53 protein-coding genes, 1 tRNA gene and 2 other annotated features (1 of these 56 running past the window's edge) are annotated in these 57,671 nt (G+C 29.2%); of the genes, 40 read left to right on the top strand and 14 right to left on the bottom strand.

All coding sequences use genetic code 11. The features are described from left to right. Positions 1-858, top strand: partial view of a glycosyltransferase family 2 protein gene (locus JOC62_RS05860; RefSeq protein WP_204594289.1) — the 3' portion only. 168 nt of this gene lie to the left of the window's left edge; the window shows 858 of its 1,026 coding nt (coding positions 169-1,026); its start codon lies off the left edge, out of view; its stop codon occupies positions 856-858. A gap of 21 nt (positions 859-879) precedes the next feature. Here the strand turns inward: JOC62_RS05860 and JOC62_RS05855 are convergent, their stop codons facing one another. Together JOC62_RS05855 and JOC62_RS05850 are read right to left on the bottom strand one after the other, a co-directional pair. Further along, positions 880-1,362 (bottom strand): threonine/serine exporter family protein, encoded by a 483-nt coding sequence (locus JOC62_RS05855; protein WP_207758152.1) that lies wholly within the window; start codon positions 1,360-1,362, stop codon positions 880-882. A gap of 1 nt (position 1,363) precedes the next feature. Continuing rightward, positions 1,364-2,128 carry a threonine/serine exporter family protein gene (locus JOC62_RS05850; protein WP_204594288.1) on the bottom strand — a complete coding sequence of 255 codons (765 nt, stop codon included), beginning with the start codon at positions 2,126-2,128 and terminating at the stop codon, positions 1,364-1,366. 197 nt (positions 2,129-2,325) lie between these two features. Here JOC62_RS05850 and JOC62_RS05845 point away from each other — a divergent pair, with 197 nt between their 5' ends. The 4 genes from JOC62_RS05845 to ymfI all read left to right on the top strand — a co-directional run bounded on the left by JOC62_RS05845 (position 2,326) and on the right by ymfI (position 6,382). Further along, complete coding sequence (locus tag JOC62_RS05845) at positions 2,326-3,561, top strand: serine hydroxymethyltransferase (protein ID WP_204594287.1); 1,236 nt, start codon at positions 2,326-2,328, stop codon at positions 3,559-3,561. A 181-nt stretch (positions 3,562-3,742) separates the two neighbouring features. Continuing rightward, positions 3,743-4,654, top strand: a complete 912-nt coding sequence (locus JOC62_RS05840; RefSeq protein ID WP_204594286.1) for a metallophosphoesterase — start codon at positions 3,743-3,745, stop codon at positions 4,652-4,654. A 44-nt stretch (positions 4,655-4,698) separates the two neighbouring features. Then, complete coding sequence (locus JOC62_RS05835; protein ID WP_204594285.1) at positions 4,699-5,637, top strand: dipeptidase; 939 nt, start codon at positions 4,699-4,701, stop codon at positions 5,635-5,637. Between the two features lie 4 nt (positions 5,638-5,641). Then, on the top strand, positions 5,642-6,382 hold the full coding sequence (ymfI, locus tag JOC62_RS05830; protein WP_204594284.1) for an elongation factor P 5-aminopentanone reductase: 741 nt from the start codon (positions 5,642-5,644) through the stop codon (positions 6,380-6,382). A 131-nt stretch (positions 6,383-6,513) separates the two neighbouring features. Here the strand turns inward: ymfI and JOC62_RS05825 are convergent, their stop codons facing one another. Both JOC62_RS05825 and JOC62_RS05820 read right to left on the bottom strand, forming a co-directional pair. Then, positions 6,514-8,034 carry a HAMP domain-containing sensor histidine kinase gene (locus tag JOC62_RS05825; RefSeq protein ID WP_204594283.1) on the bottom strand — a complete coding sequence of 507 codons (1,521 nt, stop codon included), beginning with the start codon at positions 8,032-8,034 and terminating at the stop codon, positions 6,514-6,516. Then, on the bottom strand, positions 8,034-8,705 hold the full coding sequence (locus tag JOC62_RS05820; RefSeq protein ID WP_204594282.1) for a response regulator transcription factor: 672 nt from the start codon (positions 8,703-8,705) through the stop codon (positions 8,034-8,036). Before JOC62_RS05820 ends, JOC62_RS05825 begins: the two co-directional genes overlap by 1 nt. A gap of 146 nt (positions 8,706-8,851) precedes the next feature. On the opposite strand from JOC62_RS05820, the gene JOC62_RS05815 reads away from it, so the two are divergent. Genes JOC62_RS05815 through JOC62_RS05805 form a run of 3 tightly spaced genes read left to right on the top strand, consistent with a single transcriptional unit; the run spans position 8,852 to position 11,806 of the window. Further along, entirely contained in the window at positions 8,852-10,105 is a 1,254-nt protein-coding gene (locus tag JOC62_RS05815) for a M16 family metallopeptidase (RefSeq protein WP_204594281.1), read from the top strand. Between the two features lie 2 nt (positions 10,106-10,107). Then, positions 10,108-10,746 (top strand): recombination regulator RecX, encoded by a 639-nt coding sequence (recX, locus tag JOC62_RS05810; protein WP_204594280.1) that lies wholly within the window; start codon positions 10,108-10,110, stop codon positions 10,744-10,746. A gap of 1 nt (position 10,747) precedes the next feature. Beyond that, positions 10,748-11,806 (top strand): transglutaminase domain-containing protein, encoded by a 1,059-nt coding sequence (locus tag JOC62_RS05805; protein ID WP_243425025.1) that lies wholly within the window; start codon positions 10,748-10,750, stop codon positions 11,804-11,806. A gap of 28 nt (positions 11,807-11,834) precedes the next feature. Here JOC62_RS05805 and JOC62_RS05800 read toward each other — a convergent pair whose 3' ends face one another. After that, positions 11,835-12,188: a tetratricopeptide repeat protein gene (locus JOC62_RS05800; RefSeq protein WP_204594279.1), complete on the bottom strand. Its 354-nt coding sequence runs from the start codon at positions 12,186-12,188 to the stop codon at positions 11,835-11,837. Positions 12,189-12,472: 284 nt separating this feature from the next. On the opposite strand from JOC62_RS05800, the gene JOC62_RS05795 reads away from it, so the two are divergent. The 3 genes from JOC62_RS05795 to JOC62_RS05785 all read left to right on the top strand — a co-directional run bounded on the left by JOC62_RS05795 (position 12,473) and on the right by JOC62_RS05785 (position 20,489). Then, positions 12,473-16,783: a 2-hydroxyacyl-CoA dehydratase gene (locus JOC62_RS05795; RefSeq protein ID WP_204594278.1), complete on the top strand. Its 4,311-nt coding sequence runs from the start codon at positions 12,473-12,475 to the stop codon at positions 16,781-16,783. A gap of 61 nt (positions 16,784-16,844) precedes the next feature. Beyond that, positions 16,845-17,073 (top strand) — a binding site (T-box leader). 54 nt (positions 17,074-17,127) lie between these two features. Then, complete coding sequence (locus tag JOC62_RS05790; protein WP_204594277.1) at positions 17,128-19,773, top strand: valine--tRNA ligase; 2,646 nt, start codon at positions 17,128-17,130, stop codon at positions 19,771-19,773. A 59-nt stretch (positions 19,774-19,832) separates the two neighbouring features. Next, positions 19,833-20,489: a GTP pyrophosphokinase gene (locus JOC62_RS05785; RefSeq protein ID WP_204594276.1), complete on the top strand. Its 657-nt coding sequence runs from the start codon at positions 19,833-19,835 to the stop codon at positions 20,487-20,489. Between the two features lie 168 nt (positions 20,490-20,657). Here the strand turns inward: JOC62_RS05785 and JOC62_RS05780 are convergent, their stop codons facing one another. Continuing rightward, on the bottom strand, positions 20,658-21,917 hold the full coding sequence (locus JOC62_RS05780; RefSeq protein ID WP_204594275.1) for an FprA family A-type flavoprotein: 1,260 nt from the start codon (positions 21,915-21,917) through the stop codon (positions 20,658-20,660). Positions 21,918-22,166: 249 nt separating this feature from the next. Here JOC62_RS05780 and JOC62_RS05775 point away from each other — a divergent pair, with 249 nt between their 5' ends. The 4 genes from JOC62_RS05775 to gad all read left to right on the top strand — a co-directional run bounded on the left by JOC62_RS05775 (position 22,167) and on the right by gad (position 28,183). After that, on the top strand, positions 22,167-23,471 hold the full coding sequence (locus JOC62_RS05775) for a bifunctional folylpolyglutamate synthase/dihydrofolate synthase (protein ID WP_204594274.1): 1,305 nt from the start codon (positions 22,167-22,169) through the stop codon (positions 23,469-23,471). Positions 23,472-23,487: 16 nt separating this feature from the next. Beyond that, positions 23,488-24,432, top strand: coding sequence for a ribonuclease Z (locus JOC62_RS05770; protein WP_204594273.1), 945 nt, complete (start codon positions 23,488-23,490; stop codon positions 24,430-24,432). A gap of 732 nt (positions 24,433-25,164) precedes the next feature. Further along, positions 25,165-26,727: a glutamate/gamma-aminobutyrate antiporter gene (gene gadC, locus JOC62_RS05765; RefSeq protein WP_204594272.1), complete on the top strand. Its 1,563-nt coding sequence runs from the start codon at positions 25,165-25,167 to the stop codon at positions 26,725-26,727. 52 nt (positions 26,728-26,779) lie between these two features. After that, positions 26,780-28,183 (top strand): glutamate decarboxylase, encoded by a 1,404-nt coding sequence (gene gad, locus JOC62_RS05760; protein WP_204594271.1) that lies wholly within the window; start codon positions 26,780-26,782, stop codon positions 28,181-28,183. A 299-nt stretch (positions 28,184-28,482) separates the two neighbouring features. Here gad and JOC62_RS05755 read toward each other — a convergent pair whose 3' ends face one another. Next, positions 28,483-28,728 (bottom strand): TIGR03905 family TSCPD domain-containing protein, encoded by a 246-nt coding sequence (locus tag JOC62_RS05755; protein ID WP_204594270.1) that lies wholly within the window; start codon positions 28,726-28,728, stop codon positions 28,483-28,485. Positions 28,729-28,858: 130 nt separating this feature from the next. Here JOC62_RS05755 and JOC62_RS05750 point away from each other — a divergent pair, with 130 nt between their 5' ends. Next, positions 28,859-29,761: a YncE family protein gene (locus JOC62_RS05750; RefSeq protein WP_204594269.1), complete on the top strand. Its 903-nt coding sequence runs from the start codon at positions 28,859-28,861 to the stop codon at positions 29,759-29,761. Here the strand turns inward: JOC62_RS05750 and JOC62_RS05745 are convergent. Next, complete coding sequence (locus tag JOC62_RS05745) at positions 29,733-30,269, bottom strand: DUF4364 family protein (RefSeq protein ID WP_204594268.1); 537 nt, start codon at positions 30,267-30,269, stop codon at positions 29,733-29,735. The two genes, JOC62_RS05750 and JOC62_RS05745, sit on opposite strands and share 29 nt — an antisense overlap. Before the next feature lie 124 nt (positions 30,270-30,393). Between JOC62_RS05745 and JOC62_RS05740 the strand changes: the two genes are divergently transcribed. Both JOC62_RS05740 and JOC62_RS05735 read left to right on the top strand, forming a co-directional pair. Then, a complete protein-coding gene (locus JOC62_RS05740) occupies positions 30,394-31,167 on the top strand; it encodes a polysaccharide deacetylase family protein (RefSeq protein ID WP_204594267.1) in 774 nt (257 codons plus the stop codon). A gap of 108 nt (positions 31,168-31,275) precedes the next feature. After that, on the top strand, positions 31,276-31,929 hold the full coding sequence (locus JOC62_RS05735) for a single-stranded DNA-binding protein (RefSeq protein WP_204594266.1): 654 nt from the start codon (positions 31,276-31,278) through the stop codon (positions 31,927-31,929). Positions 31,930-31,986: 57 nt separating this feature from the next. Here the strand turns inward: JOC62_RS05735 and dapD are convergent, their stop codons facing one another. Next, positions 31,987-32,697, bottom strand: coding sequence for a 2,3,4,5-tetrahydropyridine-2,6-dicarboxylate N-acetyltransferase (gene dapD, locus JOC62_RS05730; protein WP_204594265.1), 711 nt, complete (start codon positions 32,695-32,697; stop codon positions 31,987-31,989). Positions 32,698-32,847: 150 nt separating this feature from the next. Here dapD and cobO point away from each other — a divergent pair, with 150 nt between their 5' ends. From cobO to JOC62_RS05690, 8 genes are all read left to right on the top strand, one after another. Further along, a complete protein-coding gene (gene cobO / locus JOC62_RS05725; RefSeq protein ID WP_243425024.1) occupies positions 32,848-33,384 on the top strand; it encodes a cob(I)yrinic acid a,c-diamide adenosyltransferase in 537 nt (178 codons plus the stop codon). Next, entirely contained in the window at positions 33,384-34,517 is a 1,134-nt protein-coding gene (locus JOC62_RS05720) for a pyridoxal phosphate-dependent aminotransferase (protein WP_204594419.1), read from the top strand. Before cobO ends, JOC62_RS05720 begins: the two co-directional genes overlap by 1 nt. A 540-nt stretch (positions 34,518-35,057) precedes the next feature. Then, entirely contained in the window at positions 35,058-35,984 is a 927-nt protein-coding gene (locus JOC62_RS05715; RefSeq protein WP_204594263.1) for an ABC transporter permease, read from the top strand. 13 nt (positions 35,985-35,997) lie between these two features. Continuing rightward, positions 35,998-36,939, top strand: a complete 942-nt coding sequence (locus JOC62_RS05710) for an ABC transporter permease (protein ID WP_204594262.1) — start codon at positions 35,998-36,000, stop codon at positions 36,937-36,939. 15 nt (positions 36,940-36,954) lie between these two features. Then, positions 36,955-37,962, top strand: coding sequence for an ABC transporter ATP-binding protein (locus tag JOC62_RS05705; RefSeq protein WP_204594261.1), 1,008 nt, complete (start codon positions 36,955-36,957; stop codon positions 37,960-37,962). A gap of 1 nt (position 37,963) precedes the next feature. Continuing rightward, positions 37,964-38,950 (top strand): ABC transporter ATP-binding protein, encoded by a 987-nt coding sequence (locus JOC62_RS05700; RefSeq protein WP_204594260.1) that lies wholly within the window; start codon positions 37,964-37,966, stop codon positions 38,948-38,950. A 51-nt stretch (positions 38,951-39,001) separates the two neighbouring features. After that, the gene (locus JOC62_RS05695; protein WP_204594259.1) at positions 39,002-40,678 is read left to right on the top strand and encodes a peptide ABC transporter substrate-binding protein; all 1,677 of its coding nucleotides are present in this window, start codon (positions 39,002-39,004) and stop codon (positions 40,676-40,678) included. A gap of 100 nt (positions 40,679-40,778) precedes the next feature. After that, positions 40,779-41,273: a GNAT family N-acetyltransferase gene (locus JOC62_RS05690; RefSeq protein WP_204594258.1), complete on the top strand. Its 495-nt coding sequence runs from the start codon at positions 40,779-40,781 to the stop codon at positions 41,271-41,273. A 39-nt stretch (positions 41,274-41,312) separates the two neighbouring features. Here the strand turns inward: JOC62_RS05690 and dapB are convergent, their stop codons facing one another. The 3 genes from dapB to JOC62_RS05675 are packed head-to-tail and all read right to left on the bottom strand — an operon-like array spanning position 41,313 to position 43,973. Next, entirely contained in the window at positions 41,313-42,068 is a 756-nt protein-coding gene (gene dapB / locus JOC62_RS05685) for a 4-hydroxy-tetrahydrodipicolinate reductase (RefSeq protein ID WP_204594257.1), read from the bottom strand. Positions 42,069-42,085: 17 nt separating this feature from the next. Then, positions 42,086-42,964, bottom strand: coding sequence for a 4-hydroxy-tetrahydrodipicolinate synthase (gene dapA, locus JOC62_RS05680; RefSeq protein WP_204594256.1), 879 nt, complete (start codon positions 42,962-42,964; stop codon positions 42,086-42,088). 19 nt (positions 42,965-42,983) lie between these two features. Beyond that, positions 42,984-43,973, bottom strand: coding sequence for an aspartate-semialdehyde dehydrogenase (locus tag JOC62_RS05675; protein ID WP_204594255.1), 990 nt, complete (start codon positions 43,971-43,973; stop codon positions 42,984-42,986). A 208-nt stretch (positions 43,974-44,181) separates the two neighbouring features. Between JOC62_RS05675 and JOC62_RS05670 the strand changes: the two genes are divergently transcribed. The 3 genes from JOC62_RS05670 to hslO all read left to right on the top strand — a co-directional run bounded on the left by JOC62_RS05670 (position 44,182) and on the right by hslO (position 46,162). After that, positions 44,182-44,433 (top strand): alpha/beta-type small acid-soluble spore protein, encoded by a 252-nt coding sequence (locus tag JOC62_RS05670; RefSeq protein WP_204594254.1) that lies wholly within the window; start codon positions 44,182-44,184, stop codon positions 44,431-44,433. Positions 44,434-44,530: 97 nt separating this feature from the next. Further along, entirely contained in the window at positions 44,531-45,277 is a 747-nt protein-coding gene (locus JOC62_RS05665; protein ID WP_204594253.1) for a class I SAM-dependent DNA methyltransferase, read from the top strand. 3 nt (positions 45,278-45,280) lie between these two features. Continuing rightward, positions 45,281-46,162: an Hsp33 family molecular chaperone HslO gene (hslO, locus tag JOC62_RS05660; RefSeq protein WP_204594252.1), complete on the top strand. Its 882-nt coding sequence runs from the start codon at positions 45,281-45,283 to the stop codon at positions 46,160-46,162. Positions 46,163-46,210: 48 nt separating this feature from the next. Here hslO and JOC62_RS05655 read toward each other — a convergent pair. Continuing rightward, positions 46,211-46,285: transfer RNA gene (locus JOC62_RS05655), tRNA-Cys, on the bottom strand. Positions 46,286-46,397: 112 nt separating this feature from the next. Between JOC62_RS05655 and JOC62_RS05650 the strand changes: the two genes are divergently transcribed. Further along, on the top strand, positions 46,398-47,042 hold the full coding sequence (locus tag JOC62_RS05650; RefSeq protein WP_204594251.1) for an HD domain-containing protein: 645 nt from the start codon (positions 46,398-46,400) through the stop codon (positions 47,040-47,042). A gap of 101 nt (positions 47,043-47,143) precedes the next feature. Here the strand turns inward: JOC62_RS05650 and JOC62_RS05645 are convergent, their stop codons facing one another. Continuing rightward, positions 47,144-47,845 carry a DUF6873 family GME fold protein gene (locus tag JOC62_RS05645; RefSeq protein ID WP_204594250.1) on the bottom strand — a complete coding sequence of 234 codons (702 nt, stop codon included), beginning with the start codon at positions 47,843-47,845 and terminating at the stop codon, positions 47,144-47,146. Between the two features lie 144 nt (positions 47,846-47,989). Between JOC62_RS05645 and ytxC the strand changes: the two genes are divergently transcribed. From ytxC to JOC62_RS05595, 10 genes are all read left to right on the top strand, one after another. Next, positions 47,990-48,868, top strand: a complete 879-nt coding sequence (gene ytxC / locus JOC62_RS05640; protein WP_204594249.1) for a putative sporulation protein YtxC — start codon at positions 47,990-47,992, stop codon at positions 48,866-48,868. A gap of 204 nt (positions 48,869-49,072) precedes the next feature. Continuing rightward, positions 49,073-49,594, top strand: a complete 522-nt coding sequence (infC, locus tag JOC62_RS05635; protein WP_204594248.1) for a translation initiation factor IF-3 — start codon at positions 49,073-49,075, stop codon at positions 49,592-49,594. A 22-nt stretch (positions 49,595-49,616) separates the two neighbouring features. Next, entirely contained in the window at positions 49,617-49,814 is a 198-nt protein-coding gene (rpmI, locus tag JOC62_RS05630; RefSeq protein ID WP_024614980.1) for a 50S ribosomal protein L35, read from the top strand. A gap of 27 nt (positions 49,815-49,841) precedes the next feature. Then, complete coding sequence (rplT, locus tag JOC62_RS05625; RefSeq protein WP_204594247.1) at positions 49,842-50,201, top strand: 50S ribosomal protein L20; 360 nt, start codon at positions 49,842-49,844, stop codon at positions 50,199-50,201. 199 nt (positions 50,202-50,400) lie between these two features. Continuing rightward, on the top strand, positions 50,401-51,747 hold the full coding sequence (locus JOC62_RS05620; protein WP_204594246.1) for a TrkH family potassium uptake protein: 1,347 nt from the start codon (positions 50,401-50,403) through the stop codon (positions 51,745-51,747). A 12-nt stretch (positions 51,748-51,759) separates the two neighbouring features. Continuing rightward, positions 51,760-52,428, top strand: coding sequence for a potassium channel family protein (locus JOC62_RS05615; protein ID WP_204594245.1), 669 nt, complete (start codon positions 51,760-51,762; stop codon positions 52,426-52,428). A 13-nt stretch (positions 52,429-52,441) separates the two neighbouring features. Further along, complete coding sequence (locus tag JOC62_RS05610) at positions 52,442-53,224, top strand: TrmH family RNA methyltransferase (protein ID WP_204594244.1); 783 nt, start codon at positions 52,442-52,444, stop codon at positions 53,222-53,224. Between the two features lie 43 nt (positions 53,225-53,267). Continuing rightward, positions 53,268-53,489 (top strand) — a binding site (T-box leader). 62 nt (positions 53,490-53,551) lie between these two features. After that, entirely contained in the window at positions 53,552-54,571 is a 1,020-nt protein-coding gene (gene pheS, locus JOC62_RS05605; protein ID WP_204594243.1) for a phenylalanine--tRNA ligase subunit alpha, read from the top strand. Between the two features lie 32 nt (positions 54,572-54,603). Next, on the top strand, positions 54,604-56,985 hold the full coding sequence (pheT, locus tag JOC62_RS05600) for a phenylalanine--tRNA ligase subunit beta (protein WP_204594242.1): 2,382 nt from the start codon (positions 54,604-54,606) through the stop codon (positions 56,983-56,985). Positions 56,986-57,176: 191 nt separating this feature from the next. Beyond that, positions 57,177-57,671 (top strand): cell division protein ZapA (locus tag JOC62_RS05595; protein WP_204594241.1); only part of this gene is annotated, 495 nt, incomplete at its 3' end.

The raw sequence follows: 57,671 nt of genomic DNA, 5'->3' as shown, positions 1-57,671 counted from the left end.
AAAGAAAAATGGATAGATGATTTTTCCTATGCTCGAAATATATCTATAGAAAAAGCTAAGGGAGAATGGATTTTAGTATTAGATTGTGATGAGATAATAAATGATGAAGGGAAAAGAAGAATTTTTAATTATATAAAAGATAATAAAAAAGATAAGGGAATAAGTCTTAGAGTAGTCTCATTTATAGATGGAAAAAGAAGATCCATAGATAATTCTATAAGACTTTTTAGAAATGATAGTGCCATAAGATTTAAAGGGAAAATACAAGAGACTGTTAAAGATAGTATTATAAAAAATTATGGTGAGGATGCCTTATCATTTAGTGATACTCAAATTTTTCATTATGGAAATGATAAGAATTTAGTAGATGTTGATAATAAGAGTAAGAGGAATATTTTAATACTTGAAAATTATGAAGATGAAAAAAAAGATATATATTACTTTTTTAGACTGGGTAATGAATTTGGAAAAATTGGAAATTTTAAGAATGCTTTAGAAAATTATGATGAAGCTATAACAAAAATTAAAGAAGAAAAGAATAAATATATAGTAGAGTTGATACCAAGACTTATAATAAATAGAAGCAAAGCTCTCCATCAACTAAAAATGTATAAGGAGGAAGAAGAATTTTTAAAAACTTATACTAAAAAATATGATGATTTTAGAGATCTATATTTTATGGAGTGTCTTCTGAGAATTGAACTTTGTGAGTTTGGTAAAGCTAAAAAAGCATTAGATAATTATGTTAATACAAGAATTAATATAAAATATCCATCAAGTGAATTTGATGAAATTATTGATATAGATGAGCTAAGTGAAAAATTATGTAGTATTGATATGATTTTAATTGATGATTAGAATAAATAAAAGATTGAGAAATTATTTCTCAATCTTTTTAATTTTTTGAAACTTTTTAAGCGTTACTTTACTTTTAAGTTTTACTTTATAGTATTGTCTAGTTATAGTTGACACAAATATAACCCCAAGTGCTAATGCTCCCGCACTAGCTAAGGTATTAATTCCAAGTTCAAGGGATTGCATAACATCTCCAGTAACAGCTTGATACATAGTATAATACATTCCAGAACCAGGAACTAAAGGAATTAGTGCACAGGCAACTAAAGTAGTAACTGGGGTCTTTAATTTTCTTGCAAGTATTTCAGAATAAGTACTAAAAACTACTGCAGATAAGAAAAAGTTTGTTGTAGTTGAAAAATGAGCTTCAAGTCCTAAGGCATAAACAAACCAGCTTATACCTCCACCGATTGCTGCAAAAAATAAGTTTCTTCCATGGATATTAAAAATTATTCCAAATCCTAAAGTCGCTATAAATGCATATATGGTTTGTAGGGCAATAGTCATATTAAACACCTCCTAAAACCTTAAGCCAGAAGCTTATGACACTACCTGTACCTACAGCTATTGCAATTGCAACTATAAAAGCTTCACTAGCCTTTATAATTCCACCTAAGTAATCGCCAGCTATAGTATCACGTATAGCATTTGTAATTGCAAGACCAGGAACCAAAATCATTATAGCTCCGATTATAGTTTCATCTATATTCCTTATGAACCCTAGGTTTAAAAATAATATTGCAAATGCAGCAGATACTCCAGCGCAAATAGTGTTTATAAAGAATTCATTTAACGACATTTTTGTAAATAATGAGGCTAGATATTTTATAAAGCCACCTATAAAAAAGGCTGCAATTAAATCCCTAAAGTTTCCCCCAAAAAGTATTGAAAAAAATCCAGCAGCGAGTCCTGAAAACATTAGTGTAACAGGCATGGAATATCTTGCTGTATTATTTATATCATTAAGTTCTTTATCTATTGACTCAAGGGATGGTTTAAAAGCAGCTATTCTTCTTGATAAATCATTTATTCTTTCAATCTTATGTAAGTCAATTCCTCTTAGATTTACTCTTTTAACTATAGAGTAAGTTTGATCGTTATAGCTTAGAGATACCATAATTCCAGTTGGAGTAACAAAGCTATTTGCTTCATCAATTTCATATGCTTCACATATTCTACATATAGTTTCCTCAACTCTGTATATTTCTGCTCCACTTTGAAGCATTATAATACCTGCATATGTGGATAAATGAAGTAATTTATTTACATCCAAAATATCACCACCTCAAAATCAATTACCAAGAGTATTATATCATATATTAAAGAGATTATAATGTTAAAAGAAGTAAAATTATATGAATGGAATATATAAATATGAGAAATAATATTTAGGAAATTTAAGAAAAAAGATTGAAAAATATTGGTTAAGAACTTATAATTTTTATAATTAAAAGAAATTGGGGTGGAAATATGAATTTTGAAAAAATATCAAAAAAAGACGAAGAAATTTATAATTTAATTGAGAAGGAAGTTGAAAGACAAGAAGAGGGGATAGAACTAATTGCATCAGAAAATTTTGCAAGTGAATCAGTTATGGAAGCTATGGGATCATACTTAACAAATAAGTACGCAGAAGGTTATCCAAATAAAAGATATTATGGTGGATGTTATGTAGTTGATGAAATTGAAGAACTTGCAAGAGAAAGAGCAAAAAAATTATTTAATGCAGAGCATGCAAATGTTCAACCTCATGCTGGATCACAAGCAAATATGGCTGTATACTTTACTGTATTAAATCCAGGAGATACTGTACTTGGAATGGATTTAAGCCATGGAGGACATTTAACTCATGGTTCACCAGTAAATTTCTCAGGTAAATTATTTAACTTTGTTTCATATGGAGTAGATAAAGACACTGAGGTTATAGATTATGATAATGTAAGAAAACTTGCTTTAGAGCATAAGCCTAAAATGATAGTTGCAGGTGCTAGTGCTTATTCAAGAGCGATAGATTTTAAAAGATTTAGAGAGATATGTGATGAAGTAGGAGCTTACTTTATGGTTGACATGGCTCATATTGCAGGGCTTGTTGCAGCAGGAATACACATGTCACCTGTTCCTTATGCTGATTTTGTAACATCAACAACTCATAAGACTTTAAGAGGACCTAGAGGAGGACTAATTCTTTGCAAAGAAAAGTATGCAAAAGATATTGATAAAAATATATTCCCAGGAATGCAAGGTGGTCCATTAATGCATGTTATAGCTGCAAAAGCTGTATGTTTTAATGAGGCATCAGATCCAAGTTTTAAAGAATATATGAATCAAGTTGTTAAGAACTGCAAAGTTTTAGGTGAAGAACTTGTTAATTATGGATTTAAACTTGTATCAGGAGGAACTGATAATCATTTAATATTAGTAGATTTAACTAATAAAGATATAACTGGTAAAGAAGCAGAGCATCTTTTAGATTCAATTGGAATTACATTAAATAAAAATACGGTTCCAAATGAACAAAGAAGTCCATTTGTTACTTCAGGTGTAAGAATAGGAACAGCAGCAGTAACAACTAGAGGATATAAGGAAGAAGATATGAAAGAAATTGCTTCAATAATTAATGAATTAATAGATAAGAGAGAAGAAGGATCTAAAGAGTTAATTGAAAGAGTTAAAAAGTTAAGCTCAAAACATAGAATGTATAAATAAGTTTAAAGTCAGGTAGAATACTACCTGACTTTTTCTTTTCTTAGGCAACTAAAATTTATTAGTATAGATAGTATATTTAATTGCAGGTTAAAGAAAGATACAAATTTACTATTCATTTATACTATCAGAGAATAAACTCATGAATATAATAATACTGCAAAATAATTATAAAGAGATAGATATGGGAAAGAAAAAGTTTGAAAAAATATTGCAAAATGCAGAGGTCTTAGATATAGACTTAAATTCTAAAATTGTATTTATAAGTGATGTTCATAGAGGTGATGGAGGATCTGCTGATTCACTTATAGTCAATAAGAATATATATTTAGCAGCTATAAATTATTATTATAAAGAAGAGTATACTTTAGTTGAGATTGGAGATGGAGATGAGTTATGGAAAAATAAAGACTGTAGAGATATAGCCTATAATTATAAAGATGTATTTAGTATATACAATAGATTCAATAAAGATAAGAGGCTATATATGTTATATGGAAATCATGATAAGATGAAAAAAAATAGAAATTTTAAAATAATTCATAGAAATAGATTTAAAAAAATTGGAGATAACTTTGGAGAAAATTTCTTGAATCTTATAGAAAATATAGAATTTCATGAGGGTCTTGTACTGAATTTTATACCATCAAATAAAAAAGGTATAGTAGCTCATGGACATCAATTAGATTTAATGAATGATGAATTAAGTTGTGTAAGTAGATTTCTAGTAAGATATTTATGGAGATTTTTAGAAGGAGTTGCTGGATTTAAAGCTCCAAATAGTCCAGCAAATAGCTATAAAAAAGGAAGTAAAATTGATAAAGAACTTGGAAAGTGGTCAGATAAGAATAAAATATTATTGATATGTGGACATACACATAAAGTTAAATTCCCAAAAGTCGGAGAGGGACTTTATTTTAATGATGGTTCTTGTGTTCTTCCTAATAGTATAACATCTTTAGAAATTAATAAGGGTCTTATTTCAGTAGTAAAATGGAGTATAGAAGTTGGAAATGAAAATAATTTATATATAAGAAGGAGTTTTTTGGCAGGACCTGAGAGAGTTGAATCTTATTTAAAATTTGTTGAGAAATAAATGTTATAATATAAATAATATCTTATACATTTATTGGAGGAATTATGAAATATATTGATTTACACTGTGATACAGCTTATAGAATGTTAAATGAAAAATTACCATTAGGTAATAGTATATGCAAGGTTGATATAGAAAAACTTAAAAAAGGAGGGGCTCTTGCTCAAGTATTTGCTTTTTTCTTAGACCTAGATGAAGTGAGTGATCCATTTATAGGATTTATGGATATGTACAAAAATTTTATGAAGGAAGTAAATAAAAATACAGATAGCATAAAAATAGTAAGAAATCTAAAAGAGATTAAAGAGGCAGAAAGAATAGGAAAAGTAGGTGCTTTTTTATCAATAGAAGAAGGTGAAGTTCTAAAGGGAGATATAGATAAGGTTAAGGAAGTTTATGATTTAGGTATAAGAATGATAACATTAACTTGGAACTATGAAAACAGCATAGGATACCCGAATTATAATTTTAAATATAAAGATATGGGTTTGAAAGATAAAGGAATAGAAATAGTTCAAGAAATGGAAAGAGTAGGGATAATACCTGATGCTTCACATTTATCGGATCAAGGATTTTACGACTTAGTAAACATATGTAAAAAACCTTTTATAGCAACTCATTCTAACTCAAGAAGGATAATGAACCATCCAAGAAATCTAACAGATGATATGATAAAACTTTTAGCAGAAAAAGGTGGTGTTATGGGATTAAATTTCTGTAATGATTTTGTTGGAGAAAATAAAGTAACATCTATTAATGATTTAGTACTGCATGCAAAACATATAAGAAATATAGGTGGAATAGATGTTCTGTCATTGGGGAGCGATTTTGATGGAATTGAAAATGAAGTTGAAATAAAAGATACAAGTGAAATGAATAAACTAGCTAACTATCTTGAAAAAGAAGGGTTTAGTTATTATGAAATAGAAAAGATATTTTATAAAAATATAATTAGAGTACTAAAGGAATGCAGTAAGGAGTAATTAAATGAGCAAATTATTAGGGAAGGTAGCAATTGTTACAGGGGGATCTAGAGGTATAGGAAGAGATATAGCAATAGAGCTTGCAAAAAATGGTGCGAATGTTTTAATAAACTATTCAAAGGATGAAGAAGGTGCAAATAAAACTATAGATATAATAAAGGAACTTGGTGGATATGCTATAAAGGTGAAAGAGGATATTAAAAGTTTTAAAGGTGCAAAAAATGTAGTAGATGCAGCTATAAATAAATTTGGAACTATTGATATTATAATTAATAATGCAGGAATAAGTAGCTTAGGACTTTTTATGGATTCAAGTGAGGAAGATATAGATAACATTATAGGAGTTAATCTTAAAGGAGCTATGTATATAACAAGGCATGGGGTACCTCATATGGTTGGAAGAGGTGGCAATATAATAAATATATCTTCTATGTGGGGAGAGGTTGGAGCATCATGTGAAGTTATATATTCAGCATCAAAAGGAGGACTGAATTTATTTACTAAAGCATTAGCTAAAGAAATGGCACCTTCAAATATAAGAGTAAACTGCATAGCACCAGGAGTAATAGATACTGACATGAATGCATTTTTACAAGGTGAGGAAAGAAAATCCTTAGAGGAAGAAATACCTATGGGGAGATTTGGAAGTGGTAGTGAAATTGCAAAGTGTGTAATATTTTTATGTACAGATGATTCATCTTATTTAACGGGACAAATAATCAGAATAGATGGGGGATTAATCTAACATACAAATTATCTAAGGTTTTATGGGGTTATTTATATAAAACCTAATGATACAGTATTTTAAAATTACATTTCTATAAAATAAAAGGGCTGCTTATTAAGCAGTCCTTAATTTATTATTAAAATTATTTATTATATCTCTTCTCCAACATCATCAATTTGAGCCTTTTTTAAGAAAAATTCAAATAGGACACCGTTAGGAACATTTCTTAAATCATAGGTAAAGTGATGTAAATCGAGTATATTCTTAACTATTGCAAGCCCAAGTCCTGTACTATTATTTCTTCTACTTCCTGATTTATCAAGTCTATAGAATTTATTAAATAGGTTTATATTTTCACCATCAGGTATTGAAGCGCCAGTGTTTAATACTGAAATTCTAAAGTAATCTTCATTTACAGTAGAAATACTTACTATAATATTATTATTTTCAGGAGTATACTTTATTGCATTAGTAATAATATTAGTAAGAACCTGCTCCATTTTAAATATGTCAGCATTTATATAAGAGTAATCTGTTTTGGGGATGAAATTCATATTTAAATTTCTTTCTTTAGAATCTGGTTTTAATTTATTTACTACTTTGTTTATTAATCTGTTAATATTAAAAACTTCAAAGTGTGGCTTGATTACACCAGACTCAAGCTTTGATAGTTCCAACATATTTGAAACAAGCTTACTCATTTTTTGAGATTCATCAATTATTGTTTCCAAATAAACAAGTTCATCATGGCCTGATACTATTCCATCCTTTATTCCCTCAGCATATCCTTCAATAATTCCAATAGGAGTTTTAAGTTCATGACTTACACTAGCTACAAAATCTTTTCTCATAGTTTCAAGTTTACGTTCTTTTTCAATATCCTGTTCAAGCTTCTTATTCTTTTCTTTTAGATCATCCAAAGAGGATTGTAAATTAGTAGATAAGAAGTTTAAAGTTTTAGCGAGATTTCCTATTTCATCATCTCTATTAGTTTCACATTTCTCTGAAAAATCCATCTTTGACATTTTAGTTGCAACATGATTAATATTTTTAAGAGGATGAGTAACTAAACTAGAGAAGATAGAAGAAATTATTAAACAGATAAACAATATGCCTATAAATATGTAAACATAAAATTCACTTATTACATTACTAGCTTCAATAATTGGTTGAATAGATGATACTGATAATACTATAGAATCATTTTTACTATTGATTGACATAGGAGCCGCAACGCCTATGTTTTTATCAGTATGATTATTTGTATAAAATGTAGTTGATATTGGCTTATTATTAGTAAATAATTTTAATAAAATATCTTTGCTATCTAATAAGGAAGAACAAAATTCTGTAAGCATTTCTATATCATCTTTATCATTTTGAAGATCACTTGATATATATCTAAGTTTACCATCTACTGAGAAGATAGCTATTTTCGAATTATTAGTATCTTCAAAATTTTTAAGTGCAGAATAAAGTTTTGTTGGATTACTAATTTGAAAAGAATTTTCTATTGAAAATTGTTCAATTTCATTTGTTAGTGCTTTAGTTTTTTTACGCTCATAAAAATCCTCAAAAATAAATGTTTGAAAAATTAAGGTTAATGCCATAAAAGATACAAGAAAGATAGATGTTATAATAAATAATCTTTTAGATAAAGTTTCTTTCATTATTTCACCTCAAATTTATATCCACTACCACGAACAGTAACTATATAACTAGATTTATTTAATAGCTTTTCACGAAGTCTTTTTATATTTGTATCAACAGTTCTTATATCACCATAATAATCAATTCCCCATACATTATCTAATATAGTATCTCTTGAAAGAGCAATTCCTTCATTAGAAATTAGATATAACAGAAGTTCATATTCCTTTGGAGATAGAGATATTATTTCATTATCTACTTTAACTTCATGAGAAAGTTTATTAATTATAAGACCATTAAAGTCTTGAGAACTTGAATCAACATCTTTTCTCGTACGTTTTAAAAGAGCTTTACTTTTAGCAACTAAAACTTTTGGACTAAAAGGTTTCGTCATGTAATCATCTGCTCCAAATTCATATCCTTGAAGTTTATCTTCCTCTTCAGCTTTAGCGGTTAAAAGAATAACAGGAACTGATGATACAGAACGTATTTTTTCAAGAAATGTAAATCCATCCATGTTTGGCATCATAATATCTAAAATTATTAAATCAATCTTTTCTCTTGAAAAGACTTCTAATCCAATTTCTCCATCCTCAGCTTCATATATATTAAAATTTTCTTTTAAAAAATAGTCTCTAATTAAAAAGCGTATTTTTAATTCATCTTCTACTATAAGTATAGATTTTTTCATGTTGTTTAACCCCCTGTTAAAAAAATACTTAATTACATTATATACAAATATAAAAATATTTAAATAGTTTATAAGGTTTGTATTGTATTATTTCTCAAAACATATTATATTAAAGGTTGTAATTAAATTACAAATAGGAGATGAATATGGTTAAATTAAATTTTGATATAAAAAAGACTATGCTTAAAAATGGTCTTAAAGTAATAACAGTAAAAAAGGACACTAAGATAGCATCTGTTAATGTTGGAGTAGGTATTGGTGCTATGTATGAAGAGTTGAATGAGAAAGGTATTAGTCATTTTATTGAACATATGTTATTTAAAGGGACAAGTTCAAGAACTAATGAAGAATTAAATGAAGAACTTGAATGTTTAGGTGGGGAATATAATGCTTATACAGACTATGATTCAACTGTCTATACAATAAGTTGTTTAGAAGAAGAAATTGAAAATGGAGTGGTATTACTAGGGGATATGTTAGTAAAATCTAATTTCCCATTAGAAGAAATTGAAAAAGAAAGAAGTGTAATACTTGCAGAAATAAGAACTAGTAAAGATGATATAGAAGATTTAAGCTTTAAGAAGACTGATGAAGTAGCATTTGAAAGAAGCCATTTAAGATATGATGTTATAGGTATAGAGGAAAATGTTAATAATTTTATGAGAGAAGATTTATTAGCATTTTACAATGAAAATTATGGTCCTAATAATTCAGTAGTTACAATAGTATCTTCTTTTGAACATGAAAAAGCTCTTAAATTAATAGAAAATAGCTTTGGAAAGTGGGAAAAAAGTAATTTTAGAAAAAAGAATGTAATTTTAGAGAAGAACAAAAAAGTAGAAGTTACAAGTTATAAAAATGAAATTGAACAAAGCACAATAGTATATCTATATACATTTAATGACTTAAAGAAAGAAGATGAACTTTCTTTAAGAATTTTAAATCATAGATTAGGTGAAAGTGCAAATTCTTTATTATTTAGAGAAGTTAGAGAGAATAGAGGCCTTGCTTATGATATTTTTACACATTTAGATATAAGCAAAGATTCTAAGGTTCTTTATATATACACATCAGTGGGTGATGAGGATGTAGAAGAAGCAAAGATTGCTATAGATAGCGTTATAAATGATATACATGTAGGGAAGATAAGATTCCAAAATAAGGACTTAGAGATAATGAAGAAAGTTCATAAAACAGCAGTTATATCAACTCTTGAAGATTCAGCAGATCTTTGTAATTATGTACTACATCAAGAACTTGAAGATGAAGATGTATTAGAATTTGTTAAAGATATGGAGAGGATAAATAAAATAGAGAAGAAACAAGTTTATGAAGTTGCTTCAAAGGTTTTAAAAGATCCTACAATTCATATTTTAAGAAGAGATAGACAAGGTGAGTAAAGTTGAGTAAAATAACAAAAATAGAAGCTGGTAAAAGAAATAAGGATAGAGCAAATATTTATATAGATGATGAATATGCTTTTTCTGTGAATATGGAAATAGTTTATAAATTTGGGTTAAGGGAAAAGGAAGAAGTTGATAGAGAAAAACTTCTTCAGATATCTATTTTAGAGAATCTATCGAAATGTAAAGAAACAGCTCTTAGAACTGTAGAGAGAAGTTACAAAACTGAAAAAGAAATTAGAGATAAGTTGATCTTAAAAGAATTTGATGAAGAAACTATAGGGAAAACAGTTGAATTTTTAAAAGAATATGGGTTTATAGATGATTCAAAATTTGTAAGGATGTTTGTTAAAGATCGTATAAAAAATCAAGGTAAAAATAAGATTAAGTATGCATTATTACAAAAAGGTATTAATAAGTATCTAATAGATGAAGTTTTTGAGGAGCTAGACAGAGATGATGAGATTAAACGTGCAATTGAGTTATGTGAAAAAAAATATCTGTCTATAATAAAGAGAGAATCTGATGATTTTAAAATAAAAAATAAGATTACAAGATATTTATTAGGTAGAGGGTATGATTATGATATAGCAAAAGAGTGTATTAGAGAGGTTTATTTAAAGTATAAAGGAGAATAATATGAACTTCAATTTAGCACAAATAATCATTTTTATAATAATGGCTTTTATGCTCATAACAAGCATAAAAAATTCTATGATAAGTAGAAATTTATATGAAGTAATAACAGCCATAATAGGAAGTATAGCAAGTGTATTAAGTTTTTTTGTGATATTCACATTTTATAATTTTTTTAATAGTAAAGTGGATGAATTTTTATTAAAGATAAGTCCAGAGCAAACACTTAATGGATTAATAAAAGTATTAATATTTATTATAATATTTTTTGTTGTTAAGTGGATTATTTATGTAGTGCTTAAGCTCATTAATTCAATTTTTGATTTTAATTTCAATGAAGGAGGAGCAGTAAGTGGATTTTTACTCTTTGTACTTAGTACTGTACTTGGAATTATAAGAGGAGTATTAGTTGTATTATGTATTCTAATTGCAGTTGTAACTTATAATGGATGTGTATCACCGAGAGAGCAGATAGATACTTTTTCAAATTTAAACATGTACAATAAACTTACAAGACTTATTGATGAGCAGAAGATTGGTAAAATAAAAAGCGGACTTGTAGAGGATATATCAAAGTCTACTATTATATATTATAATGGTGTAACTCTAGAACAGGGAATAAAATCAAATAGTGAAATAGATAAAAAAGCAAAAGAAATAACAGCAGGAGATAAAACTGATAGAGAAAAAGCAAAATCAATATATAAGTGGGTAGGAAGTAATATAAGGTATGATTACAATAAAGCTGATATGGTAATGAGTAGCAACAATGTTAAAAATAGTGGAGCTATACCTGCGTTTAAAGAGAGAGAAGGTATATGTTTTGATTATGCTTGCCTGTATGTAGCAATGTGTAGAGCTGTAGGATTAAATGTTAGAATGGTTATGGGTGATGCTTATAATGGAGAAGAATATATAAGCCACGCATGGAATGAAGTTTATCTTAAGGACGAAAATAAATGGATTAAAGTAGATCCAACATTCTATATTGCAGGAAATTACTTTGATAACAAGAATTTTGATAAAGATCACAGACAAAAAAGTATTGCTGGAGAATGGTAATATAAAAAAAGATTAGCATAAGTTTATGCTAATCTTTTTTTAATTTAGAAAGGATTAAATTAATGGCTTTTTCGCAATCTTTATCTTTATTATCTAAAGCCCAAGACATATTAAAATATATTAAAGCTTTATTATTATTTTCTTGCATAGCATAACAATAACCAAGATTAAAAAAGTATTTGCTATCTCTCTGAAGATTAAGAGCTTCTTTTAACATAGTTATTGCTTCACTGTAGTTTTTTAGTTTAATAAAACAAACTCCTGAATTGTAATAAGAGCAAGCTTCATTTTCTTTGTACTCTACTGCTTTTTTATAAAATTGTATTGCTTTCTCATATTCCTTAGTATTATATAATCTATTTGCTTCACTAAAGTAATTCATATTTCCTCCTTAAGAAAAACAAAGTTTTTTCTAAGGTTAAATAAGATAAATTATATTAACCTTAAATAGAAAAAAATCTTTACATTAACAGTATGTACATAGATTTTATAATATATTCTCATTTTACCAAAAATATACTAAAATCTTAAAAAATATTAAACGTAATCTTAAATTTTCAATAATTAGAACTATAATTTTGTATAAAATGTTGATTTGATAGTAAGTTAATATATAATACATATATAGGTGTTTTATTTAAAATGAAATAAGTAGGTGTAAAATTAATGAACAATTATAAATTGGGGTTAGATGTAGGATCAACTACGGTAAAATTAGTAATGCTAAATAGTAGTGATGCTATTGTATATTCTGAGTATAGAAGACATTACTCAGACATAAAGAATACTATAATTGGGCTAATGAAAGAGTGTTATGAGAAAATAGGAAATAGAAAGGTTACAGTAACTATTACAGGATCAGGAGGGCTTTCAGTTTCTGAATGGCTTAATGTTAAGTTTGTTCAAGAAGTTATAGCTTGTACTGAGACTATTGAGAATATTATTCCTCAAACTGATGTCGCAATTGAACTTGGTGGGGAAGATGCTAAAATCACTTATTTAAAAGGTGGAATAGAGCAAAGAATGAATGGGACTTGTGCTGGTGGTACAGGAGCATTTATAGATCAAATGGCAGCATTATTAAATACTGATGCGTCAGGACTTAATGATCTTGCAAAAGAACACTCAGTAATATATCCAATAGCCTCAAGATGTGGAGTATTTGCTAAGACTGATGTTCAACCTCTTATAAATGAGGGAGCAAAAAAAGAAGATATAGCAGCTTCAGTACTTCAAGCGGTAGTAAACCAAACTATTGGAGGGTTAGCTTGTGGTAAGCCAATAAGAGGAAATGTTGCTTTCTTAGGGGGACCACTATACTTCTTATCAGAACTTAGAAATAGGTTTATTGAGACTTTAGGACTTACAAAAAACGAAATAATATTTCCAGATAATTCACAGTTATTTGTTGCGATGGGTGCAGCACTTTTATCAAGTGAAGAAGCTTCAGTTTCATTTAAGGAGTTAATAGATAAGGTTAATAAAATAGGCGATGCTAAAGATGATGCTATAGAAAGATTACCTTCTTTATTCGAAGGTAAAGAAGATTATAAAACATTTAAAGATAGACATGATAAGGCAAAAGCTAAGAGAGCAGAATTAAAAGATACTAAAGGAAAAGTGTTTTTAGGAATTGATGCTGGATCTACAACAACTAAAGTTGTATTAATTAATGAAAGTGGAGAAATAGTATATTCATTTTATGGAAGTAATGAGGGGAATCCTCTAAAAACAATAGTTAATATAATGAATGATGTTTACGATAATATTCCAAAGGGAGTAGAAATCGCAAAAGCTACAGTAACTGGGTATGGAGAAGCATTAATTAAATCAGCTCTTCATATGGATCTTGGTGAAATAGAGACAATTGCTCACTATAAAGCTGCTGAATACTTCTTACCTGGAGTAGATTTTATTCTTGATATTGGTGGTCAAGATATGAAGTGTCTAAAGATTAAAGGTGGAGTAATTGACAGTATACTTTTAAATGAAGCATGTTCATCAGGATGTGGATCATTTATTGAAACCTTTGGTAAGTCCCTTGGAATGGAAGTACAAGAGTTTGCAAAGGCTGCATTATTCTCTAATTCACCAGTTGATTTAGGATCAAGATGTACAGTTTTTATGAACTCAAGGGTTAAACAGTCTCAAAAAGAAGGAGCTTCTGTTGGAGATATATCAGCAGGACTTTCATATTCAGTAATCAAAAATGCTTTATATAAAGTTATAAAGATTAGAGATGAAAAAGAAATGGGAGAAAAAATTATAGTTCAAGGTGGTACCTTCTATAATGATGCTGTTTTAAGAAGTTTTGAAAAGATATCAGGAAGAGAAGTTGTAAGACCAGATATTGCAGGGCTTATGGGAGCCTTTGGAGCTGCTTTAATTTCAAAGGAGAGGTATGTAGAAGGAGAGAAATCTTCAATATTACCAAAAGAGCAAGTTAAAGATTTTAAGATGACTTCAGAATTTAGAAGATGTGGACTTTGTGGAAATAATTGTCTTCTTACTGAAAATACATTCTCTACAAATGAGAAATTTATTTCAGGAAATAGATGTGAAAGACCACTTGGAATACATATTAATAAAAAAGAAGTTCCAAATCTTTACAAATATAAATTCAAAAGAACATTTGGGTATAAGCCATTAAAGAAAGAAGAGGCTAAAAGAGGAACAATTGGAATTCCTAGAGTTTTAAATATGTATGAAAATTATCCATTATGGTTTACATTATTTACAGAGCTAGGATTTAGAGTTGTATCTTCACCAGTTTCATCTAAAAAGCTTTATGAAAAAGGTATTGATACTATACCTTCAGAATCAGCGTGTTATCCAGCTAAACTTGTACATGGACATATAATGGCTTTAATAGAAAATGGAGTAGATACAATATTCTATCCATGTATACCATATGAAAAGAAAGAATTTAGTGATTCAACAAATCATTATAATTGTCCAATGGTTACTTCATATCCAGAGGTAATTAAAAATAATATGGATGTTCTTTTAGAAAAAAATATAAAATATATAGCACCATTCTTCTCTTTAGATGATGAGAAGGTATTAGCTAAGAGAATAGTTGAAGAATTTAAAGATTTTGGAATAACTATTAAAGAAGCTAGGGATGCTGTAACTAAAGCATATATTGAAAGAGAAAATTATAGAAATGATATAAAAAATAAAGGAAGAGAAGTTGTAGAATACCTTAAGAAGACTAATAAAAAAGGTATAGTATTAACAGGAAGACCATATCATATAGATCCAGAAATAAACCATGGAATTCCAGATGTTATAACTTCATTTGGAATGGCGGTATTAACAGAGGATAGTATATCAGACTTAGGTGAATTACATGCTCCTCTTAGAGTTGTAGACCAATGGACATATCATGGAAGACTATATAGAGCAGCAGCTTATGTTAGAGACTCTGAAGTTCTTGAGATGATTCAACTTAATTCATTTGGTTGTGGATTAGATGCTGTTACTACAGATCAGGTAAATGAGATTCTTGAAGAGAAGGGTAAGATATATACTGTTCTTAAAATAGATGAGGGTAATAATTTAGGAGCTGCTAAAATAAGAATAAGATCATTAAAAGCAGCAATTGAAGAGAGAGATAGAAATAATTATAAGCCTGTAGTTAAGAATATAGCTTATGAGAACCCTGTATTTACTAAAGAAATGAAAAACAATCATACAATATTGTGTCCACAAATGTCACCAATACATTTTGATGTATTAGAGGAAGCTGTAAAGGCTGCTGGATATAATATAGAGATACTTCCATCTAGTGATCCAGGTGCAGTTGAAGAGGGGTTAAAATATGTTAATAATGATGCCTGTTATCCTTCAATAATAGTAATTGGGCAAATTATAAAGGCTTTAAAATCAGGTAAGTATGATTTAAATAATACATCAGTTATAATTTCTCAAACTGGTGGAGGATGTAGAGCAACAAATTATATTGGATTCTTAAAGCTTGCAATGAAAAATGCTGGATTTAGCAATGTTCCTATTCTTTCATTAAATGCAGTAGGACTTGAAAAGCAACCAGGATTTAAAATAACGTTAAAGCTTATAAAGAGAGCATTAATGGCACTTGTATATGGTGATTTATTTATGAGAGTCTTATATAGAACAAGACCTTATGAAAAGATTAAAGGATCTGCTAATATGCTTTATGAAAAGTGGAATAAGATAGCAAAAGAGAATGTTAGAAATGGAAGCAAGAGAGAGTTTAATAGAAATATCAAAGATCTTATAAGAGAGTTTGATGAGTTAGAATTATTAGATATCAAGAAGCCAAGAGTTGGTGTTGTTGGTGAGATATTAGTTAAATATCACCCAACTGCAAATAATGATATTGTTAGTCTTTTAGAAAGTGAAGGAGTAGAAGCTGTTGTGCCTGATCTTTTAGACTTCTTCTTCTACTCAGCATATGATAGTGACTTTAAGCATAAATATTTAGCATTTAGTAGAACTTCAAGAGATTTAAGCATGCTTGCTATGAAATATATGGAAAGCTATAGGAAAACAATGAATGAAGCATTGGAGAAGAGTAATAGATTTGAGGCTCCAAAAAATATTAAACATCTTGGAAAGATGGCTTCAAAGATACTTTCACTTGGAAATCAAACAGGAGAAGGCTGGTTTTTAACAGCTGAGATGATAGAGCTTATAAAGAGTGGTGCAGATAATATAGTCTGTATGCAACCATTTGCTTGTCTGCCAAACCATGTTACAGGTAAAGGCATGATGAAAGCACTTAAAAAGAATTATCCAACTGCTAATATAGTGGCTGTGGATTATGACCCAGGTGCTTCAGTTGTAAATCAAGTTAATAGAATTAAGCTTATGCTATCAGTTGCATTTAAGAAAGTGAAAGAAGAAGAAAATAAAATAGAAAGAGAGGTTGTGGAAATCTTTGAAGAACCACAACAATCATTTGAAGAAGCAAGCGCAACTCTTCATCAATAAATTTATATTAATAATTTGACAAAAAAGAATTATTAATATAAGATAATATTTAAATAATATAATAAAAGCAATGAGAAAGAGGAGTAAAAATAGGAAATATCAAAGAGAGAAGGGAAAAGGTGAGAGCCCTTTATATGAAATATTTTGAAGGTAGCTTTTGAGCTTCTTTAGTGAAATTATAGTAGCTAAAGACGGTCTGTCTAGGTCGTTATTTTAATTAAGAGCTTATAGGGATTTAATTATAAATCTCTGTAGGAATAAAGGTGGTACCACGAGCTTTCGTCCTTTTATGGATGAAAGCTCTTTTTTTATTTAAATAGATTAATTTTAAGGAGGAGTTTTATATGTCAGATATAAGAAATATTGAAACAACATATAATCCAAAAGAATTTGAAGATAGAATTTATAAAACTTGGGAAGAAAAGAAGTACTTTACGCCAGTGGTTGATAAGAATAAGAAGTCATATTCAATCGTTATGCCACCGCCAAATATAACAGGAAAATTACACTTAGGTCATGCACTTGACAATACACTTCAAGACATGCTTATAAGATTTAAGAGAATGCAAGGATTTGAAACGCTTTGGCTTCCAGGTCAAGACCATGCTTCAATTGCAACAGAAGTTAAAGTTGAAAATGAGCTTCTAAAAAAAGGTTTTAAGAAGAAAGAAATGGGAAGAGAAGCATTCCTTGAAAAGGTTTGGGAATGGACTGATGAATATAGAGAAAGAATAAGAACTCAACTTAAAAAGATGGGATGCTCAGCTGACTTTACAAGAGAAGCATTTACAATGGATGAACATTTAGATAAAGCAGTTAAATATGTATTTGTTAAGTTATATAAAGAAGGTCTTATATACCAAGGAAATAGAATAACTAACTGGTGTCCTAAATGTCAAACAGCTCTATCAGATGCAGAAATAGAATATGAAGAGCATGCAGGACACTTCTGGCATATAAATTATCCATTAAAAAATGGAGAAGGTTTCTTAGAGATTGCTACAACAAGACCAGAAACTTTACTTGGAGATACAGCAGTTGCAGTTAATCCAAATGATGATAGATTTAAACATCTTATAGGAGAAACTTTAATACTTCCATTAGTAAATAGAGAGATTCCTATAGTTGGTGATGAATACGTTGATATAGAATTTGGTACAGGTGCAGTTAAAATAACTCCAGCACATGATCCTAATGATTTTGAAGTTGGAAAGAGACACAACTTACCTCAAATAAGGGTGATGGACGATAAGGGAGTTATAAACGAAAAAGGCGGAAAATACCAAGGGTTAGATAGATATGAAGCTAGAAAAGCTATGGTTAAAGATTTAGAAGACCTAGGACTTTTAGTAAAGGTAAAAGACCATACCCACAATGTAGGAACTCATGATAGATGTAGCACTGTAATAGAGCCTATAATATCAAAACAATGGTATGTAAAGATGCAATCATTAGCAGATCCTGCTATAGAAGTTGTAAAGAATGATAAAACAAAATTCATTCCTGAAAGATTTGAAAAGACATACTTTAACTGGATGGAAAATATACAAGATTGGTGTATATCAAGACAATTATGGTGGGGACATAGAATACCAGTATGGTACTGTAATGACTGTGGACATATAAACGTATCAACAGGAGAAATTACTACATGTGAAGAGTGTGGAAGTCATAATTTAGAACAAGAAACAGATGTTTTAGATACTTGGTTCTCATCAGCATTATGGCCTTTCTCAACACTTGGATGGCCAGATAAAACTGAAGACTTAGAATACTTCTATCCAACTAATACATTAGTTACTGGATATGATATTATATTCTTCTGGGTTGCAAGAATGATATTTAGTGGTATACATAACATGGGAGAAACTCCATTTGAAAATGTATTAATACACGGAATAATAAGAGACTCTGAAGGCAGAAAAATGAGTAAATCTTTAGGAAATGGAGTAGATCCACTAGAAGTTATAGATACTTATGGTGCAGATGCTTTAAGATTTATGCTTGTTACTGGTAATGCACCAGGAAATGATATAAGATATTATCCAGAAAGAGTTGAATCAGCAAGAAACTTTGCAAACAAGATATGGAATGCTTCAAGATTTGTTATGATGAACCTTGATAGAGAATTAATGAATAAATATAAAGATTGCAAAGAGTATAGTTTAGCAGATAGATGGATACTTTCAAATTTAAATACTTTAATTAAAGAAGTTACAGAAAACATGGATAAATTTGAACTTGGAATTGCACTTCAAAAGGTTTATGACTTCATGTGGACAGAATTCTGTGATTGGTATATAGAATTAGTTAAGCCTGTATTATACGGAGAAGATGAAAAGGCGAAGGGAATAGTTTATAATGTATTATTTATTGTTTTAGAATCAGGACTTAAATTACTTCACCCAGTAATGCCATTTATAACAGAAGAAATATTTACTCATTTAAATGAAGAGGAAGAAACTATAACTCTATCAGCTTGGCCAGAATTTAAGGAAGAATTAAATGATGTTAAGGCTGAAGAAGATATGGCATTTGTTATAGAAGCAATTAAGAATCTAAGAAACTTAAGAGCGGAAATGAATGTACCACCATCAAGAAAAGCAAATGTTATGTGTTATATATCAAATGAAGCTAAAGATGCATTTATGGCAGGCGCTGCTTACATTGAAAAATTAGCATCAGCTTCAAATGTATCATTTATAGAAGATAAAAAAGAAGTTCCAGAAAATGCAGTATCATTAGTTGTAAAGGGTGGAGAATTATTCATGCCATTACTTGATCTAGTTGATAGAGAAAAGGAACTTGAAAGATTAAATAAAGAGCTTAAGAAGCTAGAAGGAGAAATTGAAAGAATAGATAAAAAGCTTTCAAATCAAGGTTTCGTAGCTAAAGCCCCTGAAAAAGTTGTTTTAGGAGAAAAAGAAAAAAGAGTTAAATATGTTGAAATGTTAGATGCTGTTAAAGGTAGAATTGATGCATTAAAATAATTATTAAACTTAGCGTTAGCATTTTGCTAACGCTTTTTTATAAAATGGGAGATGGGAATATGTATAGAGAAGATAAGTGTGAGCTTAAAGGCTTTGCTGAAAATGAAGAATTCTTAATTTGGACAGATTTATTAATTAAATATGAATTTGCTATAGAAGAAATAAGCACTAAAATTAATATATTAAATAATGAATTTAAAATGTTACATGATTATAATCCTATAGAACATATAAAAACTAGAGTCAAAAAGCCTAAGAGTATAGTGCAAAAACTTATAAGCAAAGGATTGGAACCTACAGCGGAGAATATTATGGATAATCTTAAAGATATAGCTGGAGTTAGAATAATATGTTCATTCACAGAAGATATATATTTAATATTTAATATATTATCTAAGCAAGATGATATTAATGTTATTGAAGTTAAGGATTACATAAAGAATCCAAAAGAAAATGGATATAGAAGTTTACATGCTATAATAACAATACCCGTATTCTTATCTACAGGGACAGTAGATGTTCCTGTAGAGATACAGATAAGAACAATAGCTATGGATTTTTGGGCTAGTCTTGAGCATAAGCTATATTATAAATATAGGAATAAAACACTTGATCACATATCAAGTGATCTTAGAGAATGTGCAGATATGATAACTGTTTTAGATAATAAAATGATTGATATAAGAAAAGAAATAGAAAAATTATCTAAGGATTAATATACTAAAAAAGAGAGACAAGAATTGTCTCTCTTTTTTGTGGCTATTTAAATAAGAAATAGCTATCATAAATATATGTGTAGTATAATAACTTTTATTTAGAGCTTGTAGCTACTTATAAACTACCTAGGTATACTACAGGAGTATAGTTATATCTCTATAGTAATATTATTTTTTTACTACGTCACACTTTCCATGATCTACTGCTTTTATATCCATTTCTCCAAACATTGTTTTAGAGAAAGAATTACCAAAGTTTATTGCTTCTTCAATTTGTTCTTGTGAAGCTCTAAACTTAACACGAAGACCAGGATTTACTAATTTCATTTTTAATTCTTCTAGTCTGTGTTCTATTCTAGGAACTGCTTCACCACTCCATCCATATGAACCAAATGCAGCTGCAAATTTTCCGCCATGTATTATAGGGTTTAAATTAGCAAGCAAGATTCTAATTGGAGGTAATAATTCATTAACTATAGTTGGTGAACCAAATAATAAACCATCTGACTCCTCAATATCTTTAATAATTTCAGCAGTTTCATGATGAATCACATCATACATTTTAACTTCTACGTTATGATCTTTCTTTATTCCTTCAGCAATATGCTTTGCTAATTCTTCTGTGTAGCCATATGCTGATACGTAGCAAATAGTGACTTTTTTATCTCCGTTAATTTTAGGTTTAACAGGAGTACTCCATTCTTTGTAAGTTTCTACTATCTTCCATGGATCTTCTCTTAATACTGGTCCATGTCCAGGACATATAACATCTATTTTTAAGTCCTTTATCTTGTTTATAGCCTTTAATACAAAAGGTTTAAATGGTCCCATTATACAATCATAATAGTATCTTAATGCTTCGTTATATGCATCTTTATCTGGAATTAAGTCATTAAATACTTCTTCACATGAGTAGTGACTTCCAAATGAATCGCAAGTTATTAATACTTCGTCTTCAACAACGTAAGTATACATTGAATCTGGCCAATGTAAAAATGGTGCTGAAATAAATTTTAATGTTTTATTTCCAAGTGATAAAGTATCACCATCCCTAACTACTATGTGTTCAAAATCTCTGTTTATGATTTCTTTTAAGTAAGAGATTGCTTGCATTGAACCAACAACTTTAGCGTGTGGTGCAAGATCTAATATTTTACCAACTGATCCAGCATGATCAGGCTCAGTATGATCAACAATTATATAGTCGATATCAGCTGGAGTAATATCTAATGTTTCAAGAGTCTTTAAGTACTCATCAAAACATCTTTCTTTAACTGTTTCAAATAATGCGATTTTCTCACTACCTTTAACTACATATGAATTATAAGTTGTTCCATATGGAGTATACATTATAATATCAAATATTCTTAACTTAGGATCTAGTGCACCTACCCAGTAGATGTCCTTTTTAATTTCTACATTTCTCATATTAACACCTCTTGTAAATAATAACTTCTATAAAATAATAAATATTAATTCGATATGATTTATGATAGCAAAAAAGTAATTGATTGTAAATGATATTTTCTTATCAATTAGATAAATTTAGTAAAATGACGTATACTCTTATTATAAACTTTTGACAATAAAATATTTATAGTTAAAATATTAATAGTGTTAATTTTAAATTAACAAAACAAGTAATACAGTATTTTAATATATAAGGGGCGAAAACAAATGAATTATAAGGAAGCAATGAATTACATTAAAAAGGTGGGGAATTTTGGGTCAAACTATGGTTTGGAAAGAACGGAAAGACTTCTAGAGATTTTAGGAAATCCACATAAGAAATTAAATGTTATACATATAGCAGGTACAAATGGTAAAGGATCTACAACTTCTATGATTTCTTCAATGCTTATTGAGGAAGGTTTTAATGTTGGTATGTATACTTCACCATTTTTAGAGGAATTTGAAGAGAGAATACAAATAAATAGAGAAAATATTAAAAAAACTGATTTGGGAAATTATATGGATCATATAAAATATGCAGTAGAAGAGGTAATTAAAGAAGGGTATAGCCATCCAACAGAGTTTGAAATAATAACTTGTTTAATGTTTAAATATTTTTATGATAAAAAGGTAGATTATGCGGTTATAGAAGTTGGACTTGGAGGAAGACTTGATTCAACAAATGTAGTAAATCCACTAGTTACAGTTATAACCTCAATAAGCTTGGATCATACAAATATATTAGGAAACACTTTAGGTGAAATAGCAAGAGAGAAAGGAGGTATAATAAAAGAAAATACTCCTTTAGTACTATATCCTCAGAAAGAAGAGGCTCTTAAAGAGCTTGAATATATAGCGAAAGAAAAATCATCAAAGATATATAAAGTTAAATATAATGATGCAAAACTATTAGAAATTATTAGAGAAGATGATGTTTATCAAAAGATTGAAATAAAGGGCGAACTTAAAAGCTATGTTGCTAATTTAAGACTTTTAGGAGAACATCAAATATTAAATTGTGCTGTTGCTGTTAAGACAATGGAGATATTATCAAAAGTACAAGATTTTGAAATAAAAGATATAGAAAAAGGTATAGAAAATTCAAAATGGATTGGAAGACTTGAAATATTAAATAAAAATCCATTAGTAGTTATAGATGGTGCGCATAACATTCAAGGAATAAGTACTCTTAAAGAAAATGTTATTAAGTATTTTAATTATGAAAATATAGTTCTTTTAATAGGAATATTGGCAGACAAACAAGTGGAAGATATGATAAATATAATAGCACCTATGAGTAAGGAGATAATAGCACTAACACCTCATAGTGAAAGAGCAGAACTTGGGGAAGAACTTAAAAAGGAAATAGAAAAAGTTAATGCAAATGTAGAAAGCTTTGATAGTTATGAAGAAGGTTTTAGAAAGGCTTTAGAGATTTCAGGAAATAATGATTTAATTTTAGTTACAGGTTCTTTGTACATGATTGGAGAAATGAGAGGTATAATAAATAACATAGTAAAAGAAGAATAGTAGGTGAGACTTTATTATGGTAGATATAACTTTTTTAGGAACGGGTGGAGGCATGCCTATGCCTTTTAGGCATCTTTCATCTCTTATGATTAATTATGAAGGAAGAAAAATATTAATTGATTGTGGAGAAGGATGCCAAATATGGATTAGGGAATATGGATTAGGGTTTAAGAGTATAGATGTTATACTTATAACTCATGGACATGGGGATCATGTTAATGGGTTATCTGGACTTTTAGCTACTATAGGAAACAGCGGAAGAGAAGATGAACTTACAATTATAGGTCCTAAAGGAATAAAAGACATTGTGGAAGGACTTATGGTTACAGCTAGATATATTCCTTATAGTATAAATATTATAGAATGTGACCTTGATAATTTGAATTTTAAGATACAAAATAAACGTATAGTACCTTCTGATGAAAAAACTAGTGAAATAATTATTAGAACATTGCCTCTTGAGCATTCAATTGAGTGCATAGGAGCTAGAATAGAAATAAAAAGAAGGGCTAGATTTAGCAAAGAACTTGCAGAAAAGAATGATGTACCTAAAATATTATGGAGTAGACTTCAAAAGGGAGAAGAAATAGAGTTTGAAGGAAAAATATACGGAAGTAACTTAGTTTTAGGAGAAAAAAGAAAAGGGATAATTATAAGCTATATAACAGATAGTAGGCCAATAGACAGTATTGTAGATTTTATCAAAGAAAGTGATTTATTTATATGCGAAGGTACCTATGGAGATGATAATGATTTAGAGAAGGCAATTAAAAATAAGCATATGGCCTTTAGAGAAGGAGCCACTTTAGCTCAAAAAGCAAATGTAAAAGAATTAATATTTACTCATTATTCTCCAGCCTTATTAAATCCAGAAGAGTTTATAAACAATGCTACGGATACATTTGAAAATTCAGTTTTAGCAAATGATGGGATGAAGAAAGTATTAAATTTTATAGATTAACTTAGCATATGTAAAAGACGTTATTGCAAGAATTATTCATATGATTAAAAAAAGAATATAAGGCAATGTATGATAGAAAGTATTTAAATATATAAATTTGTTAAGATCAATATTTATCTTTATTTTAAGAGTAATATATTGGTCTTTTTTTGTTTAAATATTAAAAATAAATTTTAAGTTAATAAATGATATATATAATAAACAAAAATGAGTATTAGTACATTGATAATTAATAAGTGACTAATACATTTTAAAGATATGTATAAAATTGTAACTATATAGAAAATAAAGTAAAGTTATATAAAATAAAGTAAAATTTTTAAATAAAAGAAGTTATTAGAAGGGAAATTTATCACAATGGAATATCTATGTAAACGATTAACAGAAGCTATATAGTCATTTATAAAAATTAACAATTACGGAATAATTATTAATTATATGAGGAAAGTAGCTATTTTAAAGGCTTTGATAGAAATTTGTAAATTTTACAAAGTGAATTTAGTAGAAAAACTAAGAGTAGATAAGAATGCTATATTATTAATAGAATTTTATCACTATAATCAACTATTATTATGAAATTAAGAGCTTTGTGCCTAAAAACGACGTTTTACATGAAAAATTACAGTTGTTATACTTTAGCCAAGACAGGGATAAGAAAAAAATTCCTAACTTGATTAATTTTGTCGGCAATATTAATAGTTTAAAAATAAAATATCGAAGGGGCGTGAAATTATGGATAAAAATTTAAAGCAAAGTAATGCCAAATCATTAAGTTTATTTGGATTCTTTGCAATAACAGCTTCTATGGTTATGACGGTGTATGAATATCCTACGTTTGCAACATCAGGATTTCATTTAGTATTTTTCTTATTATTAGGTGGATTCTTATGGTTCTTGCCAGTAGCTTTATGTGCAGCAGAAATGGCTACCGTTGAAGGTTGGCAAGAAGGCGGGATTTTTGCTTGGGTAGGAAATACCTTAGGAGAAAGGTTTGGATTTGCAGCAATATTCTTTCAATGGTTTCAAATAACTGTTGGATTTGTAACAATGATTTATTTTATATTAGGAGCATTATCATATGTATTTGATTTTCCTGCACTTAACACTAATCCAGCTGTAAAATTTGTTGGTGTATTAATTATATTCTGGGTTCTAACTTTTTCACAGTTAGGAGGTACAAAGAATACAGCTAAAATAGCTAAACTAGGATTTATAGTCGGTATTGTTATACCTGCAATAATTTTATTTGCATTAGTAATTATTTATGTAGTTCAAGGAAATCCAATAGATGTGGAAATAAGTACAAAAGCATTTATACCAGATTTCACTAAAATAAACACATTGGTTGTATTTGTATCATTTATATTGGCATATATGGGAGTTGAAGCATCAGCATCACATGTTAATGAAATGACTAATCCTAAAAGAGATTATCCTATAGCAATGATTATATTAATAGTAGTAGCTATTATATTAAATACTGTAGGAGGATTAGGGGTAGCATCAGTAATACCACAATCACAGTTAAATTTAAGTGCTGGTGTTGTACAAACATTCGAGGCGTTAGTAGGTCACTTTACTTCTAATGGAACTTGGATTGTAAAGATTATAGCTTTAATGATAGCACTTGGTGTTATAGGAGAAGTTAGTGCATGGGTTGTAGGACCATCAAGAGGGATGTATACAGCAGCTCAAAATGGAATTTTACCAAAAGTATTTAGAAAAGTTAATAAACATAACGTACCAGTTCCATTAATTATGGTTCAAGGTGTTGTTGTTACAATATGGGCAGCAGTTCTAACATTTGGAGGCGGTGGTAACAACGTTTCATTTTTAACTGCAATTTCTTTAACGGTTGTAATTTACTTAGTAGGTTATATATTATTCTTTATAGGTTATTTTGTATTAATATATAAAAAGAAGAATCTAAATAGAGCATATCAAATTCCAGGCGGTATAGTAGTTAAGACAATAATTGCTGCAGCTGGTTTAATAATGTCAATACTTTCATTAATAATATCATTTGTTCCACCAAGCAGTTTAACAGGTAAAAGTACTACTGAATATGAGGTTATACTAGTAATTAGTTTCATTATAGCGATAATAATACCATTTGCTATATATGCATTACATGATAAATCACAAAATGGTAGTAATAATCATAAAGTTTCAAGAATTAAGCATCATGAAATTAACAGTTTTGTACATCCGATAGCAAGAGGTGAACATCATATTAACTCAAATGAGGAAGATGTTATGGATCAAACAGACAGTATGAAAAATAATAAAGAATAATATTAATTTAAATTAATATTATTTTAAATTAATAAATTTAGGAGGTATTGTTATGTTATTTGGTAGAGATGATAAAAAATTAAAGGATGTTTATAGTACGCCAATATTTGGTACTGAGGAAGAGAATATGGATATTCCAAGATATTCAATTAGAAAGAAATCTGTAGAGCCAAGAGTTGCATATAGATTAGTTAAAGATGAATTAATGGATGAGGGTAATGCAAGATTAAACTTAGCTACATTCTGTCAAACTTATATGGAGGATGAAGCTACAAAATTAATGGCTGAAACATTAGAAAAGAATGCTATTGATAAGTCAGAATATCCTCAAACAACAGAACTTGAAAATCGTTGTGTAAATATAATCGCTGATTTATGGAATGCTCCAAAGGATATGAAGTTTATAGGTACTTCAACAGTTGGATCATCAGAAGCATGTATGTTAGCTGGTATGGCTATGAAGTTTAGATGGAGAAATAGAGCTAAGAAACTTGGTATGGAAGTAAATAATAAGAAGCCAAACTTAGTAATATCATCAGGATTCCAAGTATGTTGGGAAAAGTTTTGTGTATACTGGGATATAGAAATGAGATTAGTTCCAATGGATGAAAAGCATATGAGCTTAGACATTGATAAAGTAATGGATTATGTTGATGATTATACAATTGGTATAGTTGGAATACTTGGTATAACTTATACAGGTAAATTTGATGATATTAAGAAGTTAAATGATGTTGTTGAAGAATATAATAAGACTGCTAAGTTATCAGTACCAATTCATGTTGATGCTGCTTCAGGTGGATTATTTGCACCATTTATAGAACCAGATCTTGAATGGGATTTCAGGTTAAAGAATGTTGTATCAATAAGTACTTCAGGTCATAAATACGGATTAGTTTATCCAGGTATCGGTTGGGTAATGTGGAAGGATGAACAATTCCTACCTAAAGAATTGATATTTGAAGTAAGCTACTTAGGAGGAAAGATGCCAACAATGGCTATAAACTTCTCAAGAAGTGCAAGCCAAATAATAGGACAATACTACAACTTCTTAAGATATGGTTTCGAAGGATACAAACAAATACATCAAAAAACAAAAGATGTTGCAATGTATTTAGCTAAAGAAATCAAGGACATGGGATTGTTTGAAATATATAATGATGGATCAAACTTACCAATAGTTTGTTACAAATTAAAAGAAGATGCTAATGTAGAATGGACATTAGATGATCTAGCAGATAGATTATTAATGAAAGGATGGCAAGTACCTGCTTATCCATTACCAGAAAACTTACAAGATGTAAGAATCCAACGTATTGTATGTCGTGCTGACTTAGGTCATGCAATGGCTGAACAATTAGTAAATGATATTAAATCTGGTATAAAGGCTCTTAATAATGCACGTGTTTTACAAAAAAATGAAACAAATAAAGGTGCATATGGTTTTACACATTAATAATATATAGTTTAAATTACTTTTAAAATACAGGGCTGTTACTAAGGCAACTAATAAAGTTGTTTTAGTAACAGTTTTTGTATTATTGATTAAATAATACTTTATTTAGTTTAGCATATGGTATTAATTGTTTTTACAAATGCTAAGTATCTGGGATTATACATACTAGTTCTTTACTTAATTTGTTTAATGATTAAATTAGCTAGAGAGGCATTTTGAATTTTTTCATGTAATTAAAAATAAAACAGAAAAATTCCTAGTAGCTATAGGCTTTGACTATAAATGCTAGGAATTTTTTATTACATATTTTTAATTTCTTTTAAAGCATTAGCTAACTGATCAGGACATGATGTAGATTTATCTTTGCATTTAATTCCTTCAAGCTTTAATATGGCTTCATCAATGTTCATTCCTTTTACTAGACTTGAGATACCAAATAAATTTCCAGGACAACCTCTGATAAATTCTACTGATTTTATAATATTATTTTCTACATCAACATGTATTTCAGTTGAGCACACGCCACTTGTTTTATATGTATACATAAATGCCTCCTAAATAAAAAATATAAATTAATTATACTGTGAAATTTACAAGAAATAAAGTATATTTTGTCGCTAAAGTCAAATGGAGTCATATTATATAAAGATAGGTATTCCTTAGGAGGCGTTACTTATGAACAATATTTATATTTGTAATACTTGTGATGATTGTATAAGGAGAATAGATGAGGCGAGCTTAAGTATAGAAAATATAAGCTTAAGTTCAAATGGAAGGCCTATAGGTCCTAGGAGTATAGAAGTAAGAGGAGGATTAGGAGTCGTAGCAAATAGTTATGACAACAGTTTATCATTTTTAGATTTGAGAAGTCTAAAAGAGATAGATAGAGAATATATAGGACCTCATCCTAATGATGTAAAGCTTTATGAAAAATATGCTTGTGTTGCATGCAATGAAACAAATTCTATAATATTCTATAATATAGAAAATAAGAATATTGAATTTGAAGTTCCTTCAGGAAACTCTCCAGATAGTATTGTTCTAGATTCTACGCGGAGAGTACTTTTATCTGCCAATTTACTTGAGAATACGGTATCTTTAATAAATTTAGATAATAAAGATATAGATAAGAAGGTAAAGGTTGGTGAATATCCTATTAAGATTATTATGTCTAAAAATGGTGAATATTTTTATCTTTGTGAGAGTTATTTAGGAAGTGATAAGGAGGGTTTTATTGGAATTTATTCAATGAAGAATTTAGTATGTATAAGTAGAATAAAGGTTGACTCTATGCCTATAGATGTATTTGAAGATAATGAAAAATTATATGTTGCAAATTTTGGATCTGAAAGTGTAAGTGTAGTAAACATAAGAGAAGGAAAAGTAGTTAGAAATATAAATGTAGGTGGAATGCCAAATAGAGTGATAAAAAGAAAAAAAGAAATATTTATTAGTGACTATCTAAATGGAAAATTGCATGTAATAAGTGATGATGAAAATAAAAGAAAAATCATCGCAATAGGGAACGAACCTAATGCAATGATTATGGTTAATTCAAATCATCAAATAATAAAGTGATAATCTGATTGTATATTTCTGAAGGATTTTCTTGCCACTTGTTACAAAGATAAGTGGCTTGTTTTTTTGTTGGTACTTGTAATGTTAATTCCATTAAAGGAGAATTATCCTCTAAAGCTTTAATATCAACAATAAAGCTATCGTTAGCACCTATTGTATAGTCACTATGTATTGTTAGTTCTTTTTTTATTAAATCTATATGTGACTTAACATATTCATTAACAAGGGAAATTTTTGAAGGAGATATTCTATCCTTAAAGAAGGAAAGTACACTATCACCCTTATCTGTTAATTTTAATAATTTTTTATCCATCACTTCAGCATATTCTATAAATTTTGACTCATCAAGTTCTGCTACGTATTGTTGTAGGGTAAAATAATTTATAAAACTATTTTCAAGCACTATTTCAGTGAGTTGTGTATTAGAAATAGGCTGTTTTAGAGTTTTTAAGATATATAAAAGCAATAACTTGTTTTCTGCTAATTCTAATGAACTCTCTTCGTACATAATTAAGCCTCCATTTTATTCAGATATATTAATAATTATAGCATAAATTCTAAAAGAATGAATATAGTGTAATTAAATAAAATATAAATGAATATATTTTTAAAAATAATGAGGAGAAGTTGTTTTGAATTTAGAAAAAAGAAAGAGTATATTTGTAGTTGCACTTATTTTGTTTGTAGTTTTAGCATCAGCTGGGATTTTTGTATATGAAGGCTATAGAAAATCTTTAGATGCATTTGCTAAGGAAAAGAGTTTGCCTATTCATTCAATAAATACTGAAGAAAAAAATATAGCTTTAACTTTTGATATAAATTGGGCTGAAAAAGATTACTTAAGTGACATATTAAACATAATGGACAAATATAATGTAAAAGGAACATTCTTTATGATGGGAAAATGGATAGATTGTACTGAAGAAAATGCGGAGAAACTTAAGCTTATACAGGAAAAGGGGCATGAAATAGGTAATCATAGCTATATTCATCCAAACTTTTCAGAGATAAGTAGTGACAAGATAGAAAAGGAGATAAAGAAGACAGAAGAAACCATAAAGAAAGTTACTGGAGAGGGAACTAAATTATTTAGATTCCCAAGTGGAGACTATAATGATGCTGCTGTAAAAAAAGTTATAGAACTTGGATATATTCCAATTCAATGGGATGCAGACTCGGTGGATTGGAGACAAGATGGAGAAAAGCAGGAATATGAAAGGGTTAGGAAAAAGGTAAAGCCAGGCTCCATTACTCTTTTCCATAACAATGCAAAGTACACACCGAAGAATTTAGATAGAATAATTAAAGAACTTAAAGATGAAGGATATGAGTTTAAAAAAGTAGGAGAAATGATTTATAAAGAAGATTATTATATTGATTCAAATGGCGTCCAACATAAAAAATAATAATTTATATTGAAAATTGGATAAATTATGTATTATAATGGAAATGTACTTGTGGGGGTCATTAAATTTATATAAATTAGTTTATCACAAAGGGAGAGAGGGGTTACAATGGATAATTTAATGTTAAACAACAAAATTTATCTTGAAGGAAAGGTAGTTTCAGAATTAGAGTATAGTCACGAAATGTATGGAGAAGGGTTTTATACATTTGGTCTTGAGGTACAGAGGTTAAGCGATTCAGTAGATTTATTGAATGTTACGATCTCAGAAAGATTATTAGCTGGGTTTGATATCAGTATAGGCAAGGACGTTATAGTAGAAGGGCAGTTAAGATCATATAATAAATTTATAGAAGGATCAAACAAATTAATACTTACTGTTTTTGCGAGAAATATTGAACCTTGTATAGAGAGAAGTAAAAATCCTAATGAAATTTTCTTAGATGGATATATATGCAAAGAGCCAGTATATAGAACAACACCATTTGGAAGAGAAATTGCAGACGTTTTACTAGCAGTAAACAGAGCATACAATAAGTCAGATTATATACCAACAATTGCTTGGGGAAGAAATTCAAGATTCTGTAAGACCTTAGAAGTTGGAGATAACATTAAGGTATGGGGTAGACTACAAAGTAGAGAGTATCAAAAGAAGGTATCAGAAACTGAAGTAGTTAAGAAAATTGCATATGAAGTATCAATATCAAAAATGGAAAGATCTAAAAGAGATGAAACAAATGAGCACGAAGAAGGTGCCGTATAAATTATAAAAGATATTAAAAAAGGTATTTGAGTATTCAAATACCTTTTTTATTTAATATTATTTTCTTAAATCATCAAGAAGTTGAGTCTTATCTTTAGTCTTATCATCAACTGACTTAATTATTTTAGCTGGTGAACCTGCAACAACAACACCATCTGGAACATCTTCAGTTACAACTGAACCTGCAGCTACAACTGAACCTTTTCCTATTTTAACACCTTCAAGTATTACAGCGTTAGCTCCTATTAAGGTATTATCACCTATTTCACATGGTGATTTGCTAGGTGGTTCTAAAACTCCTGCAACAACAGCTCCAGCACCTAGGTGAACATTATTTCCAAGTTTTCCACGAGCACCTATTACAGCGTTCATATCTACCATAGTTCCATCACCTATTTCAGCACCTATATTTATAACAGCACCCATCATGATTACAGCATTCTTACCTATAGATACTCTATCACGGATTATAGCGCCTGGTTCTATTCTAGCTTCTATTTCAAGAATATCAAGCATTGGGATTGCAGAATTTCTTCTATCATTTTCTATTTTAAAGTGTTTTATTAAGTGCTTATTATCTAAAACAACCTTTAATATTAAATCTGATTCACCAACTAATATGTAGAAACCATTAGTTCCATACCATTCTATTCCTTCTAAGTTTGCTTCTCTTAAATCACCATTTACATAAACCTTAACTGGTGTTGATTTTTTTGATTCTTTTATGAATCTTGCTATTTCATATGGATCAGTAAAATTGTATTCCATAGTATCATCCTCTCTAACATTGTTATTTAATAATAATAAATTAATTATAATAAAAAAAGTTCAGGAATAAAAGAGTTTCTTATAAAAAAGAACAAAATTTGCTAGTATCTTTACTTTAATGTAAAATATTTTCTAAAGGAGATGATCACTTTGAAACTAAATGAAGGTTTTGTTCAGATATATACAGGAAATGGAAAGGGAAAAACTACTGCAGCTATAGGTCAAGGAATTAGAGCTTATGGTAATGGACTTAAAGTTATAATGGTTCAATTCTTAAAAAGTGGAAGGACTGGTGAACTTAATACTATAGATGAGCTTGGAGAAAATTTTGAGATCTTTAGATTTGAAAAGAGAAGAGGTTTTGTTTGGACTCTTACTGAAGAAGAGAAAGAAGAAGTTAAAAAAGAAGTTAAAGTTGCATACAATTTTATAATGGATATTTTAGAAAATTGCAAATGCGATATGATTATAATAGATGAAGTTATGGGAGTTCTTAAAAATGAATTTTTATCAGTAGAAGAAGTTATAGAATTAATTGATAAAAAGCCGAAAAATGTAGAGCTTATAATGACAGGAAGGAATGTTCCAAAAGAAATAGTTGATAGAGCGAATCTTGTTACAGAAATGAAAGAAATAAAACATTATTATAAAGAAGGAGTACCAGCTAGAAAAGGAGTTGAATTTTGATGAACAATAGAGTAATGGATGTAGAGATATCAGGTATTAGAAAATTTTATAATAAAGTGCGAAAAGTTGAAGGCGCAATATCATTAACTTTGGGCCAACCGGACTTTAATACACCTATGGCTATAAAAAATGGTATTAAAAAAGCAATTGATGAAAATAAAACTGTTTATACTGAAAATGCAGGAGTAAAAGAATTAAGGTCTGAAATTTCAAATTACTTAAGAAAATTAGGTGTAAATTATTCAGAAGAAGAAATATGTATAACAATTGGAGGTAGTGAAGCGATATTAGATTGCTTTATGGCATTATTAAATGAAGGAGATAAGGTGTTAATTCCAACACCAGCATATCCAGCATATGAAAGTGTTGTAAATATAGTTGGAGGAAAAATTATAAATTATAAATTAAATGAAGACTTTACTGTAAATGTAGATAACATAAAAGAAAAGTTTAAAAAAGAGGGATGTAAATACTTGGTACTATCATTCCCGACTAATCCAACTGGTGCAGTTCTTGATAAGAAAGGCAGAGATGGGTTAATAGACTTTATAAAAAGTGAGGATATAGTTGTAATTACAGATGAGATATATGCTTCTATTATATATGATGATTATTATTCTGTTGCACAAGATAGTAGCATAAAGGAAAAGGTAATATATATAAGTGGCTTTTCAAAGATGTTTTCTGCAACAGGCCTTAGAATCGGTTATATAGCATGCCATGATACTATAATGAAAGAAATTATGAAGGTTCATCAATATGGCGTGTCATGTGCAACTTCAATAGTGCAATATGGTATGATTGAAGGGTTAAAATATTCTATGGATGATGTTATATATATGAGGGATGAATTCTTAAATAGAAAGAATTATGTTGTTGGAAGACTTAGACAGATAGGATTCCATGTTAGTGAACCTAGAGGAGCATTTTATGTTTTTCCATCTATAAAGAAGTTTAATTTAACTTCTGAAGAATTTTGCGAAAGACTTCTAAATGAGAAAAAAGTTGCTTGTGTTCCAGGGTCAGCTTTTGGTGATGGTGGAGAAGGTTTTATAAGAATATCATATTGCTATTCTATAGAGGAATTAGAACTTGCATTAAATAAAATAGAAGAATTTATAAAAAACTTATAAAAATTCATAAAAATCAAACAAAAATATGACGATTAACTTTATTGATCGCCATATTTTTTTTATTTTTGTAGAAATGATATAAAAATAAAATGAAAGTATGATACTTAAAAATTTCAAAAAAGGTTTTTAAAACCCCTAATTTAGTAGAGATTACCTTTAAAATTAAATGTTAATAAAAAAAACCTTCAAATTGTATTTCTAATACGTACAAAATCTGAAAAATGTATGAGAATATTCATTGCTAAATAAATATTAAAAAAAAATTAAAAATATTAAATTTATGAAAAAAGTATATGTATAAAAAATGCAAGTTTAAATAAAAAACTTGCATCAATTGGCTAAATAAGGCAGGGTAAACGTATTCAGATAAGGAGAGATGTATTTGATAAATTGATAAAAATAACCTAGATTTTATTATTATATTAATAAAAAGAAAGCTGTAAGCTTAACATTATCAATTGACAAAAGGCATAGATATAATATAATTATTAATAAATATCAAATGTATATATATGTAAAAATGAATAGGGGGTTTTAAAAATGCTAAAGTACATAGGGAAAAGAGTTTTTACTAGTATTTTAACAATATGGGTAGTTGTAACGCTAACATTCTTTCTGGTAAGAGCAATGCCTGGTGGGCCATTTGATGGTGAGAAAATCACAGCTGAAATGAAGGCGGTACTAAATGAAAAGTATGGATTAGACAAGCCATTAAGTGAGCAATATGCAATTTATATGAAAAATTTATTAAAAGGAGACTTGGGAGAATCATTAAAGTATAGGGGAAGAAGTGTAAATGAAACTATAGCATATTCATTCCCTAAATCAGCAAAGCTTGGGTCAGTGGCAATTATATTCTCTCTTATTGCTGGAACATTACTTGGGGTAGTTTCAGCACTTAAATCTGGAAAGTGGCCTGATAAGGTATGTATGTTTATATCAACTCTCGGAATAACAGTACCGAGCTTTGTAATAGGAGCTATATTAATATATTTCTTTACAGTTAAATGGGGATTACTTCCTCCTGCTGGATTAAATGGACCAGAGACTTATATAATGCCGGTAATAGCACTTGCAGGAAGCTCTATGGCATTTATAACTAGACTTACAAGAAGCAAGCTTATAGATGTCTTAAAATCTGATTATATAAGAACAGCTAAAGCTAAGGGATTAAATAGTAGAGTAGTTATCTTCAAGCATGCTTTAAGAAATTCACTTATACCTGTAGTTACGTATCTTGGACCATTAGTTGCATCAATACTTACAGGATCATTTGTTGTTGAGAAAATATTTGTAATACCTGGTCTTGGTAATGAATTTGTATCAACAATTACAAATAGAGATTATACAGCTTTACTTGGGGTTGTTGTGTTCTTCTGTACATTAATTGTAGTGTGTAATTTATTAGTTGATATTTTATATGTAGTTATTGACCCAAGAATAAAACTTGATAATGTAGAAGGTTAAGGGGGTAAAGTGTATGGAAAATTTGGGATTTGATAAAAGTATGTTTACTCCTGTATCACAAGAGGAGAAAAAATTTGAAGAAAATGTGAGACCAAGTGTTGGATATTGGAGTGATGCTTGGAGGAGACTTAGAGCAAATAAAGTAGCATTAGTTTCGTTGATAGTAATAATAGTATTAGTTTTACTTGCAATAATAGTTCCAATAATATCACCTTTTGCATATGATGCTCAAATAGCAGGATCAAAAGATTTAGGACCTAATGGAACACACTTTTTTGGTACAGATAAGCTTGGGAGAGATCTATTTGTAAGAGTTATGATGGGTGCGAGATATTCATTAATTATTGGAGGAGCCGCTGCTGTAATAAACTTATTTATTGGAGTTATATATGGTGGTATATCAGGCTTCTTTGGTGGAAAAATTGACAATATTATGATGCGAGTTGTTGATTGTCTATATTCAATTCCAACAACAATATATGTTGTAATAATTATGGCGGTATTAAAGGATACCGCATTTGACCAAACTGGAATACTAAGTATTATATTAGCACTTTCAATATCATATTGGGTTGGAATGGCAAGAATAGTAAGAGGAGATATACTTCAACTTAAACAACAAGAATTTGTACTTGCTGCTAAAACATTAGGGGCATCAAAGAAAAGAATTTTATTTAGACATTTAATACCTAATTGTATGGGTTCAATCATAGTTACAATGACACTTTTAATACCACAGGCTATATTTACTGAAGCGTTTTTAAGCTTTATTGGACTTGGTCTAAATGCACCACTTGCTTCATTAGGTACATTGTGTAATGATGCAATGCCAGCAATATATACAAAGCCATATCAGTTATTTTTCCCAGCAGTTATGATATGTTTAATAATACTTTCATTTAATATGCTAGGTGATGGACTAACAGAAGCATTAGATCCTAAACATCAAAGATAGGGGGAGTTTAAAAGTATGAGTAAATTATTAGAAGTAAAAAATTTAAGAACCTCCTTTGATACACATTTAGGTGATGTACAGGCGGTAAGAGGAGTTTCGTTTTATGTAGATAAAGGAGAAGCACTTGGAATTGTTGGAGAATCAGGATGTGGAAAATCAGTTACAATGATGTCGATAATGAAATTATTATCAGAAAATGCAAATATACAAAGTGATGAAATAATATTTGATGGAAATGACATAAGTAATTATGGAGAAAGAGAAATGGAGAAGATAAGAGGAGAAAAAATGGGAATGATATTCCAAGATCCTATGACATCTTTAAATCCATTATATACAATAGGTAACCAATTAACAGAACATCTTATGAAGCATAAGGGAATTTCTAAAAAAGAAGCTTGGGAAAAAGGAATAGAGATGCTAGATTTAGTTGGAATACCAAGTCCAGAAAGTAGAATGAAGCAATATCCACATGAATTTTCAGGTGGTATGAGACAAAGAGCTATGATAGCTATAAGTTTAATTTGTGAACCAAATTTAATCATTGCAGACGAGCCAACAACAGCACTTGATGTTACAATTCAAGCACAAATACTTGATCTTATGAAAAGCTTAAAAGAAAAGCTAAACACATCAATTATACTAATAACTCATGATCTTGGTGTTGTAGCAGATCTTTGTTCAAGAATAAATGTTATGTATGGCGGAATAATTGTGGAGTCTGGAACTGCAGAGGATATTTTCTATAGAGGAAAACATCCTTATACTTGGGGATTGCTTAGAAGTGTTCCAAATCCACTTAGTGAACTTAAAGAGAAACTTATACCAATAGATGGTCAGCCCCCAGATCTTTTAAAACCACCTACTGGATGTCCTTTTGCTGATAGGTGTGATTATACAATGAAAATATGTATGGAAAATCAGCCACCATTATTTAAGGTTGACAATGGACATGAAGCTGCTTGTTGGCTATGTCATGAAAATGCGCCAGAGGTTAAAACATCTATAGGGAGGGAAGGCTAATATGGAAAAGCATAAAGATGTAATTTTAGAAGTTAATAATCTTTGCAAGTACTTCCCAGTTAAAAAAGGGATATTTGAAAAGAAGAGTTATGTAAAGGCTGTTGACAATGTTTCTTTTAGTATAAAAAAAGGAGAAACTTTAGGTCTTGTTGGAGAATCAGGGTGTGGTAAAACTACAACTGGTAGAAGTATATTAAAATTATATGAGCCAACTAGTGGAAATATAATTTTTAATGGTGAAGATATAACAGGAAAATCTGAAAAGGAAATGATTCCTTTAAGAAGGAAGATGCAAATGATATTTCAAGATCCATATGCATCTTTAAATCCAAGAATGACTGTTGGCGATATTATTGGGGAAGCAATAGATATTCACGGATTATATAAAGGCGCGGAGAGAGAAAATAGAATAAGATATTTGCTTGATAAAGTTGGATTAAATGGAAGTCATATAAATAGATATGCACATGAATTTTCAGGAGGTCAAAGACAAAGAATTGGAATCGCAAGAGCACTTGCAGTTGAACCAGATTTTATAGTTTGTGATGAACCAATTTCTGCTCTCGATGTTTCAATCCAAGCACAGGTAATTAATATGTTAGAGGATTTACAAGATGAACTTGGATTAACTTATCTTTTTATAGCTCATGATTTATCAATGGTTAAGCATATATCAACACATATTGGGGTAATGTATTTAGGACAAATGGTTGAAAAAGGACCTAGTGATGATGTTTATTTAAAACCAAAACATCCATATACTAAAGCACTTTTATCAGCAGTTCCTATACCAGATCCAGATATAGCAAAAGCAAATAAAAGAATAGTTTTAGATGGAGATATTTCATCTCCTATAGATCCTGAACCAGGATGTAGATTTAAAGGTAGATGCAAATATTCTAAGGATATTTGTAGCAATGAAGATCCTATACTAAGGGAAATTGAAAAGGATCATTTTGTAGCTTGTCATTTATTCAATGAAGAATAATTCATTATCAAACTGATAATTTATTATAACTATATAAAAGGGGGATAAAAAATGAAATTAAGTAAAATTAAAAAACTTTGTGCTGTTGCATTAGCAATTTCACTAAGTGCATCAGTTTTCGTTGGGTGTGGGGGATCAGATAAAGGTGGATCTTCAGCAGAGCAAAAACTTACGTATAATATTGGGGCCGTTGTAGAAACTATAGATCCAGCTCTTAACACAGCAGTTGATGGATCAACAGTTATTGGAAATGCTTTTGAAGGTCTAGTTAGACTAGATGAAAATGATAAAGCAATTCCTGGAGTAGCAAAAGAGTGGAAGATATCTGATGATGGGTTAACTTACACATTTACATTGAGAGATGATGCTAAATGGTCAGATGGACAGCCTGTAACTGCAAAAGATTTTGAGTATGCTTGGAAAAGAGTATTAAATAAAAAGACAGCAGCAGAGTATGTATATCAATTCTGGTATATAAAGAATGCAGAGGAATATTATAATGGAAAAGCTGAAGAGAAAGATTTAGGAATTAAAGTTGTTGATGATAAGACTTTAGAGGTTACATTAAATGCTCCAACTCCATATTTTATAGAACTTATGGCATTCCCAACTTATATGCCTGTTAGAAAGGATGTAGTTGAAGCAAATGGAGATAAGTGGAGTCTTAAACCAGAAACTTATATTTCAAATGGACCATTCAAATTAACAGATTATCAAATGAAAGATTCTTATACTTTTGAAAAGAATGAAAATTATTGGAATAAGGATGATATAAAGCTTGAACAATTAGTTTATAAGATGGCTACTGATGAAACAAGTTCTTATGCATCATTAGAATCAGGGAATTTTGATATGATTTCAAATGTTCCAGTTGAAAGAATTGAAGATGGAAAAGAAAAGGGACTTGTACAAGTATTCCCTAACTTAGGAACATATTTTGTATGTGCTAATGTAGGAAATAATTCAGATAAATTAGATAAAGAAGTTCAAAAAGCTCTTGGTAATAAGAAGGTAAGACAAGCGCTTTCATTAGCAATAGATAGAGAAACAATAGTTAAAGATGTAACTAAAGCAGAACAAGTACCATCTGCTAGCTTTGTTCCATCAGGTGTTAAAGATCCGGATGGAAAAGAATTTAAAAATAATAAATTCGATCCTTTAAAGCTTGAAGATAATATTGCAGAAGCTAAAAAATTATTAAAGGAAGCTGGGTATGAAGATGGAAAAGGACTTCCACAATTAGAATTAATGTATAATTCAGAAGGTGGACATAAGGCTATAATGGAAGTTATTGAACAAAACTGGAAAGCTATTGGCGTTAATGTTAAACTTACAAATCAAGAATGGGCAGTATTCTTAAATACAAGACAAAATGGTGATTATCAAATAGCTAGACATGGTTGGTCAGCTGACTATACAGATCCTATGACATTCTTAGACATGTGGGTAAGCGGAAATGCAGATGACAAAAATAGCTGGGGTAACAATGATGCTCACTTCTCAAATAAGGAGTATGATGAGCTAATTAAGAAAGCTAAAATAGAATCAGATAATAAGAAGAGATTTGAATACATGAAGAAGGCGGAAGAAATTTTATTAGAAGAAATGCCAATTATGCCTATATATGATTATACTAAAGTATATGGTGTACAATCATATGTTAAAGGATTTAGAGCTTCAACTCTTGGTCAAGTTTACTTTGATAAAGCATATATAGAAGCACATTAGTTAAAAATAAAAAGCTAAAGAAGATATCTTCTTTAGCTTTTTATTGCATAAATCATTATATATATTATTAAAATATATATGGGAGAGGGGGGAGAGTTATATGAGAATTATAAGATTAGATAAAAGATATACTAGAGAACTATACAATCTATTTTATGCTTTAGACCATGAAAGTGAGTTTATGCTATTTGAAGAAGGGGAAAGAAATATAACGGAAAAGCAGGTAGAAAATATTTTATCTTCGCCAGAAAGTGAAGGGGTTGCAATAGGTGCAATAGTGGATGGAAAACTTATTGGATATTTAACTTGTTTTAGAGGGCAATATAAAAGAATAAGACATACAGCTTATAATGTTATTGGTATAAGATCTGGATTTAGAGGAAAGGGTATAGGGACTAAATTATTTAGAGAATTATTTATATGGGCAAGAGAAAATGAGATAGTTAGACTTGAACTTACAGTTATATGTAATAATAAAGCAGGAGTTAAATTATATAAGAATATGGGATTTAAAATAGAGGGAATAAAAATGAAAGCTTTTTTAAAAGATGGAGTGTATTTAGATGAATATTATATGGGAAAAATATTAAATTAAAAAAAGATGGTAGAAAAATTCTACCATCTTTTAATATATTTATAATCCAATTACGTCATCCATGTTATATAGTCCAGGTTTAGTAATCTTACCCATATATTCACATGCTTTTAATGCTCCTACTGCAAATACTTCTCTTGATATTGCTTTATGAGTTAATTCAATAACTTCACCTGTACCTGCAAATATCACATCATGATCACCAACGATTGATCCGCCACGAACTGCATGAATTCCTATTTCTTCTTTTTCACGTTTGTGTGAACCTTCTCTGCCATATACATATTTAGTATCTTCTTTTAAAGAATCTCTTATAGTATCAGCTAAAAGAAGAGCAGTTCCACTTGGAGCATCTACTTTTTGATTATGATGCTTTTCTATGATTTCTATATCATAATTTCCATATAGAAGAGGTGCTACTTTCTTTAATAATGAATTTATCAAATTAATTCCAAGCGACATGTTTGCAGATCTAAATAGAGGAAGAGTTTTGCTCTTTTCATCTATAAGCTTTAAATCTTCATCTGAAAAACCAGTTGAGCATATTACAAGTGGTTTTTTAGTTTTCTCTGTTAATTCTAATAAACCATTTAAAGCATCAGCTCTAGAAAAATCAAGTAGTACATCATACTCTATATTTACATCTATAGGCTTTTCAAACACTTTATATGGTAAATCCTTTTTAGGAAATCTATCTATACCAGCAACTATTTCAAGATCGTTAAAATCTTTTGATATATTTGTTATAACAGTTCCCATTTTACCTGAGCAACCATTTAATATTACTTTAATCATATAAGTATCTCCTTAAATTACATTAATTTATATTTTTTTAATGTATCTTCAAGACTGTTTTTTAGAGTTTTATCCATTTCATATAATGGAAGTCTTAAAGGACCTACATTTAATCCCATTAAGTTAAGAGCAGTCTTAACTGGTATAGGGTTAGTTTCTAAGAATAATGAATTTGCAAGCTCTAAAGTATCTATTTGAATCTTTGAAGCTTCATGACACTTCCCATCTAAATACATTCTTGTCATGTTATGAACTTCTTTTGGTATTACATTTGCAAGAACAGATATAACACCGATACCTCCAAGAGACATAATAGGTATGATTTGATCATCATTACCTGAATAGATATCTATAGAGTCTCCGCATAAAGCTTTCATTTTTGCTACTTGGCTTAAATCTCCACTAGCTTCTTTAATAGCAACAACATTTTTAAGTGCTGAAAGTTCTTCTAAAGTAGATGGTTTAATATTCATACCAGTTCTACTTGGAACGTTATATAGAATTATTGGTATATTTATAGCATCGTTTATAGCTTCAAAGTGCTTTAATAAGCCCTTGTGATTTGTTTTGTTATAGTATGGAGTAATTACAAGAACAGCTGAAGCACCAACACTTTCTGCGTATTTACTCATATCTATTGAAGCTTTAGTGTTATTTGAACCAGTACCAGCAATTACTGGTATTCTACCATTTATAACATCAACTGTGAATTTTATTACTTCTTTCTTTTCATCTAAAGACATTGTAGTGGCTTCGCCTGTTGTTCCACAAATAACTATAGAATCTGTTCCTTCTTTTACATGCCATTCTAGAAGTTCTTTTAATTTATTATAGTCAACTCCGTTTTCTGTGAAAGGTGTAACTATAGCAACACCTGAACCTTCAAAAATTGTCATATTAAAAATCCTCCAATTCTTATTTGTCCTTAATCATTAATTCAGCAATTTGGACAGCATTTAATGCAGCACCTTTTCTAATATTGTCAGCAACAACCCAAAGGTTTAATCCATTATCGATACTAAAATCTCTTCTTATTCTTCCAACAAAAATATCATCTTTATCTGATGCTTCAAGAGGAGTAGGATACTTAAGGTTGTCTACATCATCATAAACTACAACTCCTGGTGCAGCTTCTAAAACTTTAACTACATCTTCAAGCTCAAATGAATTTAAAAGTTCTACATTAATACTTTCACTATGTGAATTTAATACAGGAACTCTTACAGTAGTAGCAGTTACTTTTAAATCATCAAGATGAAGAATTTTTCTAGTTTCATTTATCATTTTCATTTCTTCTTTAGTGTATCCATTTTCTAGGAATACATCTATATGAGGTAATACATTACCTACTATTGGTTTAGGGAATTTTTTAGGTGCCATTCCCTTCATTCCATCTTCTAAATCCTGTATTGCTTGCATTCCTGCACCAGATACGGCCTGATAAGTAGAATATACAACTCTCTTTAAACCATATTTATCATGTATAGCTTTTAATACAGGCATGGCTTGGATTGTAGAACAGTTTGGGTTAGCTATAATTCCATTATTCCATTTTATATCCTCAGGATTTACTTCAGGAACAACTAAAGGAACTTTAGGATCCATTCTCCAAGCACTACTATTATCTATAACTACAGCACCATTTTTGGCAAAAATAGGAGCGAATTCTAAACTTGTATCTCCACCTGCTGAAAATAACGCAAAATCTAAATCTTTAGATTTTATGTTTTCTTCGCATGTTTCTTCTACTACGTATTCTACTCCTTTAGAATTTATTTTTTTACCTGCTGATCTTTTAGAAGCAAAAAGATAAAGATTTTTTATAGGAAAATTTCTTTCTTCTAATATACTTAATATTTTTCTGCCTACATTACCAGTAGCCCCAACTATTGCAATGTTATACAAATTAATCCCTCCAATACTTTTTCTATAATTGTATTTATACAATAACTATAAGGATTTATTAAAGAAATATCAAGAGTTATGAAAAAAATAGCAAGAAAAAATAGAGTGTTAAAAAACTTTTCACATAATTATATTAGTTCCTTAATAGAATAATACATTTTTTATTTTTTTATGGATAAAATAAAAAATAAAGATGGGAGTGAATGATATGAGTAAAACACCTTTAAAAAAAATTATAAAATCTAAATTAAAATCAAACAAAGAGCTTACAGATGCAGAAAAATTAAGAGAAAAAATAAAATATGAAATTGCAGAAGAATTAGGTCTTAGAGATAAGGTTGATGAAGGTGGCTGGTCTGCACTTACTGCTGAAGAAACAGGGAGAATAGGTGGTATAATGACAAGTAGGAAAAAAAAGCTTCATATACCAACAAACGATGAGATATTAGGAAGAAAATAATTAATAATAATAAATTTGTAAGTAATTAGTTTGACTAAATCTAGAATTGATTATAATATAAATGGTAGTGTTTTTATAAAGCGAATGGGGGAGTTTTATGGCATATGGTGAATTTGCTAAAATATATGATGAATTAATAAACGAAGATATAAACTACGATGAAATAGCACAAAGAGTTAGAGATATATCAAATGAATATAATATAGAAAAGATAGATTATTTAGATTTAGCTTGTGGAACAGGTAATGTTTCTATTAGAGTAGCTAAAGATTTTAAAAACTCATTTGCAGTAGATCTTTCAGAGGACATGTTAAGAGAAGCCTTTGAAAAATTTAAAAAAGAAAGAATTAAGAGTAGAATAGTATGTCAGGATATGACGGAACTTACATTGAATCATAAATTTGATTTAATAACTTGCGTACTAGATTCTACTAATTATATATTAGAAGAAGAAGACCTTAGGAACTATTTTAATGGAGTAGTCAATCATTTAAAGGATGATGGGATATTTATATTTGATATAAATTCTTATTATAAATTATCTACTATATTAGGTAATAATATATACACTTATAATTCTGAGGATGTATTTTATTCATGGGAAAATACATTTGAAGATGAAATAACAAATATGTTTTTAACTTTCTTCATTAAAGATGGTGATCTTTATGAAAGATTTGAAGAAGAACATTTTGAAAGAGCATATAAAGAGGAAGATATAGAAAGAATACTAAAAGAATGTGGACTATGTATATTAGGAAGATATGAAGGGTATTCAGAAAATAAAGTACTAGATTCTTCAGAGAGAATATTATATGTAGTTAAAAAAGAGATGGAGGGATAACTTATGAAGGATAAAATTATTAGAGGTACTGCTAAAAATGGAATGGTTAGATTTATAGGAGGTATCACTACAAATTTAGTTAATGAAGGAACTTCATTACATGAATGTACGCCAGTTGCATCAGCAGCACTTGGAAGAATGTTAACTGCATGCTCACTTATGGGAGTTCAGCTAAAGTCAGATAAAGAAGCTATAACATTAAAGATTGATGGCGGTGGAGAACTTAGAGGAGTTACAGTAACTGGACATTCAGATGGATCGGTTAAAGGATTTATAGGAAATTCAAGCGTAGATTTACCACTAAAAGAAAATGGAAAGCTTGATGTAAGTGGAGCGGTTGGAATTAATGGATTACTTTATGTAATAAAAGATATGGGATTAAAAGATCCATATGTAGGACAGGTTCCTATATATACAGGAGAAATAGCAGAGGATTTAGCGTATTACTTTACTGTATCAGAACAAACTCCGTCAGCCGTATCACTTGGTGTTTTAGTTGATAAAGATCTTTCAATAAAAGCTGCGGGAGGATTTATAATTCAAATGATGCCAGATGCAGATGAATTATTAGCCGATATAATAACATATAGACTTCAAGAAATGAAGCCAATAACAACACTTATTGATGAAGGTATGACTATAGAACAAATCATTGAAGAAGTGTTTGAAGATATGGAACCTAGAATATTAGATAACATTGAACCACAATATAAATGTGATTGTTCAAAGGAAAGAATAGAGAAGGCATTAATAAGTATTGGTGAAGAAGAATTAAGAAATATCTATAATGATGGAAAAGATGAAGAGATAGTGTGTCATTTCTGTAATAGGAAATATAAAGTAACTCATGACGAAATCGGTGAGTTATTAGAAAAGTGTAAATAAAAAAGATAAAAAGATGAGAGCTGTGATTAGCTCTCATCTTTTTTTGTTTGGAGGCGCCACCCAGATTTGAACTGGGGAATAAAGGTTTTGCAGACCTCTGCCTTACCACTTGGCTACAGCGCCTTATAGTTATAGTATATTCGGTTTTGAAAAAAAGATTACAAAATTTTTTAGTAATATACATTTTTTCTATAAAAATGGTTAAAATAGTTTTGGTGAAAGGAGTAGAGTTTAAATGCCTAAATTAAAAATAAAAGATATTGAACATAGTTTGCTTTATGATAAAAAACCATCTGAATATTTTAATGAATTATTCAGAGAGGAAAAACTCAACGAAGAACCACTTAATGAACTTAAAAAATTATATGATATCCCCCAATCAGAAAAACATCATCCTGAAGGAAATGTATGGAATCACACTATGATGGTAGTGGATAATGCAGCTCATTATAGAGAGTATGCAAATGATAAAAGAGCATTTATGTGGGCTGCCCTTTTACACGATATAGGTAAGATAAAAACTACTAAGCTTAGAAAAGGAAGATGGACTTCTTACAATCATGATAATGTAGGTTATGATGAAAGCGATTTATTTCTTAAAGGTATAGGATTTACTGATGAAATTTTTATAAAAAAAGTTCAAAATTTAATAAAATATCATATGCATTTTTTATATATAACAAAAAAATTACCATTTGGAAATGAAGAGAAAATGGCAAAAACAGTAGATGTTAATGATATTACATTAGTGTTTTTATGTGATAGATTAGGTAGAGGTGGATTAGATAAAGAGGATAAACTAGATATAATTGCAAGCATGCATGAGTTCTTAGAAAAATATAGAGAGAATGGGACTAAAAATTTAAATTTTATTAAGTAGGTTATTTAAAAATAAAAAAAGCTATAAAATAAAAAAAAATATAGCTTTTATTATTCAAAATTGAAACATTTTAAATATGAGAACGTACTATATAGAGAAGCTTATAGAGTTAATATGCTACCCCTATCTATTAGCTTAGAATCTGATAAATAAACAGGTTTAATATTATGCTTTTTTAAGAATGATATAACTTGCGAACCATATTTATAATGTTTTAAATTACCGAAAAAAGCTATTTTACTATCTCCGATCATGCCACCTGTGCCACCTATAAAACCGTAATCTAGTCCTTCAAGGATAATATCACCAGGTGGAATTAATAGAACATCATAATTTTCTTCTATTAAAGTATTATATATTATTTTATCAGATGTTATGAAAGCTTTATCATAAATGTTTAAAACTGAACATTTTGTATATCCTTGAGTTACGTTTAGTAGCTTTTTCATGGTGCAATTTTCTAATATATTTTTATCTGTATATTTAAGGTTATGCATTAGAAAATTATCAGTTATTAAAGCGTTTAAAATTATATCATTAGGATATTTACTATTTAATGAATTTTTAGAAAGAATGAAATTGATTGAAAAAAATTTCAATTTATTTAAAAAAGATTCTTCAATATTTTTATGAACTATTATTGTTTTACTTTTTTTATCTAAGATATTTAATTGAATATCTACATGTCCATCAATAGCGTCATAAAGGAGTATGGACTTTGGCACCTTTATAGGTTGAACTCCTTGTCTTTTTAAGTTTAATATTTCAATGTCAGTTGTCCTATAGTCAACAAAAGAATACATAAATGCCCTCCTAAATATAAATATATACTTAAATTACTACTAATATGCTAAAAAATCAATAAAACTAGGAAGTTTTACAAAATGATTAGTAGTATAGGTGGGTTACATTTAATACATACTATTACTAAGAAGGGAGTGAAATCTATGCTTGTACTGAAGTTAGCGTATATGGGAGAATTAGACTTTATAAAAGAGTTGCAAGAATTGAAAACCCTACTAAAAAATAAAGAAATAGTAATAGGTTTAGTTGAAAAGATTGAAGGTAAGACTCATCTTGTAAAAGTTATGTGTGATGAAGAGTGTTATAGTGATGAAGTTTTCGAAAAAATTAAAATATATATAAGTGAAGTATTATATGGAATAGTAATTAAAAACTATAAAGAAAAAGAATTATTTGAGTTTTTAACAGATACTTACTTTTTCTTAAAACAAGATGAAATATTAGAAGTTGAAAAAAATATTATGGATACGTTATATAGACGAAGAGGCATTAAGGATGAAACTAGTGTGTATTGTGAAAATAAGATAAATAAAATAGTTTCAAAAATAAAGAAATGCTTAGAAGAAAAGAATGAGCTTAATATAAATGGGTTTATAACATTTAGAATGAGAGAACTAAGAGATGATATAGAAAGAGTTATAGATAAAGTAGTAGAGAAGTATATGGTGGAAAAGGAATACAGAGAATTTATAAAATTACTAAAGTATTTTGTAGATATACAAGATAGTAAAGTTGAAAGGGTTGATATTATAATCCATAAAGATGGTGGATATAATGTAGTAGATGAAAATAATAATGATCTTTTTGATGAGTTTATGAATGAGTTAACTGATTGTAAATTAGGCGTGGATGCAAGTATAGAAGATGTAATAATAAGTGGTCTTATAACTAATGCTCCAAAAAAAATTAAAATTTATAGAAAAAAATACTGTACAAATAAAGAATTCATTGATACAATAATAAATGTCTTTGGCGAACGAGTAGAATTTGTTAATGAATATGAAGTTAATAATTTGTTGTAGAATTCTAAAGAAAAGTGTTGACAAAGATAAATAAAAATAGTAAAATAACTCATGTAAAGAAGAAACAGCCGTTTCTCACCTGCAACGCTTCGTGGAAAGTTGTTAGTAAGGTTTAGTTTATTTAATGAATTTGATTATTGATTAAACAGGACGGCTTTATGCCGTCCTTTATTTATATGTATATTTAAATGTTAAAACCCGGAGGTGGAAGCTATTAGTAAAAATTATATAATTAACGAAAAGATTAGAGATAGAGAGATAAGAGTAATCTCTAAAGATGGAGAGCAACTTGGTATATTACCAACTAAAGAAGCCCTTAACATGGCAGAAGAGAGTGAATTAGATTTAGTGATGATATCACCAAATGCTAAGCCACCAGTTTGCAAAATTATGGACTTAGGTAAGTTCATATATGAGCAATCAAAAAAAGAAAAAGAAGCTAAGAAGAAACAAAAAGTTATTAATATCAAAGAAATCAGAGTAAGTCTTACTATTGAAGAAAATGATATTGCAATTAAAGCTAAAAAAGCAAGGAAGTTCCTATTAGATGGAGATAAAGTTAAAGTCACTGTAAGATTCAGAGGAAGAGAAATGCAATTAGGCGATATCGCCCAAAAGATTCTTGATAATTTCTTAGGAAAGCTTGATGATGTTTGTATCATGGAAAAGCCAGCTAAGAGAGAAGGAAGAAACATGACTATGATTTTAGGCCCAAAAAAGGCATAACTTTTGAGAGGAGGATTTTATCATGCCAAAAATGAAGACACATAGAGGTGCAGCAAAGAGATTTAGAAAGACAGGTACAGGAAAACTTAAGAGAGCTAAAGCTTTCAGAAGCCACATCTTAACTAAGAAAAGTTCAAAGACTAAGAGAAAACTTAGAAAAGGTGGATACGTATCAGTAGCACAAGAAAAAGTAATCAAGAAATTATTACCATACCTATAAGAGTTTGGACGCAGGAGGTTTTGTTAAATGGCAAGAGTTAAAAGAGCAGTTAACGCTCGTAAGAATCATAAAAAAGTATTAAAGCTTGCAAAAGGATACTACGGTGGAAAGAGCAAGTTATTTAAGACAGCTAATGAATCAGTTATCAGAGCATTAAGAAATGCTTATGTTGGTAGAAGATTAAAGAAAAGAGATTATAGAAGATTATGGATAGCTAGAATAAATGCAGCTACAAGAATGAATGGTCTTTCATACTCAAGATTCATGAATGGAATGAAGTTAGCTGAAATAGACATAAACAGAAAAATGTTATCAGAGATCGCTATAAATGATCCAAAGGCATTTGCTGAATTAGTTGAAGTAGCTAAAAAACATATAAACGCTTAATTTAAAAATGCGACTTAGGTCGCATTTTCTTTATATATACAGAAAAAATAAAGGGAAATGTTTCATGTTTATAGAATGTTAATATAGATATAATAATACTTTAACAAGTAGATAGTAAAATTTAGTTGCTAATATTTTATATTAGATTGTTTATAATAAATATTAGATATCATTAGATACAAACCGTTGAGGTGATTAAATGAAAAAATTTTCAATAAAAAAATTAAGATTAAGTGGAGTACAAATATTAGCACTAGGATTTATAATAGTTATCCTTATAGGAGGGATACTTTTAAGCTTACCAATTTCATCAGCAAATGGGGAGAGCACAAATTTTTTAGATGCGTTATTTACTTCAACTTCGGCTGTATGTGTAACAGGTCTTGTAACTTTGGATACGGGAACACATTGGAATGAATTTGGTCAGATAGTTATAATGCTTCTTATTGAAGTTGGGGGACTTGGATTTATGTCTTTTGCAACTTTTATAGCGGTATTGTTGGGCAAAAAGATAACCCTAAGAGATAGATTACTTATGCAAGAGGCTATGAATACATTTAATATTCAAGGATTAGTTAGAATGGTAAGGTATGTCTTAGGTTTTACCTTTTCAGTGCAATTTTTTGGAGCACTTTTATTATCTACGCAATTTATTCCGCAATTTGGATTTCTAAAAGGAATCTATTTTAGTATATTCCATTCAATATCAGCTTTCTGTAATGCGGGTTTTGATTTGTTTGGAGGATTTAGCTCAGTTACTGCATATTCAAGTAATGCTGTAGTATTACTTACTATAAGTAGTTTAATTATAATAGGTGGACTTGGTTTTACTGTATGGCTTGAATTATATAATTACAGAGGTCTTAGGAAGTTATCTGTACATTCAAAGATAGTAATATTAATTACAGTGGTACTATTAATTGGTGGAACTATATTAATGTATCTATTTGAAATGAATAACCCTCAAACTATAGGAAATATGGGATTCGGAGATAAGATGCTTAATTCTTATTTTGCTTCAGCGTCACCAAGAACTGCTGGATTTAATAGCGTATCTACAGATGGGATGACGAATTCAGGAAAGTTCCTAACTATAATATTAATGTTTATTGGTGGATCACCAGGATCAACAGCAGGTGGACTTAAGACAGCAACATTTGGTATAGTTATTTTAACTGTTATATCAGTTATAAGAGGTAGAGAAGATACACAAGTTTTTGGTAGAAGATTTTCAAAAGAGTTAGTTTATAAATCATTTGCTCTTTTAATAATAGGTATGGCTCTTGTTATAGGAGTCTCTATGTTATTATCTATTACGGATCCAAATGAATCATTTATAAATATACTTTATGAAGCAACATCGGCCTTTGGTACAGTTGGACTTACAACTGGAGTTACTCAAAGATTAAGCACAGCAGGAAAAATAATAATAATGATAACAATGTATTGTGGTAGAGTTGGACCTATGACTGTAGCTTTAGCATTTTTAAGAAATAAGAAAAAACAGACACATAAATATCCAGAAGGAAAGATTTTAATTGGTTAGGGGATGAATTAAATGGTAAAGAAGCAATTTGTAATTATAGGTCTTGGAAGATTCGGATCATCAGTAGCTGAAACTCTTTATGGACTTGGAAATGATGTTCTTGTTATAGATAAGGATGAGGATTTAATTCAGGATATATCTGATAAAGTTACTCATGCAGTTCAAATGGATGCAACAGATGAGGGTGCACTTAGAACTTTAGGACTTAGAAACTTTGATGTTGCAGTTGTAACTATTGGATCTAATATACAGGCTAGTGTTATGGTTACACTTTTAGTTAAAGAACTTGGTGTTAAATATATAATTGCTAAGGGAAATAGTGATTTACATGCAAAAGTATTATATAAGATAGGTGCAGATAGAGTAATATTACCTGAAAAAGATATGGGAGTTAGAGTAGCCCATAATTTAGTTTCAGAAAGTATTTTAGACTTTATTGAATTATCACCAGATTACAGTATTATGGAAATAGAAGCACCGGAAGAATGGCAGAATAAGACTATAAGTGAATTAAAGCTTAGAAGTAAATATGGAATTAACGTTATGGCTATAAAGAGAGATGATGAGATAAACCTTTCTCCTCCAGCAGATTTCATAGTTGAAGGTAAAGATATATTTGTTGCGATAGGTTCTGCTGAAGACTTAAGCAAGTTAGAAGGTATGATAGTTAAATTTAACTAATGAGGTGCAGAATTTGATTTATATAGAAAGTAAAGATAACGCTATATATAAAGAAACAAAAAAATTAAAAGATAGAAGAAATAGAAACAAACAAAAAAAATATTTAATAGAAGGTTTTAGATTAGTAGAGGAAGCCCTTAAAGCTGGAGCTAATATAGAAACTATATTTTGTTTTGATGAATTAGAGAATAAGACAACAGAGCTTATAGAAAAATATAATTATAGTGGTAAAATATTTAAGTTAAATAGAAGTTTGTTTTTAGAGATTTGTGGAACAGAAAATCCACAAGGAATTCTTGCAGTAGTATTAATGGATAGCAATGATAAATTATTAAATGGTGAGTTTTATCTACTATGTGATAAAGTTCAAGACCCTGGTAATCTTGGAACTATAATAAGAACGGCACATGCAGCTGGGATTGATGGGATTATATTAACAAAAGGTACAGTTGATATATATAATGATAAAACAATAAGATCTACAATGGGATCTATGTTTTATATACCAATAATACAAGACGATGATTTTAGTATAATTAATGATTTAAAAGAAAGAGGATTTTCATTAGTAGCTACTTCATTAGAAGGGAAAAATGACTTTTTTGATGAAGATTTAACTGGTAAGATAGTTATAACAGTAGGGAATGAAGGTAACGGAGTATCCGATGAAATTTATAATATATCAGATAAAAAGGTAAAAATACCTATGCCAGGAGGAGCGGAATCATTAAATGTAGGAGTAGCCACTTCTATAATTCTTTATGAAAGAGTTAGACAAATAAGAAGACTATTGTAATTTTAGAAAATAATATGTATAATCTAAAGTATAATTTTAAATTAATAAAGCGTTGATCAAGAGAGTAGGTATAATTAGTTTTTTTAGGGAGAAATGGCCATAGACTGTAAGCTGTTTTAAAAACGTTATATTGAAGTTCACTTGGGAGTTCTAACTATGAATTTAAGTAGTAGTTAGCGGGTAAAATCGTTAAATTTACGAGTTGGGTCTATTTATTTTTGTATTAGACCAATTAGGGTGGTAACGCGGATAATCCGTCCCTTGTTATAGGGGCGGTTTTTTTTATGTAAAATTAATTTGGAATTGTTAAGAAAGGAGAATTTTAATATGCAAGAACAATTAAAAAATATTCAAGAAGTAGCATTAAAAGAAATAACAAATGCTAAGACTTCTTCAGAAATTGAAGAAATAAGAGTAAAGTACCTTGGTAAAAAAGGAGAGCTTACAACTATACTTAGAGGTATGAAAGATGTATCAAAAGAAGAAAGACCTTTAGTAGGTAAGATGGTTAACGAAGTAAAGGCTGCTCTAGAAAATGATATAGAAAAAATTTCCAGGGAAATAAAAAATAGAGAAAAAAATGAAAAGTTAGCTAATGAGGTAATAGATATTTCTCTTCCAGGAAAAAAGAATAGATTAGGAAAGAGACATCCATTAGACTTAACTCTTGAAAGTATGAAAGATATATTTGTTTCAATGGGATTCACTATTGAAGAAGGACCAGAAATAGAACTTGATAAATATAACTTTGAAGCTTTAAATATACCAAAGGATCATCCAGCTAGAAGTGAGCAAGATACATTCTACATAAATGATAATCTTGTTTTAAGAACTCAAACTTCTCCAGTTCAAGTTAGAACTATGGAAAATCAAAAGCCACCAATTAAGATGATCTCACCAGGAAAAGTTTATAGATCAGATGATGTTGATGCAACACATTCACCTATATTCTATCAAATGGAAGGGTTAGTAATTGATAAAGGTGTTACATTTGCAGATCTTAAAGGAACACTAGAATTATTTGCAAAGAAGATGTTTGGGAATAAAGTTAAAACTAAATTTAGACCTCACCATTTCCCATTTACAGAACCTTCAGCAGAAATGGATGCAACATGCTTTGTTTGTGGAGGTAAAGGATGTAAAGTATGTAAAGGAAGCGGCTGGATTGAAATATTAGGTTGCGGTATGGTTCATCCTCAAGTACTTAGAAATTGTAACATAGATCCAGAAGAATATTCAGGATTTGCATTCGGATTTGGTGTTGATAGAATGGTTATGCTTAAGTATGGTATAGATGATATAAGATTATTATACGAAAGTGATATGAGATTTTTAGATCAATTCTAAAATATTTTAGTTTAAAAACAGGAGGTAAGAAAATGAAAGTACCATATAGTTGGTTAAATGATTATGTTGATATAAATGTAAATGCTACAGAACTTGGAGATTTATTAACTCTTACAGGATCAGCATTAGAAGGAATAATAGTTCAAGGAGATCTTATAAATAGAGTTGTTACTTGTAAGTTTAATTCTATTGAAAAACATCCAGATGCAGAAAAGCTAAATGTATGTCTTGTTGATATTGGAGAAGATGAAGAGCTTCAAATAGTAACTGCTGCAACAAACATGAAGGTTGGAGATATTGTACCGGTTGCCCTTCACAAATCAACATTAGCAGATGGAACAGAAATTAAAAAGGGAAAACTTAGAGGGATTGTTTCTAATGGTATGTTCTGCTCAGAAGCTGAACTTGGACTTAAGGGAGAAGATGAAGTTGATGGACTTATGATTCTTCCATCAGATGCTCCTTTAGGTGTTGAAATTAAAGAATATTTAGGTCTTAAGAAAGAAACTTTAGATTTTGATATTACATCAAATAGACCAGATTGCTTAAGTATGGTAGGGATGGCAAGAGAAACAGCTGCAACTCTTAGAACAATATATAAGATGCCAAATATGGAGTATAAAACTACTTCAAATATAAATATAAATGATGAATTAACAGTTGAAGTTAAGGACTCTTTATGTAGAAGATATATGGCAAGAGGCGTTAAAAATGTAAAGATAGGACCATCACCTAAGTGGATGCAAGATAGACTTTTAGAAGCTGGTGTTAGACCTATAAATAATATAGTTGATATAACTAATTTTGTAATGCTTGAAATAGGAGAACCTATGCATGCATTTGATAAAAGAGAAATTAAAACAAACACTATAGTTGTTGAAAAAGCTTTAAATGGAGAGAAGTTTATAACTTTAGATGATTCAGAAAGAGAATTAGATGATACAGTTTTATGTATTAAAGATGGAGAAAGACCTGTAGCTCTTGCTGGAATAATGGGAGGACAAAACTCAGAAGTTAAAGAAGATACAACTGAAATAATATTTGAATGTGCAAATTTTGAAGGAACTAATATAAGAGTAAATTCTAAAAAACTTGGAATCAGAACTGAAAGTTCCTCAAGATTTGAAAAAGATATTGATCCAAATTTAGCAGAACTTGCTTTAAATAGAGCTTGTGCTCTTGTTTGTGAATTAGGTTGTGGAGATGTTATGGAAGGAACAATTGATGTATATAACGAAGTTAAAGAAGTTTCAAGTATATCAGTTGATTCAAAGTGGATTAATAAATTCCTAGGAACAAACATATCAAAAGAAGAAATGAAAAGATGTTTAAACTCAGTAGATTTAAATACTGAAATAAATGGGGATAATTTAGATATAACTATCCCAACATTTAGAATAGATATTGCAATTAAGGAAGATATAGCTGAAGAAGTTGCAAGAATATACGGATATAATAATATTGAAGGTACTATATTTAAGGTTCAAACAGAGAGAGAGCCAAAATATAGAAAAGAAATATTGGATGATAAAGTTGTTGAGATAATGACAGCAAGTGGATTAAATCAATCTATTAGTTACTCATTCATATCTCCAAAAGCTTTTGACAAAATAGTTTTACCAGAAGATAGTGATTTAAGACGTGTAGTTACTATAAAGAATCCTTTAGGAGAAGATTATAGTGTAATGCGAACAACTACTTTAGCTTCAATGATGGAATCACTTGCGAGAAACTATTCAAGAAATAATAGCGAAGCATATCTTTTTGAAATAGGTAAAGTATATATTCCTTCAGAAGATCCTACAGAACTTCCAATAGAAAAGAATATACTAACTGTTGGTATTTATGGAGAAGTTGATTATTTAAATCTAAAGGGAATAGTTGAAAATTTAATTGATGGTTTAGGGGTTAAAGGAGTTAAGTTCTTAAGAGAATCTGAAAATCCAAGCTTCCATCCAGGAAAAACTGCAAAACTTATTGTTGGAAGAAAGACAGAAGCAGGAGTATTTGGAGAAGTGCACCCTGATGTTAATGAAAACTTTGGAATAGAAGTTCCATGTTTTGTAGCAGAAATAAATTTAGATGCTATATATGATAATGCTGAACTTGAAAGAAAGTATAAAGTATTACCTAAATTCCCAGCAGTTACAAGAGATATTGCTCTTTTAGTTGAAGAAGCAATATTAGTTCAAGATATTGAGGATACAATAAGAAAAGCTGGCGGAAATATAGTTGAAAAGGTAGAGCTTTTCGATATATATAGAGGTGAGCAAGTTGAAGAAGGTAAAAAGAGTATTGCTTATGCTATAGTTTATAGAAATGAATCAAAAACTTTAACTGATAAAGAAGTAAATAAGGTTCATGATAAAATATTAAGAGCTCTTGAGCATAAACTAGGAGCAATATTAAGATAGAAAAATGTCTTAATATAATTAATAAAATGACGAAAATTAAAAGGGTTAATCACATTTTGTGACTAACCCTTTTTATATCATAAAAATTATTAAAAATTAATTACCTTTTCACTTTACATAATTGTGCAATCCTTAAATATCCAATATAATTAGTATAAGAGGAATTATTATATTTTAAGAGGTGGAGTAGTATGATAAGAATTACAGTTAACATAAATGGTGTGGATTATAACCTAAAGGGAAAAGAGAGTGAAGATTATTTAAGAGATATTGCTTCATATGTAGATGAGAGAATAAAAGAAATATTAGGTAAAAACCCTATGCTTAGTATATCACAAGCATCAGTACTTGCAGCTGTAAATATTACAGATGAATTATATAAATCAGATAATGAGATTAAGAATTTAGTAAGTATAAAAAATAATATAGAAAATGAAAAAGGGACTCTTTTTAAAACTATTGAGGAATTAAAGAGTAATATAACAAGATTAAAAGAAGAAAACATTAATCTTAAAGAGAGTAAAGACAGTGCAATAAATAGATTAAAGGATGATCGGGAAGCATTATTAAAAGAACTTAATGAGATTAAAGAAGATAGAAATAAATTAAAGTCTGATATTTCTAATTTTATAAATAATATAAAGAGTAAAGAAGTTGAAATATCAAAATTAAAAGAAGAAAATAAT

Origin of the sequence: Clostridium sardiniense (assembly GCF_016907995.1) — a bacterium.
Taxonomy (GTDB): Bacteria; Bacillota; Clostridia; order Clostridiales; family Clostridiaceae; genus Clostridium; species Clostridium sardiniense.
This window is presented reverse-complemented; position numbering and strand designations above follow the sequence as displayed.

Bases quoted from the DNA above. Each gene is read 5' to 3' on its own strand.
- JOC62_RS05855 (WP_207758152.1), bottom strand. From the start codon at position 1,362: ATGACTATTGCCCTACAAACCATATATGCATTTATAGCGACTTTAGGA.
- JOC62_RS05845 (WP_204594287.1), top strand. From the start codon at position 2,326: ATGAATTTTGAAAAAATATCAAAAAAAGACGAAGAAATTTATAATTTA.
- JOC62_RS05840 (WP_204594286.1), top strand. From the start codon at position 3,743: ATGGGAAAGAAAAAGTTTGAAAAAATATTGCAAAATGCAGAGGTCTTA.
- JOC62_RS05835 (WP_204594285.1), top strand. From the start codon at position 4,699: ATGAAATATATTGATTTACACTGTGATACAGCTTATAGAATGTTAAAT.
- ymfI (WP_204594284.1), top strand. From the start codon at position 5,642: ATGAGCAAATTATTAGGGAAGGTAGCAATTGTTACAGGGGGATCTAGA.
- JOC62_RS05825 (WP_204594283.1), bottom strand. From the start codon at position 8,034: ATGAAAGAAACTTTATCTAAAAGATTATTTATTATAACATCTATCTTT.
- JOC62_RS05820 (WP_204594282.1), bottom strand. From the start codon at position 8,705: ATGAAAAAATCTATACTTATAGTAGAAGATGAATTAAAAATACGCTTT.
- JOC62_RS05815 (WP_204594281.1), top strand. From the start codon at position 8,852: ATGGTTAAATTAAATTTTGATATAAAAAAGACTATGCTTAAAAATGGT.
- JOC62_RS05805 (WP_243425025.1), top strand. From the start codon at position 10,748: ATGAACTTCAATTTAGCACAAATAATCATTTTTATAATAATGGCTTTT.
- JOC62_RS05800 (WP_204594279.1), bottom strand. From the start codon at position 12,188: ATGAATTACTTTAGTGAAGCAAATAGATTATATAATACTAAGGAATAT.
- JOC62_RS05795 (WP_204594278.1), top strand. From the start codon at position 12,473: ATGAACAATTATAAATTGGGGTTAGATGTAGGATCAACTACGGTAAAA.
- JOC62_RS05790 (WP_204594277.1), top strand. From the start codon at position 17,128: ATGTCAGATATAAGAAATATTGAAACAACATATAATCCAAAAGAATTT.
- JOC62_RS05785 (WP_204594276.1), top strand. From the start codon at position 19,833: ATGTATAGAGAAGATAAGTGTGAGCTTAAAGGCTTTGCTGAAAATGAA.
- JOC62_RS05780 (WP_204594275.1), bottom strand. From the start codon at position 21,917: ATGAGAAATGTAGAAATTAAAAAGGACATCTACTGGGTAGGTGCACTA.
- JOC62_RS05775 (WP_204594274.1), top strand. From the start codon at position 22,167: ATGAATTATAAGGAAGCAATGAATTACATTAAAAAGGTGGGGAATTTT.
- JOC62_RS05770 (WP_204594273.1), top strand. From the start codon at position 23,488: ATGGTAGATATAACTTTTTTAGGAACGGGTGGAGGCATGCCTATGCCT.
- gadC (WP_204594272.1), top strand. From the start codon at position 25,165: ATGGATAAAAATTTAAAGCAAAGTAATGCCAAATCATTAAGTTTATTT.
- gad (WP_204594271.1), top strand. From the start codon at position 26,780: ATGTTATTTGGTAGAGATGATAAAAAATTAAAGGATGTTTATAGTACG.
- JOC62_RS05755 (WP_204594270.1), bottom strand. From the start codon at position 28,728: ATGTATACATATAAAACAAGTGGCGTGTGCTCAACTGAAATACATGTT.
- JOC62_RS05750 (WP_204594269.1), top strand. From the start codon at position 28,859: ATGAACAATATTTATATTTGTAATACTTGTGATGATTGTATAAGGAGA.
- JOC62_RS05745 (WP_204594268.1), bottom strand. From the start codon at position 30,269: ATGTACGAAGAGAGTTCATTAGAATTAGCAGAAAACAAGTTATTGCTT.
- JOC62_RS05735 (WP_204594266.1), top strand. From the start codon at position 31,276: ATGGATAATTTAATGTTAAACAACAAAATTTATCTTGAAGGAAAGGTA.
- dapD (WP_204594265.1), bottom strand. From the start codon at position 32,697: ATGGAATACAATTTTACTGATCCATATGAAATAGCAAGATTCATAAAA.
- JOC62_RS05720 (WP_204594419.1), top strand. From the start codon at position 33,384: ATGAACAATAGAGTAATGGATGTAGAGATATCAGGTATTAGAAAATTT.
- JOC62_RS05715 (WP_204594263.1), top strand. From the start codon at position 35,058: ATGCTAAAGTACATAGGGAAAAGAGTTTTTACTAGTATTTTAACAATA.
- JOC62_RS05710 (WP_204594262.1), top strand. From the start codon at position 35,998: ATGGAAAATTTGGGATTTGATAAAAGTATGTTTACTCCTGTATCACAA.
- JOC62_RS05705 (WP_204594261.1), top strand. From the start codon at position 36,955: ATGAGTAAATTATTAGAAGTAAAAAATTTAAGAACCTCCTTTGATACA.
- JOC62_RS05700 (WP_204594260.1), top strand. From the start codon at position 37,964: ATGGAAAAGCATAAAGATGTAATTTTAGAAGTTAATAATCTTTGCAAG.
- JOC62_RS05695 (WP_204594259.1), top strand. From the start codon at position 39,002: ATGAAATTAAGTAAAATTAAAAAACTTTGTGCTGTTGCATTAGCAATT.
- JOC62_RS05690 (WP_204594258.1), top strand. From the start codon at position 40,779: ATGAGAATTATAAGATTAGATAAAAGATATACTAGAGAACTATACAAT.
- dapB (WP_204594257.1), bottom strand. From the start codon at position 42,068: ATGATTAAAGTAATATTAAATGGTTGCTCAGGTAAAATGGGAACTGTT.
- dapA (WP_204594256.1), bottom strand. From the start codon at position 42,964: ATGACAATTTTTGAAGGTTCAGGTGTTGCTATAGTTACACCTTTCACA.
- JOC62_RS05670 (WP_204594254.1), top strand. From the start codon at position 44,182: ATGAGTAAAACACCTTTAAAAAAAATTATAAAATCTAAATTAAAATCA.
- JOC62_RS05665 (WP_204594253.1), top strand. From the start codon at position 44,531: ATGGCATATGGTGAATTTGCTAAAATATATGATGAATTAATAAACGAA.
- hslO (WP_204594252.1), top strand. From the start codon at position 45,281: ATGAAGGATAAAATTATTAGAGGTACTGCTAAAAATGGAATGGTTAGA.
- JOC62_RS05650 (WP_204594251.1), top strand. From the start codon at position 46,398: ATGCCTAAATTAAAAATAAAAGATATTGAACATAGTTTGCTTTATGAT.
- JOC62_RS05645 (WP_204594250.1), bottom strand. From the start codon at position 47,845: ATGTATTCTTTTGTTGACTATAGGACAACTGACATTGAAATATTAAAC.
- ytxC (WP_204594249.1), top strand. From the start codon at position 47,990: ATGCTTGTACTGAAGTTAGCGTATATGGGAGAATTAGACTTTATAAAA.
- rpmI (WP_024614980.1), top strand. From the start codon at position 49,617: ATGCCAAAAATGAAGACACATAGAGGTGCAGCAAAGAGATTTAGAAAG.
- rplT (WP_204594247.1), top strand. From the start codon at position 49,842: ATGGCAAGAGTTAAAAGAGCAGTTAACGCTCGTAAGAATCATAAAAAA.
- JOC62_RS05620 (WP_204594246.1), top strand. From the start codon at position 50,401: ATGAAAAAATTTTCAATAAAAAAATTAAGATTAAGTGGAGTACAAATA.
- JOC62_RS05615 (WP_204594245.1), top strand. From the start codon at position 51,760: ATGGTAAAGAAGCAATTTGTAATTATAGGTCTTGGAAGATTCGGATCA.
- pheS (WP_204594243.1), top strand. From the start codon at position 53,552: ATGCAAGAACAATTAAAAAATATTCAAGAAGTAGCATTAAAAGAAATA.
- pheT (WP_204594242.1), top strand. From the start codon at position 54,604: ATGAAAGTACCATATAGTTGGTTAAATGATTATGTTGATATAAATGTA.